Source organism: Sphingomonas sp. AC411 (genome assembly GCF_979253035.1).
In genome coordinates, this window is sequence record NZ_CEEDAQ010000001.1 from 3,344,252 (window position 1) to 3,401,612 (window position 57,361).

Sequence of the window (57,361 nt, forward strand, 5' to 3'; positions counted from 1 at the left end):
ATCCGCGCCGAAATCGATCGGGGCGTTGGAATTGTGCGACTGCTGCGCGACCGCGGTCGTGGAGAGCAGGACGGCGGTTATCCCGATGAGGATCCGACCGGCGAAGATAGGGGAAGCGCGCATGGCGGCTATTTCGGCCCTCTGGGGATGATCCGCAAGCGGGCATTACCGTCAAGCGTAACAGTGCGCTCCTCCAGGTTGGCGCGCAGCTTGTTGGCGCTGAAGGTCCCCTGCTGGACGGTGCCGGTCGCAGCACCACCGCTTTCGAGCGTGCGTGCCTTCATGTCGATCGTCGCGTTGGTGGTCTTCAGGTCGTAGCCGCCCGCCGCGGTGGCGTTGAGCGGACCGAACAGCTGCACCTTCTCGGTGTCCATGTCGTAGCGGCCGGTGTTCGCCTTGATGTTGGCGGGGCCGTCGGTCAGCTGGATCTGTGCCGCGAGCTGGTTGAGCTGGACGATCGGCTCGGCCGAGCTCTTCTGGATCGCGGACTTCGCGTCGAGGGTGAAGGACTGGCCCTTGCTGTCCTCGCCCCGATAACGTGCCGCCTGGATCTTCATGCGTTCCTGCGCGACGTCGACCTTGTTCTTGTCGAGCAGGAACGACACGTCGCCGCCCGCGGTCAGCGGCGCCATCACCAGGAATGCCGCCAGCACGCCGATCGCGGTCGGCAACGCGACGCGGGCGATCGCCACGAAGCGATCGTGACTGCCACCGGGCGCGGCCCAATCCTGCCGTGCGGTGCGCGCACGGCGAGCAGTCGGGGAGGGCGCCGGTATCTGGGTCATGCGTGGGCGAAGATATCGATCTCGGGCCAGCCGGCAAGATCGAGCGCGGCGCGAGTCGGCAGGAAGTCGAAGCACGCCTGCGCGAGTTCCATCCGGCCCTCGCGAATCAGGCGCTTGTCGAGTTCGGAGCGCAAGCGGTGGAGAAAGCGCACGTCGGACGCCGCGTAATCCTTCTGCGCGTCGGACAGCTCGGGGCTGCCCCAGTCGGACGATTGCTGCTGCTTCGAGATATCCTGGCCGAGCAGTTCGCGGACCAGCTCCTTCAGGCCGTGGCGATCGGTGTAGGTCCGCACGAGACGCGACGCGATCTTGGTGCAATAGACCGGCGCCGCGACGACGCCGAGGTAATGCTGGACCGCGGCGATATCGAATCGGCCGAAATGATAGAGTTTCACGCGTGCCGGGTCGGCCAGCAGCGCCTTCAAATTGGGCGCGTCGTAGCCCGCGCCCGCGGCGAAGCGGACGAGATGCTCGTCCGGGCCGCCATCGGACAACTGGACCAGGCACAGTCGGTCGCGCGGGGTGATGAGCCCCATCGTCTCGGTATCGACGGCGATCGCGGCGCCGGCCGCGAACAGATCGGCGGGAATGTCGCCTTCGTGGAGATGAACTGTCATGACGGTGGCCGTAGCGGTCCGCGGCGCAACGCTCAATGGCCCTATATTGGGCTGCGGCGTCGAATCGGGCGATAAGATGGCTTGCGTGGCGCCCTTGCGACGAGTCGTGGCTCGCGAGCGACACTTGCGTCAGTATCGATCCAAATCAGGCGTCTTCGGATCAGAATCTATTCGCGACGGCTTGTATTTTGCGCTAAGGGTCCCCTCAAGGCGCAAAAGGTTTCGCGCTGGAAAACCTGCGTTCGTCGTCCGGCACAAGGGTTTTGAGAAATTTGCGGGCGAACCGGGAAGACGAACAGAGCTTATGGGTTTCGATAAAGGTGGCCGCGGGAACCGTGGCGGGCGTGGCCGCGATAAGCGCGACAGCTTCGGCGGCGGCGACAACGAGTTCGGCGGCGGCAGCAGCTTTGGTGGCGGCGGCGACCGGTTCGGCGGCAGCAGCTACGGCGGCGGCGGTGGCTCGAGCTACGGTGGCGGTGGTGGCAGCAGCTACGGCGGCGGCAGCAGCTTCGGTGGCGGCGGCGGTGGCGGCGGTGGTTACCGCGGCGGCGGCGGTGGCGGCGGCTTCTCGGGCGGTGGCGGCGGCGGCGGCGGTCGCGGCATGCCTCCCCAGGTCGTCGGCGAAGGCACCGGCGTCGTAAAGTTCTTCAACGCACAGAAGGGCTTCGGCTTCGTCGTTCGTGATGACGGCGGCGAGGACGTGTTCGTCCACATCAGCGCAGTCGAGCAGGCCGGCATGGTCGCGCTCGCAGAGGGTCAGCCGCTCGGCTTCACGCTCGTCGACCGCGGTGGCCGTATCTCGGCGACCGACCTCAAGATCGACGGCGAGCCGATGGCCGTCACCGATCGCGGCCCGCCGCGTGACCGTGACGCCGGCCCGGGCGCGCCCCGTGGTGGCGACCGTGACGGTGGTGCAGGTGGCGCACAGCGTCAGCTCACCGGCGAGAAGGCGACCGGTACGGTCAAGTTCTTCAACGCGATGAAGGGCTTCGGCTTCATCCAGCGCGACGACGGACAGCCTGACGCATTCGTCCACATCTCGGCCGTGGAACGCGCCGGCATGGCGACGCTGAACGAGGGCGACAAGCTCGAGTTCGAGCTTGAGGTCGATCGTCGCGGCAAGTACGCAGCGGTGAACCTGAGCGCAGGCGGCTGATCCAGCTGACTGACTCAGACCGCTGATCCGTACCGTGTTCGGTAGGATAATGATTGCGGCCGGTCTTGCCTTGGCGGGACCGGCCGCTCTCGTTTCATCATCGTGGCAATCCGCAGCGCCCGCGCAGACGCCGTCGCCGCCGGAAACGCGAGTCCCGGTGCTGTCGGCGACGATCGTCGCGCGCTATCCGCATGACCGGACGGCCTTCACCGAAGGGCTGCTCTGGCACGACGGTGCGCTGTACGAGAGCACGGGGCAGGAGCGGCAATCCGACGTCCGCCGCGTCTCGCTCAAGGACGGCAAGATCCTCGCGAGGGGCAGAATCGATCCCGCGCAGTTCGGCGAAGGCCTCGCGCTGTGGAAGGACCAGCTCGTCAGCCTCACCTGGCATGACGGTATCGCGCATCGCTGGGATGTCCGCACGCTCAAGCCCAAGGGGCAGAACCGCTACACCGGCGAGGGCTGGGGGCTGACGAGCGACGGCGTTTCGCTGCTTCAGTCCGACGGCAGCGCCGACATCATCGTCCGCGATCCGCTGACCCTGGCCGAGCGCCGCCGCGTGGCGGTGACGATCGACGGTCGGCCGCTGCGCGACATCAACGAGCTCGAATATGTCGACGGGGCGCTGCTGGCGAACGTCTGGCACACCGGATACCTGGTTCGCATCGATCCGAAGACCGGCAAGGTGACCGCGGTGATCGACCTGCGTCCGCTGGTGGCCGAGGTCGCGGCGACGGATCGCGAGGCGGTGCTCAACGGTATCGCCTGGGACGCGAAGGCGGACCGGCTGTTCGTGACGGGCAAATACTGGCCGACGCTATTCGAGATCAAGATCGCCGCCGGCCCGCGGTGAGGGTGTAGAGTGTCTCGACGAGAGGCATTCCCCGGTTTCCTTGTTCTCCAGCGAAGGCGGGTGTCCAGTCTGGGCTCCCGCCTTCGTGGTAGAACAAGGGAGGGCGAGACCGCTGCCCTTCAAACGCTTCCGTCCACCCGTCACCCCAGCGAAAGCTGGGGTATCCGCGTTGGCGGGCGCGTTGGCCCGCACGATGATATCCCAGCTTTCGCTGGGATGACGGGGCGGGGCGGGGGTGGGGGTGGGAGTACAAAACTTGGCAGTGCGGGTCTCCCTGGACGCAACCTACCCAATCTCAAACTGTCCGCCTAAACGCCCCGCCCAGCCTCCGGCGCTGCCGCTCGGATCGCCGTCAGCACATGCGCCAGCAACCCGTCCGCATCGTGGCGGATATTGTGCCCGCCAGGCATCCCGACCTTCCGCACGTTCGTCGCCGATAGCAGCGGGCACAGGCTGTCCGTCTCCTCGACCCCATAGATGCACGTGAGGGGCGCCCAGGTCAGCCGGTTGCCGGTCGTCACCCCCATGCTGTCGGGCGTCCGATGATCGTACAGCAACCCCGACGGATCGGCGCGGTAAAACACGGTATCGCCCGGCAGGATCAACACGATCGCCGCCACCCGAGCGCGCAGCGATGGCGGGAGGTCCGCCAGCCCGGTCTGTACGATGTCCGCGCCGTACGACTGCCCCATCACGACCGCGCGCTTGGCCCCTGTCCGCGCCAGCGCCGTCCGCACCCCGTCGGCGACGATCGAATCCAGTTCGGCCCGGGTCCGGGATCGCGCGAACAGCGCCGGGGTCGTGATCCCGACCACCGGGATCCCGTGCTCCGTCAGCCCCCGCGACGTCGATGCGCCAAGCAGGAAGCGCAGCCCCATGTCGCCCGAGAAATTGACCACCACGACCGGCGGTGCGCCCGAAGTGTGGAGCCCGATGGCAGGATAGACATGCACCGGATCGCGATCGAAATACCCGGCAAGATAAACGAACAGCACTATGATCGCAGAAACGATGCCAGTCACCCACGCGCCGCGCCGCCAACGCCGCGCCGTCGCCGTGCGGGAATGTCTCGAACTTTTCACCCGACCGTCCTTACGCGTACCAAGATCGGATGCGATAGCCCGTCAGGCCGCGCGCTTCGATGACGCGCGGATTACGTGATCATCCGCTTCAGCGTTTCGATCCGGTCCGCCTCCGCCGCTGGCTTGTCTGTCCGTATCCGCGCGATCCGGGGGAAGCGCATCGCGACCCCCGATTTGTGCCGCTTGGAATCGTGGAGCAGAATCGAACGCGATCTCCAGCACCAGCGTCTTTTCCACCTCGCGCACCGGGCCGAACCGGTTCTGCGTGTGATTGCGAACGAAGCTGTCGAGCATCTTCAACTCCTCGTCGGTAATCCCGGAATAGGCTTTCCCGACGGGGAGCAGTTCGCCGTCCTCGGTCCAGCAGCCGAACGTGTAATCCGAATAATAGGATGACCGCCGCCCGGAGCCGCGTTGCGCGTACATCATAACGCAATCGGCGGTCAGCGGATCGCGCTTCCATTTGTACCAGAGGCCGGCTCGGCGCCCGCCGACATAGGGCGAGTCGCGGCGCTTGAGCATGACGCCCTCGATCGCGGCATCGCGCGAGGTGGCGCGGATCGCTTCCAGTGCGGTGAAGTCCTCCGCCTCGATCACCGCGCTCAGATCGAACCGCTCGGGATCGAGTTGCGGCACGAACGCCTCGAGCCGCTTGCGCCGCTCGGTCCAGGGCAGCGTCCGCAGATCTTCCTGACCATCGAGCAGCAGGTCATAGAGCCGGACGAACGCGGGATACTCGGCCCGCATCTTCGCCGACACGGTCTTGCGTCCGAGCCTTTGCTGGAGTGCGTTGAAGCTCGCCGCGCCGCCGCCGTCCTCCAGCGTGCCGCCCTGATGCTCGCCCTTCACCAGCAACTCGCCATCGACCGTGCCAGGCGTCCGGAACGCTGCGGCGATCTCCGGAAAGCTGCCCGTCACGTCGTCGCCGGTGCGGCTGTAGAGCCGGGTTTCGCCCGCGACATGGACGATCTGGACGCGGATGCCGTCCCATTTCCACTCGGCGGCATAGTCGGTGAGATCGACGCGGAGGTCTTCCAGGCCGTGGGCGAGCATGAACGGCCGGAACACGGGGACATCGGCGGGGTCGGCTGCGCGCCCGTGCCCTCCGCCCACGCGAACAGGCTTGGATAGGGCGCGTCGAGCCCGTGCCAGACCTCCTCCACCGCATCGACGTCGAGACCGAACGCGTCCGCCAGTGCGGTCTTCGCCAGCCGCGCCGACACGCCGATCCGCAGCGCGCCCGTCGCCATCTTCAGCAGCGCGAACCGCTCCTCGGCATCGGACCTGTCGAGCATGTCCGCGAGTGCACCGGGGGCATCGGCACGCGACAACGCTGCGAGCCGCTCGACGACGTCGGTTATCGACAGGGGTGGGATCGACCGGAACCGTCGGTTCGGGCCAGAGCAGCGCGACCGTCTCCGCAGTATCGCCGACATAATCGCGGCTCATCCGGAACAGCACCGGATCGACGCGCTCCTCGATCAGCCCACGGATCACGGCCGACTTCACGCCCTTCAGATCGAGATCGCCGGTCAGTGCCGCCATCGCCCAGCCGCGGTCGGGGTCGGGCGTCGCGCGCAGGTAATCCGCGATCAGCTTCAGCTTCGCGTTGCGGGACCGGGTGTAGGTGAGCGAGTCGAGCAGGGCGGCGAAAGCGTGCATCGTCGTTCAACGCACGGGAAGCCGCCGCCGCTCCCCGCACCCCTTCACCGTGCCGATCTTCAACGCGCCCATCTTCACCGGGCCCATCTTCACCGGGCCGATCTTCACCGGGTGCGCGTGTAGCTGAAAAGAACCTCGTGCGGCGCCTTGCCGTCGATCCGTACCCAGACGTCGATGCGGTTGGGCCCGAGTCGGCGCATCGTCAGCCCGTCGAAATGGACCGCATCCTTCTCCATCGCGACGAGCGGGCAGCTCTCCGGTTTACCCGTCTTATCTTCCCAACCGGTCAGGTCGGCGTTGAAATGACGCAGGCGATAGGCCAGCGATTTGCCAACGGGGACGATCTGAATCAGTTCGTAAAAGGCGACCTTGCCCTTCTGCGTCTGCGTGAAATGTCCCGTGATCTGACCGGCTTCGGGCGCTGCATAGACCTCTGTGGCATCGCCGCCGAGACCGGGCCCGTGCCAGCTTCCCTCCAGCCATGCGAGCGATTCGATGCTCGCGGCCGGCGGTGCGACTCCGGGGGCGGCGGACCGCGTCTCGTCGGGAACGGCAGCGAGGGACGAGGCCGGCAAGGCGGCGAGCGCGAGGATCGGGATCCAGAAATGCATATAGCCTCCACCGTTTCCGGCAGAGGCTACATGATTGGAGCCGCTTGGCGAGTCGCTAGCGGTATGTGCGTCAGTCGATCGCGTTCTTTATCCCCTTGCCGGCGAGCAGGCCGAGCACGAGGAAGATCACGAACAGCGCGATCGCGATGAAGAACAGGATCTTGGCGATCCCGATGAACGCGCCGCCGATGCCGCCGAAGCCGAGCAGCGCAAGAACGGCGCCGATGACGAGAAAGGTGATTGCGAGCTTCAGCATGGCGGCCTCCAGTTTTCAGTAAGGTCTCTCAACCGGCCCGGCGACCGGATTGTTCCTCGGCTGTAACGATCAGGCCTTGCGGCTGGCTTCGAACAGGAACCATGCGCGTTCTTCGGCATGGTCGGTCCATTCGTCGACAATGCCGCTGGTGGCGTTGTCCTTGGCGGCGTCGGCGGCATCCTTGACGATGCGGAACTGCTCGACGAGCTTCAGATTGTCCTCACGCAGTTCGGCGAGCATCTCGGTCGGGCCGACGAACGCCATGTCGTTGTCGGCGATCGTCTGGTGCCGCGAGATATCGCCGATCGAGCGCAGCGTCGTGTTACCCGTCTTGCGGACGCGCTCGGCGATCGCGTCGGTCACGCCGATGATCTGCGCGGACTGGTCGTCGAGCAGCAAATGGTAATCGCGGAAATGCGGCCCCGACATGTGCCAGTGGAAGTTCTTGGTCTTGAGATACAGCGCATAGCAATCGGCGAGCGCGGCATTCAGCGCGTCGGCGACCGACTTGGTGCTGTTGCTCGGCAGGTCGGTGGGCGTGTCGAGGGCGGGGTTGATGTCAGCCATGTCTAGCTCCGGTTCTGGAAAGTCGTTGCGTAAACGATCCGAACGCGAAAATGCTCCTCAGGTCAAACGAGCCGTAGCGCGCCGAGGGCCAGGACGATCCCGAAGATCAGGAACACGATGCCGATGGCGATGCGCAGCGGCCTCAACGGGAGTTTCAGCCACGCCGCCTCGCCCATCAGCGCAGCGGGGACGATCACGACCAGCGAGCCAATCGTCGCGCCGATCGCGGCCAGCGCAGGGACGGGGTACGCGCGGCGATCGTCAGGACGATGAACTGCACGCCGTCGCCGAATGCGAGGATGAACAGCCCGAGTGCGGTGGTGGCGAGCGCGCCGATCTTCCAGCCCGTCAGACGCTCGGGCGCCTTAGCCGGAAAGAACGACCCGCCGCCCTGCAGCAGCAGCGCCAGCGCGAGCATGAGTTGTTGTGCGTTAGGCGCGAGCTTCGGCCCGATGACCGCGCCCAGCGTCGCCGCGAGGCCGCTCGCCGCGAGCAAGGCAACCGCGGCCATGAGGATCACCAGTCCCGGCTTGGCGTACCGGTCCGACAGGATCGCGGCGAGCCACGCGGTGCGGTCGCCGACCTGCGCCAGCGCGGCCGCGACGAATGCCGCCATCAAGGCGTCCATGGATTATCCCGCAAGACGCACCGAGCACGCGGCGGCGAAGGCGTGGCATGCCTGGACGTCCTGCCGCTCGCAGCCGACCGCATCGCGTAGGATCGCCAGCCAGCCATGCACCAGCGCGCCATGCTCGCCGCGGGACAGCGCCGAATCGACGAAATGCGCGACGGTGACGGCGGGATTGAGCCCGTTGCTGTGCGCGATCACGCGGATCGCATCGATCTCGGTGGCGATATCGCAAGGGCGGGAATAGGGCGCGCGGACGTCGATCGCGGCGATCTCGCGCGGCGAGATCGGCCTTCACCGCTATCATGGCGTCGATCTCGATCGATCTCGGTGAGTCTCAACGCCTGCCCCATGATCCCCGCTCCTATTGTCTGCGGATATATAGCGCCTGGGGTAGTGAATAGCGGGTTAAATGCGGTATGTTGGCCTCCTCGAAGGGCGTAAAGCTTGACTTCATCGCACGCGTCCGCCATGCGCCGCCCCTGATGGAGCGGCGGCGTCAGTTCGCCGCTTTCGCATTTTCAAGCCATAGGAATTGGGCTCATGGCCAAGCCGACCACCGTAAAGATCAAGCTGCTCAGCACCGCTGACACCGGCTTCTTCTACGTTACCAAGAAGAACCCCGTACGAAGACGGAGAAGCTCTCCTTCTCGAAGTACGATCCCGTCGTGCGCAAGCATGTCGAGTTCAAGGAAGCCAAGATCAAGTAATTGGGTTGGCGGTGCAAGCCGCCGACGGATTGCGACGATCCGAAAAGCCGCGGGTAACTCCGCGGCTTTTGACGTTTGTGTTGGGCGTCCGTCATACCAGCGAAAGCTGGGATCTCCCGCCGCGAGGGCGCGGTCAAAACGGGGAGACCCCAGCTTTCGCTGGGGTGACGGTATCGGGCGCGGTCCCGCTCCCGTTCGTCCTGAGTAGCCGTCGAGTAGTCGCCGTAAGGCGGCGTATCGAGACGGCGTATCGAAGGACAGGTTGGCGGGTGGAACCCATGCTTCGATCCGCGCCCTCGATACGCTCCTTGCGGAGCTACTCGGTCTCTACTCAGCGCGAACGGAAAAGGGCCTGCTCAAATCGTTGGTCAGATCAGCGCCCCCACCGCATCCATGAACCGCGCCAGGCTGATCGGTTTCGACACATACGCATCCGCGCCCGCGGCCCGGATCCGCTCCTCGTCTTCACGCCCGGCATAGGCCGTGACCGCCATCACCGGGATTGCGCGCAGATCCTCGTCGGCCTTTAGCTCGAGGATGATTTCGTAGCCGGTGACGTGCGGCATCTGGATATCCATGATGATCAGGTCGGGCGTGAAATCCCGCGCCCGCGCAACGGCTTCCCGGCCATCGCGCACAGGTTCTACGGCGAACTGGTGCGCGCGCAGCAGATCGCAGAATAGTTTGAGGTTCAGTTCGTTGTCCTCGACAACGAGCACCTTCTTTGTCACCGCCACACCTTATCCGGAAAGAAGGCACGATAGGCAATGCGCGACCGCGATTCAAACGAAGACGCCGAAGCGCTCGCCCTGCGCGCTTTGGTCTGGACCCTGGTCGAGCCGGACCGCGCGATGCGGCTGTTGTCGGTGACCGGTCTGGAGCCGCACGATCTCCGCGCAAGGGCGAGCGACCCGACGGTGCTGTCGGCGGCACTGGGCTTCCTCGAAAACCACGAGCCGGACCTGATCGCCTGCGCCGAATCGCTCGGCGTGAAGCCCGAGGCGTTGGTCCGCGCCCGTATGGAGCTGGAAGCATGAGGCCATTGCTGATCAGCGATTGCGACGAAGTGCTGCTGCACATGGTCAAGCATTTCGGTGTCTGGCTCGACGAGCGCCACGACATCGACTTTGCGATCCAGCACGGCGATTTCTCGACCGCGATGACCCGCCGCGACGGTGGCCCGCCGCCGTCGCGCGAGGACATGTGGGCGATGCTGGGTGAGTTCTTTCCGGGCGAGATGCACCGCCAGACGCTGGTGCCGCATGCGGTCGAGGCGCTCGAGCGGCTGGCGCAGGTGGCGGATATCGTCATCCTCACCAACCTCCAGGACGAATGCCGCCAGCCGCGGATCGAACAACTCGCCAAGTTCGGCATCGCCCACCGGGTCGAGTGCAACCAGGGCGGCAAGGGTACGCCGGTATCGCGGCTGGTCGAGGAATATGGCTCGCCGGTCACGGTGTTCGTCGACGATCTGGCGGTGCATCACGAGTCGGTCGCGAAGCACGCGCCGGGGTGCATCGGTTGCACATGGTGTCGGAGCCGGCGCTGGCGTTGAGCGTGCCTAAGGCTGAGCACGCTCATGTGCGGATCGACGACTGGCGCGAGGCGGCGGATTGGATTTCCGCGCGGTTCGAAGCGGGCGTACCTGCGAACGCTTGAGCCGCTCGCTTCATCACGAACACTCCGGTCCCCCTCCCTGAAGGGGAGGGGTTGGGGGTGGGTAGGCTGGCTTTGGTCGCAGCGGTCCTCGTAATGCGGAAGCCTACCCACCCCGGCCCCTCCCTTCCAGGGAGGGGGAAGTAGCGAGGTTCCCGCCCCCACTTGACCCATCCCCCACCGCTGTGGTGATACCTCTCCCATGACCGATCGTATCGACCGCAAGCTCGAAGAGCTGGGCCTCACCCTTCCGCAGGCTGCCGCGCCCGTCGCCGCCTATGTCCCGACCGTGCTGGCGAACGGCATGCTCCACATCTCGGGTCAGTTGCCGTTCAAGGACGGTCAGCTCGTCAAGGGCCGCGTCGGCGACGACGTCTCGCTCGAGGACGCGCAGGAGGCTGCCAAGCTGTGCGGGCTCATGCTCGTCGCGCAAATGAAGGCGGCGCTCGGCACGCTCGGCCGCGTCGAGCGGATCGTGAAGCTTGGCGTGTTCGTCAACTCGACCGTCGACTTCACCGACCAGGCGAAGGTCGCCAACGGCGCGTCCGAACTGATGGTCGCGCTGTTCGGCGACATCGGCAAGCACGCGCGCTCGGCGGTCGGCGTGGCGGTCCTGCCGCTCGGTGCCGCGGTCGAGATCGACGCGATCGTGCAGGTTTCCGCCTGATCTCCTTGAGGCGCGCTTGCGCGTCTCCACCTATGGCCCTTGGAGGTGCGCCCTCGCGTCTCTACCTAGACGGCAATGAACGCCGTCACCGCCCGCATCGCCCAAGGCGTCACCTCGATCGCGGCCGAGGATTGGGACGCGTGCTCCGGCACCGCCAACCCGTTCGTCGGCCACGCCTTCCTGTCCGCACTCGAAACGTCGCGCAGTGTCGGTGGCCGCTCGGGCTGGCAGGCGCTGCCGGTGGTGGTCGACGGTCCCGACGGCAAGCCAGCCGCGATTGCGCCCGCCTACGCCAAGAGCCACAGCCAGGGCGAATACGTCTTCGATCAGGGCTGGGCCGACGCGTGGGAGCGGGCAGGGGGCCAATATTACCCCAAGCTCCAGATCGCCGCGCCTTTCAGCCCGGTGCCCGGCCCCCGTCTGCTTCTGAAGGACCGCGAGCAGGCCCCGCGCTGATCGGGGCGCTGGAGGCGGTCACCGACCAGAGCGGGCTGTCCTCCGCGCACGCGACCTTCATCGACCCCGACGAGGTGGCGCTGTTCGAGGCGGCTGGCTGGCTGATCCGCCAAGGCACGCAGTTCCACTGGAAGAACGACGGGTACGCCAGCTTCGACGACTTCCTCGCCGTCCTCGCCAGCCGCAAGCGCAAGGCGATCCGCAAGGAGCGTGCCGCCGCGGTCGAAGGGCTGACGATCCGCCACCTCATGGGCGCCGAGATCACCCCCGAGCATTGGGACGCGTTCTGGGTGTTCTACCAGGACACCGGCGCCCGCAAATGGGGCCAGCCGTACCTCACGCGCCCGTTCTTCGACCAGATCGGCAAGACGATGGGCGACCAGATCCTACTGATCCTCGCCGAGCGGGACGGCATTCCCATCGCCGGCGCGCTCAACCTGATCGGCGAGGACACACTCTACGGCCGCTATTGGGGCGCGACCGAGGAGGTGCCGTTCCTCCATTTCGAGCTCTGCTATTACCAGGCGATCGACGCCGCCATCGCGCGGGGTTTGCAGACCGTTGAGGCGGGCGCGCAGGGCGAACACAAGCTGGCACGCGGCTATGCGCCGGTGGCGACCTATTCCGCGCACTACATCCCCGACCCGAACTTCCGCCGCGCGATCGCCGATTACCTCGTCCGCGAACGCGAAGCCGTCGCCGAACAGCAGCAGTATCTCGGCGAGCTTACTCCGTTCCGGCGGGGCGGCTAGCGGGGCGGTTGACCCGGTACAGTAGGCTGGTCCCGTCGCGGCGGATCAGCGTCAGGTCACGCACCAGCGCCGGATCGAATTTCGGCGGATGGATCAGCCAGACATAATCGAACGCATCGCGCGGGAATTTCTCCAGCGCCATCGAGATCGGCCGCCAGAACTGACCGCGGCACTTGATGTCGCTGACGATCTCCGACGGATCATGCGCGAACCCGCGCGCCGCCGCGTAGTTCGTCGTCAGCAGCTGCGCGCCGGCCATCGACCATTGATCGTTGGTAAAGGCGAGGCGCCGCTCGAGCAGCAGCGCCGGCACATGCTCGAGCCGCGAATACGCCCAGTCGTCGCGACACCGCCGCCCGACGAACGACACCACGCGAGACCGCTCGGGCACCGTATCGATCGCCGCGATCGCCTGATCGTAGCTGCGATCGTAGATCAGATAGCTGATCGTCGTCCCCGCCAGCCGCACGCCGAAGAACGCGAACCCCAACACCGCAAGCACGGCAGCACCGCGCAACGACAGCCCATGCCGAGGTCGCAGCGCGATCACCGCGATCGCCAGCACGAACGGCGCGAGCCGCATGTCCGCATAGGCCGATCCGAACACGATTCGCGGCAACAGCACGTACACCAGCGCCAGGAACAGCGCCGACAGCCCCAGGTTGCGCGAATATTCGATCGTCTGGTCGCGCACGCCGCGGAACAGGATCACGAACAGCACCGTCACCGACGCGATGTCGAACGCCATCCACCGATCGCGCAGGACCATGGTGATCCAGTTCATCTTCCAGCGCCAGTTGAACCAGTCCTGCGTCTTGCCGCCGACATGATCGCCCGAGCGCCACACCACCATCATCACCATCGGCAGGGCGAGCGGCAGGCAGTTGAGTCCCGCCTGGATGCACGCCCTGAACCAGCCATGCGCCCAGCTCTTGGGATCGCTGTCGCGGCGGATGTCGTGCTGGCGGATCAGCTCGGCGGAGAAGGCTAGCACGCCCAGCACGCCCCAGCCGAACGTATGGCACAGCCACAACAGACACGAGACGGGTATGAAGATCGCGGTACGCAGCTTGGTCCGCCCGAGCCGCCCCATCCGCAGCCACAGCGCGAACAGGTTGAGCGCGAGCGCCATCGCCAGCGCGAAATTCACGAAACCGAACTGGAACGGATAGCTGTAGGCCAGTGGGAGCGCGAACAACGCGGTCGCCGGGATTCGCCCATGCACCTCGCGCGCGATCCACAACAGCCCGGTCACGGTCAGCGCGGGGATCGCCATAACGATCAACTTCACCGCCAGCTGCAACCCGAAGATCGGCGCGAGTGGTTCGATCAACAGGTCGATGCCGAGGTTGCCGATCATCTGCCAGCGGAAGTTATACCACTGCGAAAGCCAGGGATTGTCGCCGATCGCCAGCTGGACGCGGTAGCGCCCCATGTGCCCTGGCAGGTCGACCAGCGGCGGGATCTCCGGCCACAGTAACGGTATGATCGACGCCAGCGCCACCGCGAAGACGAAGCCGCGCGTCTGCCACCAGTGAAGTTCCGTGTTCTGCCCCCGCGTCATCGTCGACGCCTAGCGCCGCAGGGGCCCTTCGACAAGCACCCTGCATGATCGAATGCGACGGAATAGACCGCGGATCGTCCATCGGACCAGATCGGGACGAGATCGGCCGACTGTGCCCGTCCGACCGGGAAGCCGATCGTCCAAACCCGTTGGAACGTGCAGCGATCGAAGGCGCGTATCGCTTTGTCGAAGTCGATGGTCTGGTCCTCGGTTCCCGGTGGGTGGACGATCTGCGACGGATCGCGATCGAATGGTGCGGCATCGGGATGGCGCGGGTGGATCAGTTGCTGACCCGCGAGCGCCCATTGTTCGTTGTCGAAAGCCTCACGCCGCGCCACCGCCAGACCGGCGATGTGCGTGAGGCGGGGGTTGAACCAGGACGTCATGTTCGGCTCGTTCACCAATACCAGGACGGCAGCGGCGCGCGGGATGGCGTTCAGCGCTTCCAGCGCGCGGGACTGGCCTTGACTGAAAAGGACGAACGCGATCGTCGTCGTAGCAATCCTGACTGCGAAAAACGCGGCGCCGATCGCCGCGGCCCGCCGCGCAGGCGCATCGTGATCCGGCTCGATGCGGATTGCCAGCACGGCAAGCGCCGCCGCGTAAGGCAGCATCCGCATATCGACTCCGGCCCCGCCCTGGAACATCAGCGGTAGCATCACGAAGGTTATCAGACCGAACAGCGCCGGAATGCCAAGCACTCCTATGAACCGCATGCGTGGCGAGCGGACTGCGGTCCACAACGCGCAGACGATCAGTACGACGCCAGCGATGTCGTACACCTTCCAACGCTCGCGCAGCATCGACACGAGCCATTGCGCCTTGGCGCTCCAGCGGAACCATTTGCCGGTATCGCCGGCCAGCCGATCGCTGCCACTGCCGAGCATGATCAGGAGTGGCCATGCCATCGGCAACGCCATCAGGCCGGCGGCGAAGGCTGCCTCGATCCAGGGCTCACCACGTCGCATACGCAGTGACCATTCCGCGCCGATCACGAATAACCCGAGCATCGCCCAGCCGAAGCTGTGGCATAGCCAAGTCAGCCCGGCATACGGCACGAACACTACTATACGCACCCAGATCGGTCGCGTCCGCGCTAGCCGGATCCAGCAGGCGAGACCTGCCAGCGCCATCGCCGCACCAAGGCAGAAATTCACGAACCCAAGTTGAAACGGATAGCTATAGGCGAGTGGCAGCGCGAAGCCCGCCATCGCCGGGATGCGGCCGTGCGCTTCATAGGCGACCCACAGCATCGCCGCGACGGTCATCGCCGGGATCACGCCGATTACCAGCCGAGCCGCGGGCTCGACATCGAGCAGAGGATGCAAGGCCATGACCAGCAGGTCGACGCCGAGGTTGCCGATCAGCGCCCAGCGTACGTCGTAATGCTGCGCCAGCGGACCGGTGCCTGCGTCCGCGAGGATCCGGTAGCGACCGATGTGGCCGGGCACGTCGGTCAGCGGCGGGATCGCCGGCCACAGCATGGGAATCAGCGCGGCGAGCACCGCAAGTACCGCGAACCCGCGCGTCGTCCACCAGCCTTGCCGTGCTGCGCCGGAGAGCGGGGCGGAACGGATGTCGTGCTCCATGTCGGGTCGTGCGATCGTGCCGGTCACGGGACGACCTCGAATATCCTGTTGCCGGTAGGTTCCAGCGGCTTCAGCCATGCTGGAATCCTGCGCGACGCCAGCTCCTGCACCAAGCTGTCAGGGGCGGGCCGGATGCTGTCGAAATCACCGTCGCAATAAACCACGTAACGGACCTTCCATCGATCTGCGATCGCTCGCGCCTGGCCGCTGTGGCCGAGAAAAACCGGTACATTGCGACATTTCCTGCGGTGTTGCGGTGATAGGGACCGGCCACGAAGGCGTGCGGGGTGGCGGCGATACCCCAGGGGCGACGTCGATAGGTGCCATCACCATGCCGGGCGAAAGGTGGTCGAGCGCAGCTATCGCTTGAGGCGAGGTGCAGGTCGACGCGCTTGGAGCGGGCCTTCGCGCCGACGGCACGAATGCCTCGGCCGCGATAGGGTAGAGCATGCCGGTCGAGAGAATCCATGCCGTCACCAGCGTGAGAATACCGCGCCGCCGTGCCGCGCCGATCATGATGGCCAGCGCGGGCGCGCCGAGCATCGCGCCGGTATAGGCACCGCGAAGCTGCACTGCGGCGATCGCGACGGCTGTGCACTGAAGCGCGAGCAGCAGGACCGCGTTGCGACCGGGCCGCCGACGCACCAGCCACGCTGAGGCCGCGACCCCCGCGAGCATGACTCCGAGATACCCGAACGCCACGCCGAATGACGCCGTGACGATCGATTGCGCCTCTCCGACGTGATCGAGCCACAATCGGCGCAACAGTATAGGAACTTGCCCATAGGGCGATCCGCACGCGGGAGACTGCAGCCGGACGACGCCGAGCGCTCCGAGAGACAGGGCGGCGGCAATTGCCAGCCTGACTCGGACCGATATTATATGCCGTCCCAGCACCGCGACTGCCAACGGAACGATTGCCATGATCGCCAGGCCGGTCGCGGCCTGCTGGGTGAATCCGTCGCAGGCAGGATAGCGCCATTGTCGACTGGCGAATCCCGCAATGCCGATACCGAGCCCGGTCAGCGTCCCGACACCCAGACCGAGGATCCGCGCGTCGCCCCCGCGTCCCACACACGCCCAGGCGAGCAGCGCCGCGGCACCGAGCACCGCAAAGAACGGCATCGTCTCCATGCCGATGACGAGGCTGGTCGCGGCAAGTGCCCCGGTGATCGCGCCGTTGCGGAATGTCGGCTTTCCGATCGCGACCAGCGTCGCGCCGAGTAGCAGGACCAGTTGCAGGCCGTGATGGTCGATGCGCCCGGGTACGAAGATCGTTGTCGCCGGATATGCGGTCGCCGCGATGACCATCGCCGTGCGCGCTGCATCGGGGTCGAGGTGGCGGGCGATCCGACCCACCAACAGTAACGCGCCGGCGAACAGCAGGATCGGCCAGACGGTGACGGCGAGCACCTCGGCGCGGTGTGTTCCAAGCAACGGCGTCGCGGCGGTGATCAGCAGGGCAGGGCCCAGATCGGCGACGCGCGACCAGTGCATCGGCACGCCAGTACTTAGTCGGTATTGGGTCAGATCGCTCCACGATTGCCCACCAAGCCAGTCGCGCACCTGCTGGAGGCGCATGATGTCGTCGGTATCGGGCAGCCGTAACGCCGAAAGCGAGGACCAGTCACCGATACTCCACGCCAGCCCCAGAACGAACGCCAACAGGACGGCGATCGCGAAATCGGAAATCAGGTCAAGGCGTTCGCGGTCCACCCATACGGCTGTAGCGCCGCATGGTTAACCGATCGTAGTTACCGGTCGCGCTTCGCGAGCAACCGCAGGCGCAGCGCGTTCAGCTTGATGAAGCCCTCGGCATCGCGCTGATCATAGGCACCCTGGTCATCCTCGAACGTCACGACCTTCTCCGAATACAGCGAGTTCGGCGACTTGCGGCCGACCACGTACACGCCGCCCTTGTAGAGCTTCAATCGGACGGTGCCCGACACCTTCAGCTGGCTGTGGTCGATCGCCGCCTGCAGCATCTCGCGCTCCGGCGAGAACCAGAAGCCGTTGTACAGCAGCTTGGCATAGCGCGGCGCGAGTTCGTCCTTCAGATGCGCGGCGCCGCGGTCGAGCGTCAGCTGCTCGATGCCGCGGTGTGCGAGTTGATAGATCGTGCCGCCCGGCGTCTCGTACATGCCGCGGCTCTTCATGCCCACGAAGCGGTTCTCGACCAGATCGAGACGACCGATCCCGTGACGGCGGCCATAGTCGTTGAGCATCGACAGCAAGGTGGCGGGCGACATGCCCTCGCCATTGATCGCGACACCGTCGCCGCGCTCGAAATCGATCGTGATGTATTCCGGCGCGTCGGGCGCGTCCTCGGGATTCACCGTGCGCGAATAGACGTAGTCGGGGACCTCGTCCCACGGGTTTTCGAGGACCTTACCCTCCGACGAGGTGTGCAGCATGTTCGCGTCGGTCGAGAACGGCGACTCGCCACGCTTGTCCTTGCTGACCGGGATCTGGTGCGCTTCCGCGAACTCGATCAGCTTGGTGCGGCTGGTGAGGTCCCATTCGCGCCACGGGGCGATGACCTTGATGTCGGGCGACAGCGCGTAATAGCCGAGTTCAAAACGGACCTGGTCGTTGCCCTTGCCGGTCGCGCCGTGGCTGACCGCGTCGGCGCCGACCATCTTGGCGATCTCGATCTGGCGTTTGGCGATCAGCGGCCGCGCGATCGACGTGCCGAGCAGGTACAGCCCCTCGTACAGCGCGTTCGATCGCATCATCGGGAACACGTAATCGCGCACGAACTCCTCGCGCAGATCGTCGACGAAGATGTGCTCGGGCTTCACGCCCATCATCTCGGCCTTGGCGCGCGCCGGCTCGAGCTCTTCGCCCTGGCCGAGATCGGCGGTGAAGGTCACGACCTCGCAGTTATACGTCTGCTGCAGCCATTTCAGGATCACGCTCGTGTCCAGGCCACCGGAATAGGCGAGCACGACGCGGTTGATCTGATCGGTCACGGCAGAATCCTTCGGGCAATATCCAATGCCCGCGCCCCTATGCGCTGGGGGACGTCCATGCAACCGGCGCCTGCAACTATGGCGTTCATGGCGCGTACAACCGAACCGGTCTATTCGCGCCGCAAATCCTCTGGAGTTATCCCACCGTGCTACGCCAAAGCCTTACCGTTCTCGCTATTGCCGGTCTTGCGACCCCGGCGCTCGCGCAGGAGACCCGCGCGTCCGCCTCGGCCAAGTTCAAGACCGAATTCGCCGCGTCGGACACCAACAAGGACGGCGTCCTCACGCGCACCGAAGTGCAGGGCCGGATCAGCAACATGAAGGTCGGGCCGGGTCGCCCTGATCCGGTCCATGCCAAGCGCCTCGCGGACCTCTGGTTCACGAGCGCGGATAAGAATAAGGACGGCAAAGTGACGCAGGCCGAGGCGCAGGCGCTACTGGCCGCGACGTTTGCCAAGTATGACGCGAACAAGGACGGCAAGATCGGCGGCGACGAGCGCGCTGCTGCCAAGGCGGAAGTGCAGGGGCCGCGCTGAGCCACACCGGGTTCCCCTCCCTGGAAGGGAGGGGTTAGGGGTGGTCGGCCCGTTTTGCGGCGCGGCTCATGCCAATTAGCCAACCCACCCCAGCCCCTCCCTTCCAGGGAGGGGGTGGGTCAGCCCTCGCGCAACGCCCGCTCGCCCTCGATCATGTAGTCGCGGGTTAGTGGAAGGGTCATCCGGCTCTTCGACAGCTGAATCTGGTAATTGACCATGCCGCCAGTGCGAAACGCCGCGGCGGCCCCCGCCAGATAGAACGTCCACATCCGGTAGAATCGCTCGTCGTACAGCGCGACGATCGCGTCCTTCGCGGCCACGGTCCGATCATACCATTGGTCGATCGTCAGCGCATAATGCACGCGCAACACCTCGATATCGGTCGGGAAGAACTTCAGTCCCTCATACCCCTTCACGATCTCCGACAGCGCCGGATTATACCCGCCCGGGAAGATGTATTTCGTCGTGAAGGTGTCGGTCACGCCCGGCCCGCCCATCCGGCCGATCGTGTGGAGCAGCATCACGCCGTCCTCGGTCAGCAGATCGCGGCATTTGCGGAAGAACGCCTTATAGTGCGCCGGGCCGACATGCTCGAACATGCCGACCGAGACGATCCGGTCGAACGTCCCGGTCAGCGCGCGGTAGTCGATCAGCTCGAACTTCACCTTGTCGGCGACACCGGCCTCCTCGGCACGACGCCGCGCAACCTTCAACTGCTCTTCGGACAGCGTCACGCCCAGAACCTCGGCCCCGGTCTTCGCGTGCAGGTACAGCGCCATCCCGCCCCAGCCGCAGCCGATGTCTAGCACGCGCATGCCCGGCTGGATCGCCAGCTTGGCGGCGATGTGCGCCTTCTTGTCGCTCTGCGCCTGCTCCAGGCTATTGCCCGGATCGGTGAAATACGCGCAGCTATATTGCCGGTCCGCATCGAGGAACAGGTCGTACAGCCGGTCCGACAGATCGTAATGATGCGCCACGTTCTTCTTCGATCGGCGCGCCATGTTTACGCGGTCGACGCGGTGGACGACCTTGTCGAGCAGTTTGATCGGTAGCGACGGATTGAGCCCGCCGCCACGCTCCCACGGGCTGTTGCCCTTGAGCAGATTGACCAGATCGCGGATGTCGCCGCGGTCGATTACCAGGCGCCCGTCCATGAACGCCTCCGCCGCGCCCAATGCCGGATGGCGGACGATCGCGCCGGCGACACCGGGCTGGGTCAGCCGGATCGTGACCGGGTTATAGGCCGGGTCGGGCTTGCCGAAATGCTTGGTCGTGCCGTCCGCATGGATGAGCGTGAGTTCGCCGGTTTTAACCTGCCGGGCCAGGAAACGATCGAAAAGAGCCATGCCGCTTTAGCTAATGACTGGTACGGAATTGCGCTACCCCGCGGCGGCTTAGATTCCCGCGTACCAGTCATAATCCACGTTATCTTCCCAATAGCCGCCCTTACCCTTGCCGATTCCGGCGAGGCTAGCCACCGCATCGATCGCCATGACGTATTTGGCGTGCTTGTAGCCAAGCTGTCGCTCCACCCGCAGTCTGACGGGCGCGCCGTGCGCGACGTCGAGTACGCGGTCGTTGAGCGCCCAGGCCAGAATCGTCTGGGGGTGGAGCGCGTCGATCAGGTCGATGGACTCGTAATAGGGCGTGCCGCGGTACAGGTCCGCGCAGGTGAAGACGATGTAGCGTGCGGTGCTCTGCAACCCGGCGGCGCTGAGCAGTGCGCCAAGCTTCGGCCCATGCCATTTACCGATCGCGCTCCACCCCTCGACGCAATCGTGTCGCGTGATTTGCGTGCGGGACGGCATCTGGCGGAGTTGCGGCAAGGTCACGGACAAAGGCCGGTCGACCAGCCCGCCGACCTTCAGCCGATAGTCCGCGAAGTTGTTCGCGACCATTGCGGTGTATCCGGGCGTACCCGGATCGCGCGTGCCGTTCGATCGGAAGATCGGCGACATTTGCGCAGGGCTGAACTCTGGTGCGAGCGCGTTGCGGTTCGTCAGGGCGCGTTGCAGCCCGCGGTTCATGTCCTCGCCCATGAACAGGATTTTACGCGCCTCGGGGTTCGCGGCGATCTTGTCGCACCCGGTCAGCAACGCACCCGCGCCGACGGTCGCACCGACAACGAGTGACCGGCGGGTAATCAGCGAACTCATGCGACGTCCTCCGGCACTGCCCAGCGTCCGGTAATCATCGAGCGAACCTCGTTCCAGGCACCGGCGAGAATGACCAGCGCGAGATGGGCGATGATGAAAAGGACCAGCCCGGTCGCCGCAATGAAGTGGATCGAGCGCGCCGATTGCCGCCCGCCGAACACCTCCAGCAACCACGGCCACGCCGCATCCATGTTCGGCGACATGGCGAGCCCGGTCAGGATCATCACTGGAATCAGCACGAAGATCGTCGCCACGTACGACAGTTTCTGGAGAATATTGTACGCGCCCGGCCGCTTCGGATCGTGGAAGCGGAAGGCGAGATGTTCCCTCACGTCATGCGCGACTTCCCGTGGCGATAGCTCGGCAGCGCGGACGCGGAGGTCGCGCTGGAAATGGCGGTTGATCAGGCTAACGATCATGAACCCAAGCAGCGCGAAGCTCAGCACCAGCGCGAACAACAGATGCCAGCGTCGCGAGATCGCGAGGTTGTAGCTCGCCGGGATCGTCAGCAGGTTGAGCAACGTCACCACCCAACTCGGCCACTGGTCGAGCGTCGTCCAGGCGGCGTCGAAATTCGCGCCGTATCTGCCCCAATACAGCCGCGGATGCGCCTTCAAGATGCCGATCCCGCTGCCGATCATGATGAACATCGTCACCACCGTCACCCAGTGCCAGATGCGCGTCGCCAGCTTGTGGCGTTTGACGACCACCAAGGAACCAGGGACGGAATCGGAGTAGGCAATGGGATCGTTCATGCGCGGCCTTCGCTATAGCCAGTCGAACCCGATCCTAGCAGGGATAAGCGCATGATCGAATGGCATTCTTACGAACCCGCGAACGGTCACCGCCTGCCGCACGATCCCTCAACGCGATCGTCGCGCCGCGACCGATCGGCTGGGTCAGCACCGTCTCCGCCGAGGGCGTGGCGAACCTCGCACCGTACAGCTTCTTCAACCTGTTCAACTACACCCCGCCGATCATCGGCTTTTCGTCGATGGGCTGGAAGGACAGCGTCGCCAATATCGAGGCGACCGGCGAGTTCGTCTGGAATCTGGTGTCCCGCGACCTGAGCGAGGCGATGAACACGACCGCCGCGAACGTTGCCGCCGATGTCGACGAGTTCGCGCTGGCCGGGCTTGAGATGGCGCAGTCGACCAAGGTGAAGCCGGCGCGCGTCGCCGCCAGCCGCGCGCAGTTCGAATGCAAGCTGACGCAACTGATCCGACTCGAGACGAAGGAAGGCCGCGAACTCGACCAGTGGCTGGTGCTGGGCGAGGCGGTCGCGATCCACATCGATTCGGCGATGCTGGAGGACGGTGTGTACCAGACGGCGCGTGCGCAACCGATCCTGCGCGGCGGCGGCCCCGCGGATTACTTTACGATCACGGAGGATTCCTTGTTCAAGATGCGTCGGCCGGGCTGATAGAGGGTTGATGCTGCGGCGCAGCATTTTGCGCCCTCACCGACTCACGAAAGCGATCCCCCATGAAACCTGTCGATACGCGCATGGCGTTGCTCGCGCTCGCCGTTGGGGGATTTGCGATCGGGACCACCGAGTTCGCCGCGATGAGCCTTTTGCCGCAGTTCGCGCGCGGCCTGGGGATCGACGAGCCGACGGCGGGGCATGTCATCAGCGCCTATGCGCTCGGCGTTGTCGTGGGGGCGCCGACGATCGCGGTGCTGGCGGCCAAGACCGAGCGGCGGGTGTTGCTGATCGGGTTGATGACGTTCCTCGGGATCGCCAACGCGTTGTCCGCGCTCGCCCCGACCTATCACCTGATGCTGCTCGCCCGGTTCCTGAGTGGATTGCCGCACGGCGCGTATTTCGGCGTGGGATCGCTGGTGGCCGCATCGATGGTGCCGCGCGATAAGCGGTCGCGGGCGGTGTCGCGGATGATGCTCGGGCTGACGATCGCGACGATCGCGGGCGTGCCGCTGGCGAATGGCATCGGCCAGTGGTTCGGTTGGCGTTGGGGCTTCGGCATCGTCGCGATCATCGCCGCGGCGACGGTGGCGATGCTGGTCAGATTCGCGCCGGTCCTGCAGCCTGCCAAGGATGCCAGCCCGCTCGGCGAACTGGCGGCGCTGCGTAACGGGCAGGTCTGGCTGACGCTCGCGATCGGGGCGGTCGGGTTCGGCGGCATTTTCTGCGTCTATACCTATCTCGCCTCGACGCTGACCGAGGTGACGGGCGTGTCGTCCGCGTTCACGCCGGTCGCGTTCGCGCTGTTCGGCGTCGGCATGACGATCGGCACATTGGTCTGCGCAAAGGCCGCGGACGTCGCGTTGATGCCTGCGGCGGGAATCACCCTGCTGTTCGGCGCCGGCGCACTAGCCCTGTACGCACCAGCGACGCCGCATCTCTGGGCGATCCTCCCCGTGATCCTGCTGATCGGCTGCGGCGGAGGCCTCTCGACGATCCTTCAGACCCGGCTGATGGACGTCGCGGAGGAGGCGCAGACGCTGGCCGCGGCGCTCAACCACTCCGCGTTCAATACGGCCAACGCGATCGGGCCATGGCTTGGCGGCCTGGCGATCGCGGGAGGCTATGGCCTGCCTTCGACCGGATGGGTCGGCACCGCGTTGGCGCTCGGCGGCTTCGCGATCTGGGCATTGTCCTGGAAACTGGACTCGCGAAAGGCCCCGTCCCTGCGATCGTGAGTATGGGCGGCTAGGGCCGCCGCAGCGTCCAGCGGACCACGCCGCTCCTGTCGCTTGAGGCATTGCCGCAACCCTCAACCACAACAGATTTGGGATATCGTATATTATATTTGACTTAGTTTCGGTGGCGTGATGGATTGCGCGCAACATCGAAACAGGAGCGCGGGCACCCATGACATTTTATGTTGAAAAATTCCGGCTGGAGTCGCGCGTGGGGGCAATGGTCGCGCTACTGCTTTCGTCAGGTGCTTACGCGCAGGTTGCGCCGGAGCCTGTGCCGGGACCGGAGGCTACCGCTGAGTCGAACGCCGACGGCGCGATCGTCGTCACCGGCACGCGCATCCGCCGCCCCGATCTGCAGAGCAACAGCCCGATCACGTCGGTGACGGATCAAGAGATCAAATATCAGGGCGCGGTCAACGTCGAGAGCGTGCTGAACCGCCTGCCGCAGTTCACCGCCGACGCGAACGAGAACGTCTCGAACGGATCGGACGGCACCGCCAACATCAACCTGCGCAACCTCGGCTCCAATCGGACGCTGATCCTGCTCAACGGCCAGCGTCTGCTGCCGCAACAGGCGATCGATCTGAACTTCGTGCCGTCGGCACTGATCGACCGGGTCGACGTGGTGACCGGCGGTGCGTCGGCGGTGTACGGGTCCGACGCGGTGGCGGGTGTCGTCAACTTCGTGCTGAAGGATCATCTCGATGGCCTTCGCATCGACGTCCAATCGAGTCTCGGCGTTCATACCAACGACAATAGCGGGTGCGCGATATCGTCTCGGCGGCAGGGTATGCGAATGCACCGCGCCGCGTAGCCGATGGCGGCAAGCAGGATATCAACGCTGCCTATGGCAAGAACTTCGCCGACGGTCGCGGCAACGTCACCGTCTATGGTGGCTATCGTCACACCGAGCCCGTTCTTCAGGCCAATCGCGACGTGTCCGCGTGCGCGCTGAACCAGGCCGACGACGCCGGGACCGGTCTGGTCTGCGGCGGCTCGAGTAACTCGACCTATGGCACGTTTGCGCCACTGGGTGGGCCCAACGCCGGCAAGACACTGACCAACAACATGAACGGCACGCAGAACTGGGTGCCCTACACGTCGGCCTACGCCTACAACTACTCGCCGACCAACTACCTCCAGCGGTCCGACGATCGCTACATCGGCGGTGCGTTCGCCAAGTTCGAGATCGCGCCGATCGCCGAAGTCTATGGCAGCTTCATGTACATGAAGGACCACACCTTCTCGCAGGTCGCGCCGTCCGCGCTGTTCCTGGGAACGAGCTTCACCGTGCCGTGCGACAACCCGCTGATGAGCGCGGCGCAACAACAGTCCTTGTGTGGTGCGAACGCCGGAACATCGGCGACGCAGGACACGCTGATCGGCTACCGGCTCGGCGACGGGCAGTCGCGACGCGACGACCTCCGCCATCAGGATTACCGCTACTCCGCCGGTGTGCGCGGCGATCTCGGCCACGGTTTCCAGTACGACGTGAACTATCTGCATTCGTTGGTGAAGTTCAACGAGACGTACATGAACAATGTCGACAACGTGAAGGCGCAGCGCGCGCTCGACGTGGTCAACGTGAACGGTGTGGCGACCTGTCGATCGGTGATCGACGGCAGCGATCCCGCCTGCATCCCCGTCAACGTGTTCCAGCCCAATGCCATTACCGACACGCAGGCCGCTTACCTGTTCTCGGAGAGCAACACCGCGTCGCGCAATGCGCTCACGGTGATCTCCGCCAACGTCAACGGCGACCTCGGCACGTTCGGCATCACCAGTCCCTGGGCCAAGCGCGGCGTCAATATCGCGGTCGGCGCCGAACGTCGCCGCGAGACGCTGAACTATACCGCGGACGCGGTCGCCGAACAGGGGGCGCGACCGACTCCGATGGCCGCATCACCGTCAACGAAGCGTATGGCGAGATCGAAATTCCGATCCTGCAGGACCTGCCGTTCGCGCATGCGCTGACCATCAACGGCGGCCTTCGCTATTCGGCGTATCGCAACGACCAGCAATCGACCGGACTGAAGTCGAAATACAACGTCTGGACCTACAAAGGTGAAGCGAGCTGGGCGCCGTCCGAGGATGCGCGTCTTCGCTTCAGCTACAACCGCGCGATCCGTGCGCCCAATATCGGCGAGCTGTTCGGATCGCGATCGATCGGCAACGTCGCCGCGCAAGATCCATGTTCGGGCGCATCGCCGACTGCATCGCTCGACGTGTGCCGGCTGACCGGGGTGACGCAGGCGCAATATGGCAGCATCATCGAATGTCCGTCCGATACGTGTTCGGCACAGTTTGGCGGGAACGTCGCACTGAAGCCCGAAAAGGCGGACACCTATACCGCGGGTATCGTGCTGACCCCGCGGATGCTGCGCAACTTCACGCTGACCGTCGATTATTTCCACGTGAAGGTGAAGGACTATATCAGCTCGGTCGATCCTTCGCTCGCGATCAGCCAGTGCGTGGCCGGCGGCGATCCGTTCTATTGCGGGCTGTTTACGCGCGATCCGCGCTCGGGCGCGATCTTCGGCACCAACGGCTATATCGTCTCGACGACGTACAATACCGGATCGCTGACGACCTCCGGGGTCGACATCACCGCGGATTACACGGTCGGCATCGGCGCGCTCGGCAAGATCAACCTCAACTTGGTCGGCACGCGCCTGATCGAGCAGGCGGCCGAACCCTTGGCGGGGCTGGGCAGCTACGATTGCAGGGGCTGTACGGCTATACCTGCGGCCAGCCCAACCCGACATGGCGGCATGCGATGCGGACGACGTGGCAGATGCCGCAGGGCGCCTCGGTGTCGGTGTCGTGGCGCCATACCGATGCGGTCACGCTGTCGTCGCTGTCCGACAACAGCTTCCTTGCCGGCACGCCGAGCGTCATCAACAAGAAGATCTCGGCCTATAATTACATCGATCTCGCCGGTACCGTCGCGGTCGGGCGGGGGCTCCAGTTGCGCGCCGGCGTCAACAACCTGTTCGACAAGGATCCACCGGCGATTGCCGCGGGCATCCTGTCGTCGTTCGGTAACGGCAATACCTATCCCGGCGTGTACGATACGTTGGGCCGGACGATGTTCGTTGGCGCCACGGTGAATTTCTGACGGTGACCGCTGGGGTAATGGTATGACGAGCTTGGTCCGCCGCGACGTTTTGAAGACGGGCGGCGTGACCGCGCTTGCTGCGATCGTTCCCGCAATGCCGATCGCTGCGGCGGGGACGTCTCCCTCGGTCGGCCCGCGCGAGATCGTCTCGCTCGGGACCGGGTGGCGGTTTCATCTGGGGCACGCGAGCGATCCGGCGAGGGATTTCGGCTTCGGCCGTTCGCACGATACCTATGCCAAGTCGGGCGATGTCGGCACGCCGGTTGCCGAAGCGAAATTCGACGACAGCGCTTGGGAGTCAGTGACGCTGCCGCACGACTGGGCAGTCGACCTGCCGTTCGCGCAGTTCGGACCGGCGGGGAGCGAGGCGGATCGCACGGGTGCGTTTCAGGGGTTCAAGCCGGTCGGGCGGATGTGGCCCGCGACCAGTGTGGGCTGGTATCGGCGCGTGATCCCGTTGGCCAAGGCGGACGCGGGGCGGCGGTTGCTGCTCCAGTTCGACGGGGTGGCGCGCGATTGCGTCGTGATCCTCAACGGCTTCGTCGTGGGATCCAACGAAAGTGGCTATGTGCCATTCGAGATCGACGTCACCGACTTCGCCAAGCCGGGCGAGGACAATGTGCTCGTCATCCGTTGCGACGTGAGTCTGGGCGAGGCGTGGTCGTACGAGGGGCGGGGCTCTACCGCGACGTCCGGCTGGTGAAAACGTCGCCGGTTCACGTTCGGCGTTGGGGTGCGACCGTGCGCTGTTCGGTCGATGCCGGGGGCGCGAGCGTTCGGATTGCGACCGAGATCGCGAATGACGGTGCCGCCTGCGAAGCGCGGGTACGGTCGACGGTCATCGGCCCCGACGGGAAGAGCCTGGTGTTGTTCGCGGACCCGCCCGCGCTGCCGGCTTGGGGCGCGACGACCGCGACGCAGGAGACGCATATTGTCGCGCCTGCGCTCTGGTCGCTCGCAACGCCGCATCTTTACACGCTGGTCAGCGAGATCCTCGTCGACGGTGCGGTGGTCGATCGCGACACGTGCAGCTTCGGGATTCGCACGATCCGCTTCGACCCGGACCGCGGCTTTTCCTCAATGGCAAGCCGGTCAAGATCAAGGGCACCTGCAACCATCAGGATCATGCCGGGGTCGGCTTCGCGGTGCCCGACAGCCTGCACGTCTGGCGACTCGAACGGCTGAAGGCGATGGGCAGCAACGCGTATCGCTCGACGCATCATTCGCCGTCGCCCGCGATCCTCGACGCGTGCGACCGGATGGGTATCCTGATGATCGACGAGACGCGGCAGATGTCGAGCAATGCCGAGGGGCTGGGCCAGCTTGAACGCATGGTGCGGCAGGGGCGCAATCACCCGAGCATCATCCTGTGGAGCATCGGCAACGAGGAAATCCACCGCGGAACCGAGACCGGCGCGCGGATCGCCGAGACGATGAAGCGCAAAGTGTACGAACTCGACGGGACGCGGCCGGTGACGGAGGCTTTCAACGGCAAGTTCGGCGAGGGGGCGTCGCGCGTGCTCGACGTGATGGGGTGCAATTACTACCTCGACGCGATCGATCCGTACCACGCCGCGCATCCCGCCATGCCGATAATCGGCACCGAGACGGGCAGCACGGTGATGACCCGCGGCGAATATGCGCGTGACGACAAGGCCGGCTTCGTGCCCGCGTACGACCGCGAATTTCCCAAATGGGCGACGACCGCGGAAAAATGGTGGAGTTTCTACGACGCGCGGCCGTTCCTGAGCGGGGATTCGTATGGACCGGGTTCGACTATCGCGGCGAGCCTACGCCGTTCGAACGCTGGCCCGAGAATGTCTCGAACTTCGGCCAGATGGACCTGTGCGGGTTCCCGAAGGACAATTATCACTATTATCGCGCGTGGTGGAGCGGGGAGCCGGTGCTGCACCTGTTCCCGCACTGGAATTGGGCGGGGCGCGAGGGCCAGCCGGTCTTGGTGTGGGTGCACAGCAATTGCGAGGCGGTCGAGTTGATCCTGAACGGGCGGAGCCTTGGGCGGCAGTCGGTGGTGAAGAACAAACATCTCGAATGGCAGGTGGCGTATGCGCCTGGGCGGATCGAGGCGCACGGGTATCGCGGCGGCAAACGCGTGATGCACGCAGTGCGCGAGACGACCGGGGGACCGGCACGGATCGGCCTGTCGAGCGACCGGCGGCAGCTGGCGCCGGGCGAGGTCGCGGTCGTGCGCGTGGCGATCCTCGACGCGAAACGGCGCGAAATGCCTACCGCGTCCAATCGCGTGTCGTTCACGCTGACGGGTGATGCGAAACTGCTCGGCGTCGGCAACGGCGATCCGCGGAGTCTGGAGCCCGATCATGCAATGTCGCGCTCCGCGTTCAACGGGCTCTGCATGGCGCTGGTGCAGGCGGGTGCGAAGGACGGGCTGATCCGGCTGGAGGCGCGTGGCGACGGCCTCGCGCCGGCGCTGCTGCCGCTCATCGGTCTGACCAAGGATATCCCATGACTGTACGTCGTTCGTCGCGGGCGCTCGCGCTGATCCTGTTGTGCGCTTCGGCGGCGGCGCAGGCCGCGCCCGACGAAGCCGCGTTCCGGCGATCGATCGGACTGCGCCGGGCTTGGCAGGATCTGACGCGGGAGGTCGCTTGGCCGGCGCACTGGACACCGGACGGGCGGCGCTTCTCGTATCGCAAGACGGTGGCGGGTGGGTTCGCGTTCGAGGCGGTCGACGCGCAGACGCTCGCCAAGTCGCCCGCATTTGATACCGCCAAGCTTGCGGCGGCGCTCGGCGATGCGCGGCACGACGTGGTCGATCCGATGCACCTGCCGTTCGCCGAGTTCGACTATGCGGACGACGGCAAGGCGATTGCGTTCTCGCTGGACGAAACGCGCTGGCAGTGTGGGATCATCGTCTATCGCTGCGAAGCGGTCGTCGATCGGAGCCGACCGCGCGGCTTTGGCGTGGTGCGCGATATGGCGGTGCCGGCGGACAACAGCCCGAAGGCTTCGCCCGATGGGATTTGGAGCGCGTTCGTACAGGGCGACAACCTCGTCGTGCGCAAGGCCGGCGATACGGCTATCGTGCCGCTCAGCGTCGATGGCACAGCGGGAGAGTTCTACGATCCGGGGACACTGCGCTGGTCGCCGGATAGTCGGCACATCATGATCTACCGTGTCCGTCCGGGGTATCAGCGGCGGGTGCTACGCGTGGAGTCGTCGCCGCGCGACCAACTCCAGCCGAAGCTGCAAAGCCAGCTCTATCCGAAGCCTGGCGATGCGATCGATCAGGAACGGCCGGTGCTGTTCAACGTCGCCACCCGGCGGCAGACGGTGATCGACGACGCGCTGTTCCCCATCCCGTATGAACTGTCTGCGCCGCGTTGGCGACAGGACGGACGGAGCGTGGCGTTCGATTATGTCCGCCGCGGTTTCGGCCAGGCGCGGATCGTCGCGGTCGATGCGGAGACGGGCGTTGCGCACGCCGCGGTAACCGAGGATGCGAAGACGTTCGTCTATGCCGATCGTCGCTACGCGCACGAGATCGGCGCGGATGGCCGTGAGATCGTCTGGGCGTCGGAACGCGATGGCTGGAACCATCTGTACCTGATCGACGGCCGCACCGGGGCCGTGAAAAACCGGATCACGACCGGCGACTGGGTGGTGCGCGACGTCATCGCCGTCGACGATGCCAAGCGACAGATCGTGTTTGCCGCGAGTGGCATGAATGCGGGCGAGGACCCGTATTTCCGCCACGTCTACCGGATCGATTTCGACGGTCGGCACCTGACCGCACTGACGCCCGCAAAGGCGGATCACGACACGCGGTTCTCGCCAGACGGGACGCTCTATGTCGATACATATTCGCGCGTCGACCTGCCGACCGTCAGCGAACTGCATCGATCGAGCGACGGCGCGCTGGTTGCTACGGTTACGAAAGGCGACGACAGCGCGTTGCGTGCGGCGGGGTTCCGGCCGCCCGAGGTGTTCGTCGCGAAGGGGCGCGACGGCAGGACCGACATCTGGGGCGTCGTCGTCAGGCCGCGCGACTACGACCCGCGCAAGCGTTATCCGGTGATTGAGAACATCTATGCGGGGCCGCACGACAGTTTCGTGCCCAAGCAATATTGGCCGTTCGGGTTTCATTCCGGCGGCGACAAGGTCATTGGGATGCAGGCGCAGGCCGATCTTGGTTTCATTGTCGTGCAGATCGACGGGATGGGGACCGCCAACCGCTCGAAGGCGTTCCACGACGTCGCATGGAAGAACCTCGCGGACTCGGGCTTTCCAGACCGGATCGCCTGGCACCGCGCGATGGCGGCTAAGGACCCCTCCTACGATATCGACCGGGTCGGCATCTACGGCGCGTCGGCGGGCGGGCAGAGCACGCTGAATGCGCTGCTGTTCCATGGCGATTTCTACAAGGTCGGGGTGGCCTATGCGGGCTGTTACGACAACCGGATGGACAAGATCAGCTGGAACGAACAGTGGCTCGGCTGGCCGGTCGATGCGAGCTATGCCGCGGCCTCGGGCGTCGATCATGCCGCGCAACTGACGGGTAAGCTGCTGATGATCGTCGGCGAGCAGGACAGCAACGTCGACCCCGCCTCGACGATGCAGGTGGCAGACGCGCTGATCCGTGCAGGGAAGGATTTCGAGCTGCTGGTGGTGCCGGGGGCGAGCATAGCGTCGGGCGCTCGAGCGGGCCGATCGATTACGTCGCGCGGCGGCAGTTCGGGTTTTTGTGCGGGAGCTTGGCGGTGAGGCTGTGCCGGATTGGCATGCGGCGTCGCTTAATCCTCCCCGTTGAGGGGGTGGCAGGCCGCTTGGGCTGACGGAGGGGTGGCCCGCTACCGAGAGCGCGATACCCCTCCGTCTGGCAAGCGCCAGCCACCTCCCCGCTGGGGGAGGATCAACTGGGTGACAGGGTGAGTTCGCTCGGAGCCGATCCCAGCGGAACGGGGTAGCCGCCGCGTTCGATGTGCGCTCCCTTTGCGGTGTACGGGCGGCCGGTTTGGTCGTCGTCTCTACGAAGACACGGGCTACCGGATTGATCTTAGTCGCCGCATCGAGTGTCAGCGTGATCGCCCCCGTCGCCGGCACAAACGTCGCGCGCGCGATCTTGCCGGCCTCTAGCGTGATCCATAATCCGGCGGGTGCGATGAACAGGCGGGTGCGGGCGCCGTCCTTCGGGGCGATGCTCACCGCACCCTCCGGTTGGTCGATATTGCCGCCGAACCCGAGCCAGCCGAAGGTCGGATCGTTCACCAGATAACTCGCGGCGGTGATCGCGTGGCCGTAGAAGCCCATGCCGTAGTCGCCGCTATACGGGTCCCACTTCATCATGTCGGGCGCCGAGTGGAACGCGGCGGAGGAGAAGCCGTCGCGGTCGATGTTGGTGATGCCGCCCATCATGCCGCCGTATGCGATGCGCAGCAGCCGCAGGTCGGTTGGGTCTGCGCGGTAGGCGTCGAACAGCGGGACGGCGTTTAGTGTCGAGCCGTAATGGTGAAGCTGGCGCTCGATCCGGGGGCATTTGCCTCCGTACAGGAAGTCCCAATAGCGGCGCGCGTTGCCGTTATAGCCCCAGCTCGGGATCGTCGGATCATAGGCCAAGATGACTTGGCGCGTTATGTCGGCCTGTGGCTGATAGCCGAAATAGCGCATCCACGCGTAGACCTCGGGCTGGCCGGTCGAATCCCACGCCATCTCGCTGCCGAACGGATAGCGCAGTGTCCGCCAGTGATCGGCGCGCTGCTTCATCAGGCGCTCCATCTCGGTCGCTTCGGCGGTCAGCCCTTCGCGCTTCAGATCTCGCAAGATGTCGACGAACACGTCGCCCTCCATCAGCCCGAACTGCGTGTAATAGGGCGCGTCGCGCATCATAGCGGTGGTCGTCTGGTAGGCGTGGTCGAGATACCAGCGCCACGGATGCGCGGTGACGAGACCGGGGTGGTTGCGCGCGACGCGGTACAGCACCCAGTGACCGATCGCGACGTGCGGATAATTGTACGCGCGACCGAGATCGCCGGCGTCCTTCTTCGACCACGAGGTCCAGGTCTTCCAGTCGACGGTCGAGTCGTAATAGCCGGGATGCGCGGCGGGGTCGTAGTAGAACAGGCTTTTCCGCACTGCCCCAGCATGCGGGCCGTCAGGGACTTGCAGGTCGCCCTGGATCGTCTCGTCGACGAGGCGTTGGAGCTTGGCGATCTCGGCGGGGTCGGGGTTGTCGAGCTGTTTCGAAATCGCCGCGACCCAGCTACCCGCGCCGCCCTCGTCGCTCATGCCCGAGATCCAGACGCGCGGGTCCTGCGTGACCACCTTGCCGGCCTCGCGGTCATAGGTGAGGATCGCGGGGTTGCGGCCGAACGGGTCGGCCTTGTCCTCGTACCATTGTTGCGTCGTCGAGAAGCGGCCGAGGTCGGCCATCGCCTGGTCGAGCGGCTTGGTGATGTAATAGCTGACCGCCTGGACGCTGCCGTCGGCATAGGTGATTGCGAGCGTCGCGCGGCCCCAGCCTTTGCTGCGGACGGTGTAGCGGGCCCAGCCTTTCGGGCCAACGATCGGCGTTGCGGTGAGCGCGCCAGCGGGCAGGCTTTCGACCTTGGCGATCGGTTGCGGGGTCTTGATGAACAGCGACGCATCTTGGTCGGTCGGGACGACATAACCGGGGATGCCGACCGCGACCGGGCGGTGGTTGGCAACGAGCGTGTCCTCGATCGCGGCGATCGACGGCGCGGTGACGAAGCGGACGCCGATCGTGCGCGCTGCGCCGGGGGCGAGCGTGAAGCTGGTCGGCGTGTTCCATTGTGCTCCCGCCTTGGCCCATTCCTTCTCGGCAAAGGCTTTGCTGGCGACGGTCCAGTCGTAGAAGCCTTCGGAGGTCTGGCCGCGCTTGCTGCGATCGGTGAAGATGTCGCCCGCCGGTGCCTTGCCCGCTTCGAGGATCGGACGATAGGCTTCGAGCGGCGTGCCCTTTTCGGGGAGGACGAGCAGCGCGGGGCTGGCGCCGTTGAGGCGGGTGACCTGGAGGTAGCCGGCGTCGCGGCCGATATAGGGGTCGACGAAGCTCGCCTGCGCGTGCGCCTGTTCGAGGCTGCGGTCCGTGATGATATTGTCGAACACCATCGGCAGGCCGAGCGCGCCGATCTCGACGGGGGTACTCGTCGTGTTGGTCAGCGTGAAGCGGAGCGCAAGGACGCCTTGGTCGTCGATCCAGCGGCGCTCGACGCGCAACGGGCTGGCGGTGCCGAGCGAGGTGGTGATGTCCGCGGCGGCGAGCGTCGTGCCGGTCGCAGGCAGGCGGCGGATGGCTTTGCGATGCTGCGCGGAGGCGAAGTCGGTCCATGCGCCGCCGGGTGGCCGCACGCGGAGGTGGATGTCGCCGATATGGACATAGCCGTCGCCTGCGCGCTCGGCCTCGCGGGCGCCGGGGACGAAGTCGAAGCCGGGCTCGGCGGCGGGCGAGAGGCGGGCGAGCGTCTGCGTATCGCTACGGAGCGCGAGGCGGAAAGCGGGGGTGCAGAATCACTGTCTGCGCGATCGGGCGGTAACTGGGCTTGGCGGGCTTGGTCTGCGCATCGCCGGGCAGCGTCGTGGTCGTTGCCAGGAGCAGCGTCAGGAGGCGGAAGGCTGTCATGGCGTTGCTCGCTCGGGGTCAAAGGTTAGGATAAAGTGTCACTTGCGCTGCTCTGTCGGACGTATAGTATACGATATCCGAATGGAGATAAAGATGTTCGCAAACCGCCGGGACGTATTGATGGGAACTACGGCGGCGGCGCTGTTGTCAGTGGGCGAACAGGCGTTTGGCAAGGGCGCCGGAACGCTGCCGGCTAGCGCGAAACCGCTGCCGCTGTCGGCGGTGCGGCTGCTCCCGTCCGCCTACGCGACCGCGGTCCAGGTCAATCGCGCGTATCTGCTGCGGCTGAGCGCGGACCGGTTTCTGCACAATTTCATGGCCTATGCCGGGCTGCCCGCGAAGGCGCCAATCTATGGCGGATGGGAAAGCGACACGATCGCCGGCCATACGCTCGGCCATTACCTGACCGCGCTTGTGCTGATGCACGCGCAGACCGGCGATGCGGAGTGCCGTACTCGCGCAGATTATATCGTCGCCGAACTGGCGCGGGCGCAGGCTAAGCGCGGGACGGGCTATGTCGGCGCGCTCGGGCGCAAGCGGAAGGACGGCACAATCGTCGACGGCGAGGAGATCTTCCCCGAGGTGATGCGCGGCGAGATCAAGTCGGGCGGGTTCGATCTGAACGGATCGTGGTCGCCGCTGTATACCGTGCACAAGGTGTTCGCGGGGCTGCTCGACGTGCATGCCGCATGGGGCAACACGCAGGCGCTGACCGTCGCGACGGGGTTGGCGACGTATTTCGCGAAGGTGTTCGCGGCGCTCGACGATGCGCAGATGCAGACGCTGCTCGGGTGCGAATATGGTGGGCTGAACGAGAGCTATGCCGAGCTGTCCGCGCGGACCGGGAACAAGCAATGGCTCGATGTCGCGGAGCGGCTGTACGATCGGAAGATGCTCGATCCGATGGTCGCGGGCGAGGACAAGCTGGCGAACTTCCATGCCAATACGCAGGTGCCGAAGCTGATCGGGCTCGCGCGGATCCATGAACTGAACGGCAAGCCCGCGCCCGCCAACGCCGCGCGGTTCTTCTGGAAGACCGTCACGCAGCATCACAGCTATGTGATCGGCGGCAATGCCGACCGCGAGTATTTCTCCGGGCCCGATACGATCGCGAACCACATCACCGAGCAGACGTGCGAGCATTGCAACAGCTACAACATGCTCAAGCTGACGCAGCATCTGTATGGCTGGCAGCCGGACGGCGTGCTGTTCGATTATTACGAGCGCGCGCATCTGAACCATGTGATGGCGGCGCAGAACCCGAAGACGGCGGGGTTCAGCTATATGACGCCGCTGATGACCGGCTCGGTGCGCGAGTATTCGACGGCGAAGGACGATGCGTTCTGGTGCTGTGTCGGCAGCGGGATGGAGAGCCATGCCAAGCACGGCGAGGCGATCTTCTGGGAGGGCGACGGCACGCTGCTGGTCAATCTCTACATCCCGGCGGAGGCGCGCTGGCGGACCAGGGGCGCGGTGCTGACGCTCGACACGCGCTATCCGTTCGAGCCGGAATCGCGGCTTACGCTGACCAAGCTGGCCAGGCCGGGGCGGTTTCCGATCGCGTTGCGCGTGCCGGGCTGGGCGAACGGGCGCGCGACGGTGACGGTCAATGGCGCGGCGGTCGAGCCGGTGCTGGCTAAGGGCTACGCGATCGTCGAGCGGCGGTGGAAGGTGGGCGATGTCGTCGCGATCACCGTGCCGCTCGACCTGCGGCTGGAGAGTGCGCCGGGCGACGTCGACACGGTCGCCGTGCTGCGCGGGCCGATGGTGATGGCGGCCGATCTCGGCTCGACCGAGGCGAAATGGGAGCAGGCCGATCCGGCGATGGTCGGCGCGGACCTGCTCGCCGCGTTCACGCCGACGGCACCTGATCGCGCGACCTACGCGACCAAGGGGATTATCCGTCCTGCGGACCTGAATTTCGTGCCGTTCTACAGCCAGCATGACCGGCGCAGCGCGGTGTATTTCAAGCGCTTCAGCGAGGCGGCGTGGAAGACCGAGGAGGCGGCGTTCCTGACCGAGCAGGCGCGGCTGAAGGATATCGCGGCACGATCGGTCGACGTGATGCATCTGGGCGAGATGCAGCCCGAGCGTGATCATGCGCTGACGTCGGAAATCTCCTATCCGGTCAGCTATCGCGGGCGGAACGGGCGCGATGCGCGGTCGGGCGGGTATTTCGAGTTCGCGATGAAGACGCGCGCCGGGCCGCTGGTGTTGCAGGCGACCTATTGGGGCGACGAGCGCGCACGCGATTTCGACATACTCGTGGATAACGTGAAGGTGGCGACGCAGCATCTCGAGGCTGACCAGCCTGGCAAGTTCTTCGATGTCGACTATCCGCTGCCGATCGGGCTCACCAAGGGCAAGGCGAGCGTGAAGGTGCGGTTCGTGCCGCATGACCGCTCGTCCGCGGGGCCGGTGTTCGGGGTGCGAATGGTCACCGCCAAGCCGGGTGTGGCAGCGTGAGCGACGACGTGCGGATGACGCTCGACGAGGTACGGGGGCTCGCGCGGGCAGTGCTGCTCGGCGCCGGCCTGTCGCGTTCGCATGCCGAGGCGGTCGCGGAGACGATGGTCGCGGGAGAGCGCGACGGTTGTGCGAGCCACGGCATCTACCGGTTGCTGGTCGCGGCGAACAGTATCGTCAAGGGTGTCGTGGCAGTCGATGCCCAGCCGGTGGTCACCGAACCGTCGCCGGCGCTGGTGCGCGTCGATGGCGGCGGCGGGTTCGCGCAACTCGCGTTCGAACGGGGCCGGCAGCGACTGGCGGTGAAGGCGCGGGGGTATGGGATTGCTGCGCTGGCGCTGAACAATGTCGTACATTTCGCGGCGTTGTGGTCAGAGGTCGAGGCGCTGGCGGAGGAGGGGCTGGTCGCGCTGGCGGTGACGCCCAGCCACGCCTGGGTCGCGCCGGCGGGGGAACGCAGCCGGTGTTCGGGACCAATCCGATCGCGTTCGGCTGGCCGCGGCCTGGTGGGCATCCGTTTGTGTTCGATTTTGCGACGAGTGCGGTTGCGCGTGGGGAAATCGAACTGCATCGGCGCGCGGGGAAGGCTGTGCCCGACGACTGGGGCTATGATGCGGATGGCCAGCCGACGACCGACGCGGCGGCGGTGCTGAACGGCGCGATGCGGACGTTCGGCGGGCATAAGGGCTCGGCGCTGGCAGCGATGGTCGAGTTGCTCGCGGGGCCGCTGATCGGCGACATGACGAGCCGGGAATCGCTGGAGGCCGATGCTGCGCGTGGCGGATCGCCGATCGGGGGTGAACTGATCATCGCGATCGATCCTGCCGGGTTCCTCGGCGATGCGGTTGCCGAGCACCTCGCGCGGGCCGAAGCGATGTTCGCGGCGATCGAGGGGCAGGGCGCTCGCCTGCCGTCGCAGCGACGTTACGCCGCGCGGGCGCGCAGTCTGACCGAGGGTGTGGTGATACCCGCCGCCCTGTACCGCGACATCATGGCGCTGGTTCCAGGAGAATGACGATGAAGGCTTTATCCTGTTGCTCGCGCTGGGTTCGACGGCTGTGGGGGCGGCGCCTTCAAGGACTCCGAAGGCGGCGGCTGCGACGTCCGCGGATGCGCGGTTCAAGGCGCTCTACACGTCGGAATATGCGTGGCGGCAACTCCAGTTCGCGCAGGGCGAGGACAACCCGACCGCCGCACCGCGCCTTCCCGATGTCGGCCCCAAGGCACAGGCCGAGCGGCTCGCGCGCTGGACCGACACGGCGCGGCAACTCGCTGCGATCGCGCCGGCCAGCCTGTCGCCTGCCAATCGCATCAACTACGCGGTCTATGCGCAGCAGATCGACGCGCTGCTCGCTGAGCAGCGCTTCCACGATTACGAGAAGCCGCTGACCGCGGATACGAGCTTCTGGGGCGATGTCGCCGAGAGTGCGCGCGGCAATTTCAAGTCGGTGAAGGACTATCGCGACTATATCGCGGTGATGCGCCAAATCCCGCGCTATTTCGACCAGCAGACCGGCAACATGCGCGCCGGGCTCGCGCGCGGGTTCACGCCGTCGCGCGTGACTTTGACGGGCCGCGACAACGGCGTTGCGCAGGTCGCCGAGGCGAAGACGCCGCAGGACTCGCCTTTCTACGAACCGTTCAAGACCTTCCCGTCGACGATCCCCGCCGCCGATCAGGCTGCGCTCAGGGCGGAGGGGACGGCGGCGATCTCGCAGGCGGTCGTGCCGGCCTATGCGACGCTGCTGAAGTTCCTGCGCGCCGAGTATATCCCGCATGCCCGCGAGGGCTGGCGGCGTACGACCTGCCCGACGGCAAGGCCTATTACCTGTCGAAAATCCGCGAATACACGACGCAGGATATCACGCCCGAACAGATCCACGCGCTCGGCCTCGCCGAGATCGCCAAGATCTCGCGGCCGGATGGACGGCGTGATGCGCAGCGTGAAGTTCCAGGGTGATCTGCAGGCATTCTTCAACCACCTGCGGACCGATCCGCAATTCTATCCGAAGACGCCGAACGAGCTGCTCTACCGCGCGGCGTGGATCGCCAAGACGTTCGACGGCAAGGCGTCGCAGTGGTTCGGGCATCTGCCGCGCAGCCGGTTCGCAATCAAGCCGGTGCCGGCCGACATCGCACCGTTCTATACCGGCGGGCGCGGCGGGCCGGGCATCTATCTGGTCAACACCTACGACCTGCCGTCGCGGCCCTTCTATTCGCAGGTCGCGCTGACGCTGCATGAGAGCGCACCGGGACACGCGTTCCAGATGCCGCTCGCGTCCGAGAACAAGACCCTGCCGGCATTCCGGCGCGACACCTATCTGTCGGTCTATGGCGAAGGCTGGGCGCTGTATTGCGAGACGCTCGGCGAGGACATGGGGATGTACGAGACGCCGTACGATCTGTTCGGGATGCTGAGCTACCAGGCATGGCGCGCGGCGCGGCTGGTGGTCGATACCGGCATCCATGCCAAGGGCTGGAGCCGGAAGCAGGCGCAGGACTATCTGCACGACAATACCGCGCTGTCGAACCACGAGATCGAGACCGAGGTCGATCGCTACATCGCGTGGCCGGGGCAGGCGCTGTCCTATTACATGGGCCAGATCGCGTTCCAGACTGCGCGGAACCAGGCGCAGGACAAGCTGGGGCGAAGTTCAACATCCGCGCGTTCCACGACGCGATGCTGGAGATGGGATCGGTGCCGGTGCCGGTGATCGAGGCGCGGACGGATGAGTTGATCGCGGCGGGCGGCAAGGGGCCGTATCCCGACGAGGAGTGAGGGCGGGCGAACCTCAAGTCCTCCCCGCCAGGGAGGTGGCGCCGTAGGCGTCGGAGGGGAGGGCACGGAACGACGGTTGCTCTTACCTCCCCTCCGTCTGGCAAGCGCCAGCCACCTCCCTGGCGGGGAGGATCGTGTATTCGTTTAGCCGAACGGGCGGTCGATCGAGGGTTGAGGTTCGGTGAACCAAGCGGCGCCTGTTTCGGTGACGTGGAAGTGATCTTCCAGCCGGATACCGAAGCGGTCGGGGACGACGATCATCGGTTCGTTCGAGAAGCACATGCCGGGCGCCAGTGGCGTGCGGTCGCCGCGGACCAGATAGGCGGGTTCGTGGATCGACAGGCCGATACCGTGGCCGGTGCGGTGCGGCAGGCCGGGGAGGCGGTAGTCGGGGCCGAGACCGGCTTTCTCCAGTACGACGCGGGCGGCGGTGTCGATCGCTTCACAGGGTACGCCGGGCTTCACCGCGGCGAACGCGGCGGCTTGCGCTTCGTGCTCGATGTCCCAGATCGCGCGGGCCTCGTCGCCGACCTGGCCGAACGCGTAGGTCCGCGTGATGTCGGAATGATAGCCTTCGACCTGGCAGCCGGTGTCGATCAGCACGAGTTGGTTCTCCTCGAGCAGCTGGTCGCCGGGGATGCCGTGCGGGAAGGCAGTCGCGCGGCCGAACTGCACCGCGCAGAAATACGAGCCGGAGGAGCCGATCGCGCGGTGCGCCTCGTCGATAAAGCGGATCACGGCGCTGGCCGCGATGCCGGGCTGGAGGATGCGCGCGGCGCGGCGCTGGACTTCGAGTGTCATCGCCTTGGCTTGGCGGAGAAGCGCGATCTCTGCCGGGCTCTTTATCATCCGGCAAGCGTCGATCACCGAAGCGCCATCGCCAAGTTCGAGACCCGTGGCGGCAAGCCCGGTCGCCATGCCGTACGGAAGCTGCGGATCGAGTAGCAGCTTGCCGCTGACGGCATCGGCGACCAGCGCGTACGGGCTCTCGTCCTCTTCCCAGAGGCGGAGGTCGGCGTCGATCTCTACCGCTGCCTCAAGCGAGCCCTGTTCGAAGTGCGGGCAGATCAGGATCGGCTGGCCCTTTACCGGAAGCAACAGCGCGACGAGCCGCTCGGTCGCGCCCCACGGGATGCCCGTGAAATAGCGCAAGCTCGCCCCGGCGCCGATCAGCAGGGCGTCGGCACCCGCCGCCTCGGTGAGCGCGCGCGCCTTGTCCAGCCGCGTGGTGCGCTCGGTCGACGTGATGCGCGGCGCGGGGTCCGCCCAGGGGACGATGGTCGCGAGTTCGTCGGCTATGGAAGATCCGCCGATGGTCATGCGTGAGGTCCTTTTTGCCGAAACGGTCGAGGTCGAACGGCGTGAGCGCCACCGCCGGAGTTTCTCCTGCCAACATCGCCGCGACGAGCGTCGCGGTCACCGGTGCCAGCGTGAGCCCGAGATGTTGATGGCCGAACGCATAAGCGAGATTTGCGTGATGCGTCGAGCGGCCGATCGCGGGGAGATAGTCGGGCAGGGTAGGGCGCGATCCCATCCAGCGCGTGAACGGCCCCTCGATCGGCAGGCCGAGCGTGCGGACATGATGTTCCAGCCGCTCCCATTTGCGCGGATCGGGCGGGCCGTCGGGATCGCCGAGTTCGACGAAACTCGCCGCCTGGACGCAAGCGGCATAGCGTGTGACGATCATCGAACAGTCCTCGAACACGATCGGGGGCAGGTCGGCGGGCCAGCCATCGGCGCGGGCGCGGATGTGATAACCGCGCTCGGCGATCATCGGCACGCGGTAGCCGAGCGGTTCGAGCAGATCGCGGGACCGGACCCCGGCGGTCACCAGCACCTGATCGACATCGTGCCCGGCTACGACGATCCGCCCGCCGTCGTCGATCAGGTGCACGCCTCCGCGGGCGATTCGACCGCCGCGCGCCTCGACCGCGGCTTCGAGTGTCGTCGCGAGCCGGCGAAGATCGGCGATCTGGCCGCTGCCGGTAAAGCGGATCGCACCGCCGACCGGATCGGCGAGGAAGCCTAGCCGGCGCAGCAGTTCGGGCTCGGCATCGACGATCCGCGCCGTTCCGATCGCGGTTCGCGACCAGCGCTGCCGGCCTGTCCGTGCGCTCGCGGCCGAATCCCAGACCAGGATATGCCCATTCTCGCGCAACAGATCCGGTGCGCAGATCGCCGCGACCAGATCGCGCCACGCCGGCATCGCGCCAGCCAGCAACGGCGTCAGCGCAGCCGTTCCCGCCGCGAACTTCGCCGGTGTCGACGCCGCGACCAGCCGCGCGGCAAACGGCAGCCAGCGTCGCGCCATCGACGGTGGCAGCCCGAGCGCCCCACCCGCGCTGAACAGGCGACCCGGTACGGATTTAAGCGCGCTTGGCGACGCAAGCGGCTCGACCTGTTCGACCGCGATGTGCCCGGCATTGCCCCAGGATGCGGCGTTGTAATCGGCGTCGCGTTCGAACACACTCGCGCCATATCCGCGATCGAGCAGAGCGACGGCGCAGCACAGGCCGACCACGCCGCCGCCGACTATCCCGATCGTGGGCTTGACCGTTTCCAACCCATTTCTCCTGTTGCACCGCATCAATCACTTTCGTATACGGTATATATATTGAAACGCAGGAAGGTCGATACCGAATGTCTGTCGAGTGGAAGGGTGTATTTCCGGCCGTAACGACTCAGATCCGTGAGGATATGACGGTCGATCTCGCCGATACGCAACGGGTCGTCGACGACCTGATCCGCGACGGCGTGACCGGAGTGATCGCGCTCGGCACGGTCGGCGAGAACAACTCGTTCGAGTATGAGGAAAAGGTCGAGGTACTGACCGCGATCGTCGAGGCGGTCGACGGCCGCGTGCCGGTCATCACCGGTGTATCGGAATATGATACGCGGCGCGCGGTGCGCTATGCACAGGCCGCCGAAAAGGCCGGTGCGGATGGCCTGATGCTGTTGCCGCCGATGGTCTATGTGCCCAAGCCGCATGAACTCGTCGCGCATTTCAAGGGCGTGGCGGAGCAGGTCGGCCTGCCGATCATGCTCTATAACAACCCGCCAGCGTATCGCACGCTGATCGACAACGACGTGCTCGCCGCGCTGGTCGATGTCGCGAACATCGTCGCGGTCAAGGAATCGGCCCTGGACACGCGGCGCTTCACCGACGTGAAGACCGCGTTCGGCGATCGCTACGTGCTGTTCGCGGGGCTCGACGACGTTGCGCTGGAGGGGCTGTATCTGGGCGCGCAGGGCTGGGTCTCCGGGCTCACCAATGCGTTTCCGCGGAATCGGTCGAGCTGGTCAACGCGTTCGCGCGCGGCGATCATGCCAAGGCGATGGAGATCTATCGCTGGTTCATGCCGTTGCTCCACCTCGATGCCGAGCATGACCTGGTGCAGTCGATCAAGCTCGCCGAGCAGGTCATGGGCCGTGGTTCGGAACGCGTTCTGCCGCCACGCTATCCGCTGATCGGCGAACGGCGCGCCGAGGTGATCGCGATGGTCGAGAAGGCTGCGGCGACGCGCCCAACTCTCTCGAACTGATGCGGCACACCTTCTTCTGCATCGACGGCCACACCGCCGGCAATCCGGTCCGCCTCGTCGCGGGCGGGGCGCCGTTGCTGAAGGGCGCGTCGATGTCGGAGCGGCGGCAGGACTTCATGACGCGGTTCGACTGGATCCGCACCGGGCTCTGTTTCGAACCGCGTGGGCACGACATGATGTCGGGCGGGTTCCTCTACCCGCCGACGCGCGACGATACCGATATCGGCATCCTGTTCATCGAGACGAGCGGGTGCCTGCCGATGTGCGGGCACGGCACGATCGGGATGGTGACGTTCGGGCTCGAACACGGGCTGATCCAGCCGGCCGTGCCGGGCCGGTTGCGGATCGAGGTGCCCGCGGGCGTGATCGACGTTGCCTATGAGGCCGAGGGCGCGAAAGTGACGTCGGTGCGGATCACCAACGTGCCGGCGTATGTCGCGGCGCGCGGGATCGAGGTCGACATCGAGGGGATCGGTGCGCTCAGCATCGACGTCGCATACGGCGGCAATTACTACGCGATCGTCGAGCCGCAGGGGCGCTATGCCGGGCTCGACGACCTCGGCGCGGCGGAGATCATCGCGCTCAGCGGACGCGTTCGCGAGGCAGTGCGCGCACAGTTCGAGCCGGTCCATCCGCTCGACCCGACGATCCGTGGTGTCAGTCATGTGCTGTGGGCGGACGTGCCACGCGGAGACGGCGCCGACGGTCGCAATGCGGTATTCTACGGCGACAAGGCGATCGATCGCAGCCCGTGCGGTACGGGGACCTCGGCACGGCTGGCGCATCTTGCGGATAAGGGCCGCTTGTCGGTCGGCGACAGGTTCGTCCACGAGAGTTATATCGGCAGCCGCTTCATCGGCCGCGTCGAGGCGGAAACGTCGCTCGGTGACACCCCCGCGATCATCCCGTCGATCGAGGGATCGGCGATAGCGACCGGGTTCAACACGATCTGGATCGATCGCGACGATCGTTTCTGGAACGGTTTCCAAGTTTCATGAGCCATTTCTCATGAAGTGTAGGCTATGCCGGTGCAGCAATTCTGCCCCCGGAGCCAACCGTCTATGAGTATCGTCGTCCGCACCCTGTCCGAGCAGGTGTTCGAGATCGTCCGCGAACAGATCGTCACGGGCAAGCTCGCCGGGCATAGCGCGATCCGGCAGGATGCGCTCGCGACCGAACTCGGGGTCAGCAAGATCCCCTTGCGCGAGGCACTGGCGCGGCTGGAGCAGGAGGGACTGCTGACCAGCCACGCCAACCGCGGCTATTCGGTCCAACCGATGTCGGCGGACGAAGCGGACGACATCTTCGCGCTCCGCCTGAGCATCGAGCCGCAGGCCGCGGCCTATGCCTCGACCGTCGCCAACGACGCGGATAGGGCGACCGCGATCCTCGCCTTCGAGGAACTCGACAGTGCGGCGAGCGAGCGGCTGGCCGAAGTCGCGATCCGCAACCGCGTGTTCCACACCGCTTTGGTCCGGCCGGGCCGTCGCCTGCTGACCACGCAGATGGTCGAGCGGCTGGCGATCCTCGCCGAGCGCTACGTCGTCGCGCATCTGCGGCCGGCGGGGCGCGAGGACCGCGCGCATCTGGAACATCGCCAGCTGCTCGATGCATGGCTCGCGCGCGACGACGATCGCATGCTGACGCTGCTGACCAGCCATATTCAATCGACGCTGACCGATCTGCGCTTCCAGTTCGCATCAGCGCGCGAATAACGATCACAACCGGGGATGGGCATGTTTGGACCGCGTAAATCGTTCGAATCGTCTGCCCATGGCCAGGAACACAGCCTCGCCAAGACGCTGAGCTGGCCGCATCTGATCGCGCTCGGTGTCGGCGCGATCGTCGGCACCGGGATCTACACGCTGGTCGGCGTCGGGGCCGAGCGCGCGGGGCCGGGCGTTATCCTGGCCTTCGTGATCTGCGGCGTGATCTGCGCGTGCGCGGCACTCGCCTATACCGAACTCGCGACGCTGATCCCGGCGGCGGGCAGCGCCTATACCTTCAGCTATACGGCGCTCGGCGAGGGTATCGCCTGGGTGGTCGGCTGGAGCCTGATCCTCGAATATTCGCTGGCCTGCTCGACCGTCGCGGTCGGCTGGTCGGGCTATCTGGTCGGCTGGATCGAGGCGGCGGGGGTTCACCTGCCGCACGCGCTGCTGGTCGGGCCGCATGGCGGTGGCCTCGTCAACATGCCCGCGGTGCTGGTGTCATTGGCGGTGATGGGGATGCTGATCCTCGGCACGCGGCAGAGCGCGACGCTCAACATCGTGCTGGTGCTGATCAAGCTGGTCGCGCTGACCGTCTTCGTCATCTACGCGGCGCCTGCGTTCAAGGCCGATAACCTGCACCCGTTCATGCCCTACGGTTTCGGCTCGACCGAACTCGATGGGCACAAGCGCGGCGTGATGGCGGCGGCGGCGATCGTGTTCTTCGCGTTCTACGGCTTCGACGCGGTCGCGACCTCGGCGGAAGAAACCAAGAACCCCAAGCGCGACCTGACGATCGGCATCGTCGGCTCGATGCTGGTCTGCACGGTGATCTACATGGCCGTCGCGGTCAGCGCGATCGGCGCGCTGCCGTTCACGCAGCTCGCCAATTCGCCCGAACCGCTCGCCTTGGTGCTGCGCCAGTTGAGCCAGCCGTTCGCGGCGCAGGTGATCGCGCTGGCGGCGGTGATCGCGTTGCCGTCGGTGATCCTGGTGATGATGTACGGACAGAGCCGGATCTTCTTCGTGATGGCGCGCGACGGCCTGTTGCCGCGACGCCTCGCCAAGGTCAGCAAGCGGACCGGATCGCCGACGCTGATCACGCTGCTGACCGGGCTTTCGATCGCGGCGGTTGCGGGGTTCTTCCGGCTCGACGAGATCGCCGAGCTCGCCAATGCGGGCACGCTGATCGCGTTCATCTCGGTCGGCGTGTGCCTGATGGTCCTGCGCCGGATCGCGCCGCAACTGCCCCGCCTGTTCCGCTGCCCGGCGGCGTACGTGGTCGGTACGGTGACGGTGCTCGGCTGCCTGTATCTGCTCGCGAGCCTGCCGACGTCGACGCTCGTGCGCTTCGTGATCTGGAATGCCGCCGGCCTGGCGCTCTATTTCGTTTACGGTCGGCGGAAGAGTGCCGTGGGGCTTGCCGAGGCGTAAGGATACTCAGGTCTGGGACGCGGGCGTTTCACCCCCGGCGTGGCGTGCGCGGAAGAGTTTACCGCCTTCGACTGCGTACACGACCGCCAGGACGCCCAGGCCGATCGCCAGATAGCCGATCGCCAGGGGATAGGTGGTGCCGTTGTAGGATTGCCCGATCAGCGATCCGACGATCACCGCGCCGACGCTGGTGATGAAACCCTGGATCGACGAGGCGGTCCCGGCAATGTGGCCTACCGGCTCCATCGCCATGGCGCCGAAATTGGAACCGCACAGGCCGATGCACGTCATGCTCAGCGCCTGGAACAGCATGTAGGTCCAGAGCGATTCCAGCCCCGTCGCGATCACGCCGATATGCAGCACCGACAGGCCGATCAGCGCGAGTACCGCGGCTTGCGAGATCAGTCGCGTCCCCAGGCGCTCGACCAGCCGGCTGTTGGCGAACGATGCGCACCCCATCGAAAAGGCGCAGACCGCGAACAGGATGGTGAAGCGCTCGCCGGCGTGAAACTGGTCGACGAAGATCTGCTGGGCCGACGATACGAAGGCGATGATACCGCCGAAGGTCATCGAGGCGGCGACCGCGTAGCCCGCCGAGAACCTGTTCGTCAGCGTCAGCGTATAGGCATGGCGAAGCGCACCGAGCGACAAGGGCGTCCGGCGATCGACCGGCAGCGTTTCGCCGAGCCGGCTCGCGGACCAGGCGAGCACCAGCGCCGCAAATCCGGCCAGGGCATAGAAGATGAAGCGCCACGGACCGATCGCCAGCAAGACCTGCCCGAGGCTGGGGGCCATGATCGGCACGAGGAAGAAGATCATCTGTGCGACCGACAGCGTGCGGGCCATCTGGCGCCTCGAATAGCGGTCGCGAACGATCGCGACCGCGAGCACGCGCGTGGAGGCTGACATCAGCCCCTGGAGAACCCGCGCGCCGAGCAATGCGGCGAAGGTCTGCGATCCGGCGGCGAAGATGCTGGCTGCGACGAACCCGGCGAGCGTGAGCAGCAGGATCGGCTTGCGCCCATAGCGATCCGCCAACGGACCGTAGACGAGCTGGCCGGCGCCGAACCCGAGCATGTAAGCGGTGATGATCCATTGCCGGTGGTTGGCGGTGGCGATGCCGAGCTGATGGCCGATATCCGCGAGCGCCGGCAGCATCAGGTCGACGCCGAGCGCGTTGACCGCCATCAACGCCGCGACGAAGGCGACGAATTCGCCGGGTTTCATCAAGGGGCGGCAGTTTTTTCGGTCATCGGGTTGGCCTAGGTCGCAAATGTCGGGAAGGCCATGTGAATGACGCATCGCGAGCATAGGTTCCGGGTGGGGGTTCCGGCTGGCGGGTCCGGTGCGCGGGTCGATCGCCACCGAAGCCCACCGCGCGACCTTTACCGAGGCAGCGCGCGCCTACCGAAGCGGGAGGGTCATGCCCAGTAACTGCCGAGTCGCCCTGAGTGCGGTCTCGAATGGTGCCTGTGTGCGGACGATCTTGACCATCACGCTGGCGCCGAGCCACAGGTGATAGAGCGAGGCGGCGAGTTCGGCCGGGGGCTCGGTAACGCAGAGCGAGCGGTCCGCCACGCCGGCCTCGATTGCCCCGGCCATGCGCGCGACGATGCCGGTCGTCCCGGCCTTCAGGGCTAGGCGCATCGGCTCGGACAGATCGGCGACTTCGGCACCGAGCTTCACGGCCAGGCAGCGGCCTTGGCAGTCGAACGCTCCCTGGGTCTCTCGCCACGCCGCGAAATACAGCATCAGCCGCTCCGCCGCGGTCAGGCCGGGCTTGGCGAACAGCACGTCCATGTCGCCATGATAGTCCTCGAAATAGGCCGAGAGCATGGCCTCGCCGAACGCGTCCTTCGAGGCGAAATAATGGTAGAAGGACCCCTTCGGGACGCCCGCGTCCTTCAGGATCTCGGTGAGGCCGACGGCGGAAAAGCCCTTGCGGCTCATGATCCGCTGGCCCGTCGCCAGGATCGTCGACCGAGAATCGGGTTCGGGTGCTGCTGGCGGCATGACCTTTCCTTATAGATGCGTAGACCGATCGTCTAGTGATGTTAGGCATGTAGGTAGCGGCTTTCGGTGATGGCGCCCCGATATCGTAAATCTCAAAACCATGGCGCCCAATATTTTTACTAGACGACCGGTCTAGTGATGTCTAAGTGTCACCCATCGGCGTTACTCGGCGAGGCGAAGCTGTTCCCATCGATGCAACGTTGGGAGCCATTCGCGACCGTTTCCTGGTTTGCCCGGTTCTTGGCCGCTCCAAGATATGGAAGGACATCGCATGAAGATCCTGATGATACTCACGTCGCACGACACACTCGGCGACACCGGCCGCAAGACGGGCTTCTGGCTCGAGGAGCTCGCGGCGCCCTATTACATCTTCAAGGACGCCGGCGCCGAGATCACGCTGGCGTCGCCCAAGGGCGGGCAGCCGCCGCTCGATCCCAAGAGCAACGAGCCCGACAGCCAGACCGACGACACGCGCCGTTTCGAAGCGGATGACGAGGCCAAGGCGGCGTTGGCCAGCACCGTGAAACTCGCGGACGTCTCGGCGACCGACTTCGACACCGTGTTCTATCCCGGTGGGCACGGTCCGCTCTGGGACCTGGCCGAGGACGCCATTTCGATCGACCTCATCGAAACCACGCTGGCGGCCGGCAAGCCGGTAGCGCTCGTCTGCCACGCGCCGGGCGTCCTGCGTCACGTGAAGACCGCCGACGGACGGCCGCTGGTCGAGGGCAAGAAAGTGACGGGGTTCGCCAATTCGGAAGAAGACGCGGTCGGCTTGACCGACGTGGTGCCGTTCCTCGTCGAGGACGAACTGACGGCCAAAGGTGGCGTCTATTCGCGGGGCCCCGATTGGGGATCGTACGTGGTGCAGGACGGGCTGCTCATCACCGGGCAGAATCCCGGCTCGTCCGCCGCGGCCGCGCGGGCGCTGCTGGACGCACTCGCCGCCTGAGCGCCGGGCGGTAGATTCTGTCGGCATCCCGCGGATCGGGGATGCCGACAGAGTGTGCGGTCAGACCGCGATGATCGCCGCGTCGGCGTCCCCGGCCAGCAGCAGGTGGAGCAGGCCTGGCGCCGGGCGGGCGATCGCGTGGATGCCCAGTGCTTCCAGCGCGGGTGTCGAGGCGCGGTCGACATCCTTCAGGCGAATCCGAAGCCGGGTGCCGTGCTGGCTTGCCGCCTCCAGATTGTCCGCGCCGCCGAGTGCGGCGACGGTGGCGGGGGTGAGCCGGATGTCGTTGGTTGCGACCGGTGCCAGCTCTGCGGGAGGGGGCGCGGTTGTCGCCCCGCTCGGCGCTGCGATCGCGTCGCGAATCTCGACCGCGACCGAGTCGGCGATCGGACCGAGGACGATCTGGAGCGCGTTGGCGGACGGGCGGATCAGGCCGCGTGCGCCGAGCGCCTTGAGTCGGGCCTCGTCGACGTGTTTCTGGTTCACGACGATCAGCCGGAGCCGGGTCGTGCATGCGCCAACGCTGGTGAGGCTGGCGGCGCCGCCCAGCGCTTCGGCAAACGCTGCACCGCGTTCGCTCTTGGCGACCGTTGCCGCTGCCACGGGAGCGTCGCGCTCGCGGCCCGGCGTCGGGAGGTCGAGGCGTTTGATGACGGTGCGGAACAGGACGTAGTAGATCGCGGCGTAGGCGAGGCCGATCGGGAACAGCAGCAGCGGCTTGGTCGCCTTGCCGTAGTTCAGCACGTAATCGAACAGCCCGGCGGAGAAGCCGAAGCCGAGCTTCACGCCGAGCGCATCCATCAACGCCATCGACACGCCGGTCAGGACCGCGTGGATCGCGTAGAGCACCGGCGCGAGGAACATGAAGCTGAACTCGATCGGCTCGGTCACGCCGGTCAGCATCGAGGTGAGTGCGAGGCTGAGCAGCATGCCGCCGACCGCTTTCCGGCGTTCGGGCAGCGCGGCGTGGTACATCGCCAGACACGCGGCGGGCAGGCCGAACATCATCACCGGGAAGAACCCGGCCATGAACGCGCCCGCGGTCGGATCGCCTGCGAAGAAGCGCCGCAGGTCGCCTGTGGTACCCTGGTAATCGCCGGCGACGAACCAGACGATGTTGTTGAGCAGATGGTGTAGCCCGGTGACGAGCAGCAGGCGGTTGAGCAGGCCGAACATAAACAGGCCGAACCCGCCCGCGCCGCTGATCCCGTAGCTGAGGCCGTCGATGCCGGTGCTGAGCGCGCCGAAGCCGAGGCCGACGACGATGCCGAGCACGAGGCCCGCGACGCCGCTGACGATCGGGACGAACCGGCGTCCACCGAAGAAGGCGAGATATTCGGGGAGCGCGATCGCCGAGAAGCGGTTGTAGAAACTGCCGCCGATCAGCCCGGAGAGGATGCCGATCGGTACGTCGAGGCGGGCGATCGCCTTGGCTTTCCAAGCCGCGGTGGCGAGCGCGATCGTGTCGCCGGTCAGCCCTTTCAGCGCGTCGGCGGGGACGGTCATCAGGGCTTGCGCGCCTTGGGTGGTGACGAGGTAGCAGACCACGCCTGCGAGACAGGCGGCGCCGTTGCCGTCACGGGCGAAACCGGTGGCGACGCCGATCGCGAAGAGCAAGCCGAGGTGCGAGAAGATCGCGTCGCCGGCGGCGCTGAGCACCGCGATGTCGAGCAGGTCGGGCTGGCCCAGGCGCAGCAGCAGGCCGGCGACGGGGAGCACCGCGATCGGCAGCATGAGCGCGCGGCCGAGTGGCTGGAGGGCTTCGAGCAGCGACTTCATGGGCGGAACTCCCGAGCGAGCGTTCGCACGTCCGCGGCTGAGATGCAGTTCATCGCCGCGGCGGCATGCGCGCGGCAGGCGTCGATCGTGAGGGTCGCGACCAGCGCCTTGATCTCGGGGACGAGTGCGGGCGCGGACGACAATTCGGTGACGCCGAGGCCGATCAGGATCGGTACGGCGAGCGGATCGGAGGCGAGATCTGCCGCACACGCCGGTCCATTTGCCGTGGACCGCACCGCCTTCGCAGGTCCGCGCGATCAGGCGGAGGACAGCGGGGTGGAGACCGTCGAGATCGCTCGCGACCGCCGGATTGCCGCGGTCCATCGCGAGCGCGTATTGCGTGAGGTCGTTGGTGCCGATCGAGAGGAAGTCGGCTTCGCTCGCCAGCAGGTCGGCTGTGATCGCGGCGGCGGGCGTCTCGATCATGATGCCGAGCGCGACGTGCTCCGTATGCCCGATCGCGGCGGCTGCGGCGTCGAGTGCTTTGCGAACTGCGCGGAGTTCGGCGAGGCTTGCGATCATCGGGACCATGATGCGGCACTGGCCGGCGGGGCGGACCGCGAGGATCGCGCGCAGCTGTGCGTCGAGCATCTCGGGGTGGGCTAGGCCGACCCGGATGCCGCGCAGGCCGAGCGCCGGGTTCTCTTCCGCTGCGATCGGGAGGTAGGGGCGGGCTTGTCGCCGCCGATGTCGAGCAGGCGGACGATCAGCGGGCGACCGTCGAGCGTGTCGGCGATGCGCTGGTAGTCGGCGGTCTGTTCCTCGACGCTGGGCGCGCTGTCGCGTTCGAGGAACAGGAATTCGGTGCGGAGCAGGCCGCAGCCTTCGGCGCCGTTACGGACCGCGGCCTCGGCATCGTCGGCCGAGCCGAGATTGGCGAACGCTTCGATCCGCACGCCGTCCTGTGTGCGGCATTCGCGCGCGGCGTTGGCGAGCGCGGCGCGGCGGCGTTCGGTCTGGACGTCGTATGCGGTTTGCGCGGTCGCCAGCGTCTCGGCATCGGGGGCGACGTGAAGCAGGCCTGCGCCGGCGTCGAGGATCAGCGGCGTGCCGGCGGCGATCTCGGCAAGCGCCGGGCCGATTGCGACGAGGGCTGGCAACCCCATCGTCGCGGCGAGGATCGCCACGTGCGAGGTCGGCCCGCCGCGCTCGACGCAGAAGCCGACGATCGACGCGGTGTCGAGGCCGAGCAGGTGCGAGGGTAGCAGGTCGTCCGCTAGCAGGATCGTGCCGGGCGGGAAGCTCAGCCGCTCGTCGAGGTCTTCGCCGGCGAGCGCGCGGAGCACCTGGCGTTCGAGATCGAGCATGTCGTCGGCGCGTTCGGCGAGGCGGGCGTCGCCGGTTGCGTGGAGCGCGTCGGCTTGGGCGCGGATCGCGGTGCGCCAGGCGTAGGCGGCGCTGTCGCCTTGCGCGATCGCGGCATATGCGGCGGCGGTCAGGGTCGGGTCATCGAGCAGGGAAGTATGCGCGGTGAGGATCGCGCGCTCGGCGCCGGTCGCGGTCGCCGATTTGGTGGCGAGGCGCGTGGTGACGGTGGCGAGCGCCGCATCGAGTGCGGCGCGTTCGGTGGTCGCGTCCGCTCCTTCGCGCGTCACGGCGATCTCGGCGAGGCGGAAGAGCCCGGCCTGGCCGATCGCGATTCCGGGAGATGCGGTGACGCCGGGGAGGCGGCCGTCGGCGGGTAGAGTCAAAACCTTCGCGCCCGCAACTCCTGTTCGCCCGCGAAAGCGGGGGCCCAGGAGCAAGCAGCGCTGTCATTCGTGGCTCCTGGGCCCCCGCTTTCGCGGGGAACACGGGAGTGGAGGCGGATGCGGCGGATACGTTTCCGCCCGCTTCCGCTTTCTCGCCCATGCCGCCGAGGATCAGGTCGCCGATCGCCGCGAGCGCGTCCGCCGCGTCTGGGCCAGTGGCCGCGATCGTGATCTCGTCGCCGAGCTTAACGCCCAGCGCCATCAGCGCGACGGGACTGCGGACATTGCCGTCGCGCTCATCCTTGTGGATCGCCACGTCGGAGACGAACTTCCGCGCTGTCTCGCCGATACGAGCGGCGGGGCGGGCGTGGATGCCGTGGACCAGCGGCACGACGATCGTACGACGGACGGTGTCGCCCTCGACCACGGCCACATCGGCTGAATCGCGCGGCTCCAGCGTCATCATCGCCTCGCCGACGCCGACCAGTCGGTCGGTCTCGCGGCGGACGATCGTGAAGCGCTCGGGGTTGGTGACGATCACCGGCGTAATCACCGCCCGCGCCTCGCAGACCAGCAGGTCGAGATCGAAGCGGATCAACGGATCGAGCCGTTGCACCGTCGCGCCCTCGACCACGCACGGGGTGAACCCGCGCCCGCCGAGCGCCACCGTGTCGAGGCCGATATGCATCAGGATCTCGGCGCCCTCAGGGGTACGCAGCGTGATCGCATGGCCGCTTGCGTGGACGCTCAGCACGACCGCATCGCACGGCGCGTGCAGGCAGTCGCCGGTCGGATCGACGGCGATCCCGTCGCCCATCATCCGTTCGGCGAAGACCGGGTCGGGGACCGCCTCGAGAGGCGATGCCCAGCCCTGGAGGGGCGACGTCAGGATGATAGGCTTCATGGCTTTACGTCCTGCCTGCGACCAGTTGGCCGCCGATCCAAGTGCCCGCGGGCATCAGGTCGGCGGTGAGGGCGACCCAGTCGGCGCGCAAGCCGGGGCGAGCGCACCGCGCTCATGGCCGAGGCCGAGGAAGGCAGCGGGGTTGGTCGCCGCCATCGCCACCGCGGTTGCGACATCGGTATGAGTCCGCACGACGAAATTGCGGACCGCGCCGGCCATGTCGAGATCGGAGCCGGCCAGCGTCCCATCCTCGCCGAAGCATTTGCCGTCCTCGACATGGATCAGGCGCCCTTGCAGGCGGAAATCCTTGTCGACCGCGCCGACCGACGGCATCGCGTCGCTGACCAGCATCAGCCGGTCATTTGGTCGTGCGTTGAGCGCGAGACGCAGCGCGGCGTCGTGGACGTGCAATCCATCGGCGATCAGTCCGCAATAGACTTGGCGATCGTCGAGCGCGGCGCCGACTACGCCCGGCGCGCGGTGGAGCAGCGGCGACATCGCGTTGAACAGATGCGTGATCCCGCTGAGGCCCGCGCCGACCGCGTCGACGATCGTCTCGTAGTCGGCGTCGGTATGGCCCGCGCTGACGATCACGCCGCCTGCGACCAGCCGCGCGATCGACGCCGCGTCGGTCAGCTCGGGGGCCAGCGTCACCATCACGCGACCCTTGCGCGGACGGATCAGCAGTTCGATCATCGCATCGTCGAGCAGCCGGAACTTGGCCGGATCGTGGATCCCTTTGCGCGACGGATTGATCCACGGGCCCTCGATATGCGCGCCGACCACACCGGGAACACCGGCGAGGATCGCCGCGTCCATCGCGTCGAGCGTCGCCTCGATCACCTCGGGCGTGTCGCTGATCAGCGTCGGCATGAACGCGGTCGTGCCATAGGGGACATGCGCGGCGCCGATCGCGGCGATGCCCTCGACGGTCGGCTGGTCGTTCAGCAGCACGCCGCCGCCGCCGTTGACCTGCGTGTCGATGAACCCGGGGACGAGCCAGCCGCCGCCAAGGTCGATCGCCTCGGACGCGATCCGCTCGAGCGGGGTGATCAACGCGATCCGGTCACCGACGACGCGGATCGTCGCACCGTTCAGCAGGCCGTCGCGCGTGACGACGGTGCCGTTGACGACATGAAACTGGGTCTCGCTCATACCGTCTTCGTCACCTTGCTGAGATGCAGCGGCGCGTCGGGGTTGAGCCCGCGACGCAGCGAGAGGGCATTGGCCATGCGGTAGAAGCTCTGGATCATGAGGATCGGCTCGATCGCCGGATGCGCGGTGTAGGCGGCGGGGGCGGTTTCGCCATTCGCCTTCGCATCGGCGAGGCAGACGCGGGCGCCACGTGCGGCAAACTCGGCTGCGGCTTCGCGCACGCCATCGCCGGCGGTGTCGGAGGTGGCGAACGCGATCACCGGGAAGCCGTCGTTGACGATCGCCATAGGCCCGTGGCGGACTTCGGCGGCGCTGAACGCCTCGGCATGAAGCGCGCAGGTCTCCTTGAGCTTCAACGCCGCTTCCTGCGCGATGCCGTAGCCATAGCCGCGACCGATCACGAACAGGTTGTTGGCGTCCGCCAGCGCATCGACCACCGACGTCCAGTTCGCGCCGAACGCGAGCGCCAGCATGTCGGGCAACGTGTCGATCGCCTTGGTCAGCGCGTCGTTCTGCGACCAGGCCGCGGTCAGCGCCGCGAACGCCGCGAGCGCGCAGATATAGGACTTGGTCGCCGCGACAGATTTCTCCGGCCCCGCCTTCAGCGCGATCATCGTGTCGGCCATCTCGGCGAGCGGCGACGTCTCGTCGTTGACGAACGCGACGACATGCGCACCGGCTGCCTGATAGGCGGACACGGTGGCGAGCAGATCGGGGCTGCGACCGCTCTGCGACACCGCGATCACCAGTGCGGTGCCGGGCGCCATCGGTGCGGCATAGACCGACGACACCGACGGGGCGGCCGACGCGACCGGCACGCCGAGCAGCGTCTCGATCAGGTATTTTCCATAGGTTGCTGCATGATCCGACGACCCGCGCGCGCACGTCACGACCACGGCTGGCGGCGCGGCGCGGAGGCGTTCGCCAAGTGCCGTCAGCGCCTCGCGGTTGGCGGCGAGCAACCGCGCAACGGCGTCGGCAGCTTCGGCGGCTTCGCTGAACATCAGCGTCGGCGTCGACGCAGTAGTAATCTCGGTCACGGTATGCCTCCGGCCGGCGCCCGTGCGCCGGCGTCAGATGTCGTTGAGTTCGGCGACGAGGTCGTAGGCGTCGCCACGGTAATAGGATTGGGTGAATTCGGCGGCCCGGCCATCGCGCAGGAAGCCGCGGCGTTCGATGAACAGGCCGGCATGGCCTGCATCGACGCCGAGCATCTTGGCATGCTCCGGGCTGAAATGGACTGCGCGCAGGCGTTGCAGCGCGCGGACCGGACGGTTGCCCGCCGCTTCGAGCGCTTCGTACAACGAGTCCTGGACGGCATCGATCGTCGGCAGGCAATAGCCGGCGATCGTCGAATATTCGAGCGCCATCGGCGTGTCGTCGGCGTAGCGGATGCGCTGGAACCGGTACACCGCAGAGCCCGGCGACAGCCCGAGCGACAGCGACTCCTCAGGCGTAACCATGCCAATAGTGCGGCTGACCCACGCGCTGCTCGGCGTCCGGCCGCGCGACTGCATGTCTTCCGAGAAGGACGACAGCTTCGAGAAGCTCTTTTCGACGCGGGTGGCGACGAACGTGCCGGCGCCGCGGCGGCGGGTGAGCAGGCCTTCCTCGACCAGCCCGCCGATCGCTTTGCGGACGGTGATGCGCGACACGTCGTATTCTATCGCAAGATCGCGTTCGGCCGGGAGCGCGTCGTCCTTGGCCAGCACGTTGCGGTTGATCGCATCGCGGATCAACTGCTGAAGCTGGACGTACAACGGCGCGGGATTGCCATCCCGGAACCTGCCAATGCTCGTTGAAAAGGACATGAAGGCGACTTTCGATGATGCCGGAGCGGGCCTCGAAACGAGAATGACCCGGCAACCGATCTTGGATACGTTATGTATTGGTATTGTTCAAGCGACTTGACCGACTGTGTTGCAAAGTACGGACTTGAGATTTCGTACGCGCGTCATATCGGTATGGCGGCGCGCGGCCGGAGCAAAGCCGAATTGGCGCTCCCGCGCAGCCGTCGCCGACGTGCCGTCCTCGTCGCTGGACACGACGAGACTGCCGCAGGACGCGTGCACTTCGCCGATGCCCGTCGCGAGGATTTCGGAGACGTTGTCGGCATCGACGCCGCTGCCGGCGAGAATGACGATGCGGCCCGCGGCGCGACGATGCAACGTGGCCAGCATGGCAAGCCCGTCGATCGCCTTGGGTTGGCCACCCGACGTCAGGATGCGATCGAACCCGAGCGCGATCGCGGCGTCGAGGGCG

Annotated in this window: 45 protein-coding genes and 13 pseudogenes (2 of these 58 cut by a window edge); 26 read left to right on the forward strand and 32 right to left on the reverse strand. The window is 66.2% G+C overall.

The annotated features are described in order from the left end of the window. The 3 genes in view from AC0IX7_RS17165 to AC0IX7_RS17175 are tightly spaced (at most 5 nt apart) and all read right to left on the reverse strand, a layout consistent with a single transcriptional unit that may run on beyond the window. Positions 1-123: the beginning of an LptA/OstA family protein gene (locus tag AC0IX7_RS17165; protein ID WP_187502234.1), read on the reverse strand. Its footprint begins 441 nt before the window's first position; 123 of the gene's 564 nt are visible here — the first part of the coding sequence; it begins with the start codon at positions 121-123; the stop codon falls past the left edge of the window. Positions 124-128: 5 nt separating this feature from the next. Next, positions 129-785 (reverse strand): LPS export ABC transporter periplasmic protein LptC, encoded by a 657-nt coding sequence (lptC, locus tag AC0IX7_RS17170; RefSeq protein WP_248524591.1) that lies wholly within the window; start codon positions 783-785, stop codon positions 129-131. Further along, positions 782-1,402: a ribonuclease D gene (locus tag AC0IX7_RS17175; protein ID WP_471813039.1), complete on the reverse strand. Its 621-nt coding sequence runs from the start codon at positions 1,400-1,402 to the stop codon at positions 782-784. Before AC0IX7_RS17175 ends, lptC begins: the two co-directional genes overlap by 4 nt. A gap of 304 nt (positions 1,403-1,706) precedes the next feature. On the opposite strand from AC0IX7_RS17175, the gene AC0IX7_RS17180 reads away from it, so the two are divergent. Then, on the forward strand, positions 1,707-2,558 hold the full coding sequence (locus AC0IX7_RS17180) for a cold-shock protein (RefSeq protein WP_471813040.1): 852 nt from the start codon (positions 1,707-1,709) through the stop codon (positions 2,556-2,558). Between the two features lie 49 nt (positions 2,559-2,607). Beyond that, positions 2,608-3,411: a glutaminyl-peptide cyclotransferase gene (locus AC0IX7_RS17185; RefSeq protein ID WP_471813042.1), complete on the forward strand. Its 804-nt coding sequence runs from the start codon at positions 2,608-2,610 to the stop codon at positions 3,409-3,411. A 308-nt stretch (positions 3,412-3,719) separates the two neighbouring features. Here the strand turns inward: AC0IX7_RS17185 and AC0IX7_RS17190 are convergent, their stop codons facing one another. The 8 genes and pseudogenes from AC0IX7_RS17190 to AC0IX7_RS17225 all read right to left on the reverse strand — a co-directional run bounded on the left by AC0IX7_RS17190 (position 3,720) and on the right by AC0IX7_RS17225 (position 8,418). Next, complete coding sequence (locus tag AC0IX7_RS17190) at positions 3,720-4,406, reverse strand: AcvB/VirJ family lysyl-phosphatidylglycerol hydrolase (protein WP_471813044.1); 687 nt, start codon at positions 4,404-4,406, stop codon at positions 3,720-3,722. Between the two features lie 158 nt (positions 4,407-4,564). Further along, positions 4,565-6,155: pseudogene (locus AC0IX7_RS17195) on the reverse strand (cisplatin damage response ATP-dependent DNA ligase). Positions 6,156-6,259: 104 nt separating this feature from the next. After that, positions 6,260-6,766: a DUF6265 family protein gene (locus AC0IX7_RS17200; RefSeq protein ID WP_471813046.1), complete on the reverse strand. Its 507-nt coding sequence runs from the start codon at positions 6,764-6,766 to the stop codon at positions 6,260-6,262. A gap of 70 nt (positions 6,767-6,836) precedes the next feature. Beyond that, the gene (locus tag AC0IX7_RS17205; protein ID WP_055881870.1) at positions 6,837-7,022 is read right to left on the reverse strand and encodes a DUF1328 family protein; all 186 of its coding nucleotides are present in this window, start codon (positions 7,020-7,022) and stop codon (positions 6,837-6,839) included. Between the two features lie 69 nt (positions 7,023-7,091). Then, the gene (locus AC0IX7_RS17210) at positions 7,092-7,589 is read right to left on the reverse strand and encodes a Dps family protein (RefSeq protein ID WP_093398573.1); all 498 of its coding nucleotides are present in this window, start codon (positions 7,587-7,589) and stop codon (positions 7,092-7,094) included. A 62-nt stretch (positions 7,590-7,651) separates the two neighbouring features. Then, the gene (locus tag AC0IX7_RS17215; protein WP_471813048.1) at positions 7,652-7,786 is read right to left on the reverse strand and encodes a hypothetical protein; all 135 of its coding nucleotides are present in this window, start codon (positions 7,784-7,786) and stop codon (positions 7,652-7,654) included. Continuing rightward, a complete protein-coding gene (locus tag AC0IX7_RS17220; protein WP_471813049.1) occupies positions 7,783-8,205 on the reverse strand; it encodes a TMEM165/GDT1 family protein in 423 nt (140 codons plus the stop codon). The genes AC0IX7_RS17215 and AC0IX7_RS17220 overlap by 4 nt, the downstream gene beginning before the upstream one ends. 15 nt (positions 8,206-8,220) lie before the next feature. Continuing rightward, positions 8,221-8,418: a hypothetical protein gene (locus AC0IX7_RS17225; RefSeq protein ID WP_334000218.1), complete on the reverse strand. Its 198-nt coding sequence runs from the start codon at positions 8,416-8,418 to the stop codon at positions 8,221-8,223. A gap of 342 nt (positions 8,419-8,760) precedes the next feature. Here AC0IX7_RS17225 and rpmG point away from each other — a divergent pair. Further along, positions 8,761-8,927: pseudogene (gene rpmG / locus AC0IX7_RS17230) on the forward strand (50S ribosomal protein L33). A 368-nt stretch (positions 8,928-9,295) separates the two neighbouring features. On the opposite strand, the gene AC0IX7_RS17235 reads toward rpmG, so the two are convergent. Then, the gene (locus AC0IX7_RS17235; RefSeq protein WP_471813051.1) at positions 9,296-9,658 is read right to left on the reverse strand and encodes a response regulator; all 363 of its coding nucleotides are present in this window, start codon (positions 9,656-9,658) and stop codon (positions 9,296-9,298) included. 36 nt (positions 9,659-9,694) lie between these two features. Here AC0IX7_RS17235 and AC0IX7_RS17240 point away from each other — a divergent pair, with 36 nt between their 5' ends. The 4 genes and pseudogenes from AC0IX7_RS17240 (at position 9,695) to AC0IX7_RS17255 (ending at position 12,458) form a co-directional block, all read left to right on the forward strand. Continuing rightward, positions 9,695-9,964, forward strand: a complete 270-nt coding sequence (locus AC0IX7_RS17240) for a DUF3572 domain-containing protein (protein WP_056490061.1) — start codon at positions 9,695-9,697, stop codon at positions 9,962-9,964. Beyond that, positions 9,961-10,586: pseudogene (locus tag AC0IX7_RS17245) on the forward strand (HAD family hydrolase). Before AC0IX7_RS17240 ends, AC0IX7_RS17245 begins: the two are co-directional and overlap by 4 nt. 199 nt (positions 10,587-10,785) lie before the next feature. Next, positions 10,786-11,250 (forward strand): RidA family protein, encoded by a 465-nt coding sequence (locus AC0IX7_RS17250; protein WP_471813053.1) that lies wholly within the window; start codon positions 10,786-10,788, stop codon positions 11,248-11,250. A gap of 75 nt (positions 11,251-11,325) precedes the next feature. Then, positions 11,326-12,458: pseudogene (locus tag AC0IX7_RS17255) on the forward strand (GNAT family N-acetyltransferase). Here AC0IX7_RS17255 and AC0IX7_RS17260 read toward each other — a convergent pair. The 4 genes from AC0IX7_RS17260 to AC0IX7_RS17275 all read right to left on the reverse strand — a co-directional run bounded on the left by AC0IX7_RS17260 (position 12,433) and on the right by AC0IX7_RS17275 (position 18,583). After that, positions 12,433-14,022, reverse strand: coding sequence for a hypothetical protein (locus AC0IX7_RS17260; RefSeq protein WP_471813055.1), 1,590 nt, complete (start codon positions 14,020-14,022; stop codon positions 12,433-12,435). The pseudogene AC0IX7_RS17255 and the gene AC0IX7_RS17260 overlap by 26 nt on opposite strands. Continuing rightward, the gene (locus AC0IX7_RS17265; protein ID WP_471813057.1) at positions 14,019-15,689 is read right to left on the reverse strand and encodes a hypothetical protein; all 1,671 of its coding nucleotides are present in this window, start codon (positions 15,687-15,689) and stop codon (positions 14,019-14,021) included. The genes AC0IX7_RS17260 and AC0IX7_RS17265 overlap by 4 nt, the downstream gene beginning before the upstream one ends. A 66-nt stretch (positions 15,690-15,755) precedes the next feature. Next, positions 15,756-17,327 (reverse strand): hypothetical protein, encoded by a 1,572-nt coding sequence (locus tag AC0IX7_RS17270; RefSeq protein ID WP_471813059.1) that lies wholly within the window; start codon positions 17,325-17,327, stop codon positions 15,756-15,758. 38 nt (positions 17,328-17,365) lie between these two features. Then, positions 17,366-18,583, reverse strand: coding sequence for an argininosuccinate synthase (locus AC0IX7_RS17275; protein WP_471813060.1), 1,218 nt, complete (start codon positions 18,581-18,583; stop codon positions 17,366-17,368). A gap of 146 nt (positions 18,584-18,729) precedes the next feature. On the opposite strand from AC0IX7_RS17275, the gene AC0IX7_RS17280 reads away from it, so the two are divergent. After that, positions 18,730-19,119 (forward strand): EF-hand domain-containing protein, encoded by a 390-nt coding sequence (locus AC0IX7_RS17280; protein ID WP_471813062.1) that lies wholly within the window; start codon positions 18,730-18,732, stop codon positions 19,117-19,119. 119 nt (positions 19,120-19,238) lie between these two features. Here AC0IX7_RS17280 and AC0IX7_RS17285 read toward each other — a convergent pair whose 3' ends face one another. Genes AC0IX7_RS17285 through AC0IX7_RS17295 form a run of 3 tightly spaced genes read right to left on the reverse strand, consistent with a single transcriptional unit; the run spans position 19,239 to position 22,030 of the window. Next, positions 19,239-20,465 (reverse strand): class I SAM-dependent methyltransferase, encoded by a 1,227-nt coding sequence (locus tag AC0IX7_RS17285; RefSeq protein ID WP_471813063.1) that lies wholly within the window; start codon positions 20,463-20,465, stop codon positions 19,239-19,241. 48 nt (positions 20,466-20,513) lie between these two features. Then, a complete protein-coding gene (locus AC0IX7_RS17290) occupies positions 20,514-21,275 on the reverse strand; it encodes a molybdopterin-dependent oxidoreductase (RefSeq protein ID WP_471813065.1) in 762 nt (253 codons plus the stop codon). Beyond that, on the reverse strand, positions 21,272-22,030 hold the full coding sequence (locus tag AC0IX7_RS17295) for a cytochrome b/b6 domain-containing protein (protein ID WP_471813066.1): 759 nt from the start codon (positions 22,028-22,030) through the stop codon (positions 21,272-21,274). The genes AC0IX7_RS17290 and AC0IX7_RS17295 overlap by 4 nt, the downstream gene beginning before the upstream one ends. Positions 22,031-22,081: 51 nt before the next feature. On the opposite strand from AC0IX7_RS17295, the pseudogene AC0IX7_RS17300 reads away from it, so the two are divergent. The 10 genes and pseudogenes from AC0IX7_RS17300 to AC0IX7_RS17345 all read left to right on the forward strand — a co-directional run bounded on the left by AC0IX7_RS17300 (position 22,082) and on the right by AC0IX7_RS17345 (position 31,800). Next, a pseudogene (locus AC0IX7_RS17300) lies at positions 22,082-22,698 on the forward strand (flavin reductase family protein). A gap of 62 nt (positions 22,699-22,760) precedes the next feature. Beyond that, positions 22,761-23,936 (forward strand): MFS transporter, encoded by a 1,176-nt coding sequence (locus AC0IX7_RS17305; protein ID WP_471813067.1) that lies wholly within the window; start codon positions 22,761-22,763, stop codon positions 23,934-23,936. A gap of 172 nt (positions 23,937-24,108) precedes the next feature. After that, complete coding sequence (locus AC0IX7_RS17310; protein WP_471813068.1) at positions 24,109-24,753, forward strand: TonB-dependent receptor plug domain-containing protein; 645 nt, start codon at positions 24,109-24,111, stop codon at positions 24,751-24,753. 523 nt (positions 24,754-25,276) lie between these two features. Beyond that, a pseudogene (locus tag AC0IX7_RS17315) lies at positions 25,277-26,518 on the forward strand (TonB-dependent receptor domain-containing protein); the annotation flags it as partial. A 140-nt stretch (positions 26,519-26,658) separates the two neighbouring features. After that, the gene (locus AC0IX7_RS17320) at positions 26,659-27,057 is read left to right on the forward strand and encodes a hypothetical protein (protein WP_471813069.1); all 399 of its coding nucleotides are present in this window, start codon (positions 26,659-26,661) and stop codon (positions 27,055-27,057) included. A gap of 22 nt (positions 27,058-27,079) precedes the next feature. Continuing rightward, positions 27,080-27,760, forward strand: a complete 681-nt coding sequence (locus AC0IX7_RS17325; protein ID WP_471813071.1) for a sugar-binding domain-containing protein — start codon at positions 27,080-27,082, stop codon at positions 27,758-27,760. Next, positions 27,757-28,242: a hypothetical protein gene (locus tag AC0IX7_RS17330; protein WP_471813072.1), complete on the forward strand. Its 486-nt coding sequence runs from the start codon at positions 27,757-27,759 to the stop codon at positions 28,240-28,242. Before AC0IX7_RS17325 ends, AC0IX7_RS17330 begins: the two co-directional genes overlap by 4 nt. Further along, on the forward strand, positions 28,155-29,054 hold the full coding sequence (locus AC0IX7_RS17335; RefSeq protein ID WP_471813929.1) for a glycoside hydrolase family 2 TIM barrel-domain containing protein: 900 nt from the start codon (positions 28,155-28,157) through the stop codon (positions 29,052-29,054). The genes AC0IX7_RS17330 and AC0IX7_RS17335 overlap by 88 nt, the downstream gene beginning before the upstream one ends. Next, entirely contained in the window at positions 29,024-29,545 is a 522-nt protein-coding gene (locus AC0IX7_RS17340) for a DUF4982 domain-containing protein (protein WP_471813074.1), read from the forward strand. The genes AC0IX7_RS17335 and AC0IX7_RS17340 overlap by 31 nt, the downstream gene beginning before the upstream one ends. A gap of 467 nt (positions 29,546-30,012) precedes the next feature. Next, positions 30,013-31,800: a DPP IV N-terminal domain-containing protein gene (locus AC0IX7_RS17345; RefSeq protein ID WP_471813931.1), complete on the forward strand. Its 1,788-nt coding sequence runs from the start codon at positions 30,013-30,015 to the stop codon at positions 31,798-31,800. A gap of 282 nt (positions 31,801-32,082) precedes the next feature. Here the strand turns inward: AC0IX7_RS17345 and AC0IX7_RS17350 are convergent. Next, positions 32,083-34,476: pseudogene (locus AC0IX7_RS17350) on the reverse strand (DUF5695 domain-containing protein); the annotation flags it as partial. A gap of 52 nt (positions 34,477-34,528) precedes the next feature. After that, a complete protein-coding gene (locus tag AC0IX7_RS17355; protein ID WP_471813999.1) occupies positions 34,529-34,675 on the reverse strand; it encodes a hypothetical protein in 147 nt (48 codons plus the stop codon). 93 nt (positions 34,676-34,768) lie between these two features. Here AC0IX7_RS17355 and AC0IX7_RS17360 point away from each other — a divergent pair, with 93 nt between their 5' ends. From AC0IX7_RS17360 to AC0IX7_RS17370, 3 genes and pseudogenes are all read left to right on the forward strand, one after another. Next, the gene (locus tag AC0IX7_RS17360) at positions 34,769-37,141 is read left to right on the forward strand and encodes a beta-L-arabinofuranosidase domain-containing protein (RefSeq protein WP_471813076.1); all 2,373 of its coding nucleotides are present in this window, start codon (positions 34,769-34,771) and stop codon (positions 37,139-37,141) included. Between the two features lie 14 nt (positions 37,142-37,155). Continuing rightward, positions 37,156-38,156: pseudogene (locus AC0IX7_RS17365) on the forward strand (Ldh family oxidoreductase). A 19-nt stretch (positions 38,157-38,175) separates the two neighbouring features. Further along, a complete protein-coding gene (locus AC0IX7_RS17370; protein WP_471813077.1) occupies positions 38,176-39,855 on the forward strand; it encodes a DUF885 domain-containing protein in 1,680 nt (559 codons plus the stop codon). 209 nt (positions 39,856-40,064) lie between these two features. On the opposite strand, the gene AC0IX7_RS17375 is transcribed toward AC0IX7_RS17370, so the two are convergent. Together AC0IX7_RS17375 and AC0IX7_RS17380 are read right to left on the reverse strand one after the other, a co-directional pair. After that, complete coding sequence (locus tag AC0IX7_RS17375; protein WP_471813078.1) at positions 40,065-41,240, reverse strand: M24 family metallopeptidase; 1,176 nt, start codon at positions 41,238-41,240, stop codon at positions 40,065-40,067. 85 nt (positions 41,241-41,325) lie between these two features. Next, a pseudogene (locus AC0IX7_RS17380) lies at positions 41,326-42,507 on the reverse strand (NAD(P)/FAD-dependent oxidoreductase); the annotation flags it as partial. A 53-nt stretch (positions 42,508-42,560) separates the two neighbouring features. On the opposite strand from AC0IX7_RS17380, the pseudogene AC0IX7_RS17385 reads away from it, so the two are divergent. The 4 genes and pseudogenes from AC0IX7_RS17385 to AC0IX7_RS17400 all read left to right on the forward strand — a co-directional run bounded on the left by AC0IX7_RS17385 (position 42,561) and on the right by AC0IX7_RS17400 (position 46,605). Further along, positions 42,561-43,462 (forward strand): annotated as a pseudogene (locus AC0IX7_RS17385) (dihydrodipicolinate synthase family protein). After that, positions 43,462-44,460 (forward strand): 4-hydroxyproline epimerase, encoded by a 999-nt coding sequence (locus AC0IX7_RS17390; protein ID WP_471813080.1) that lies wholly within the window; start codon positions 43,462-43,464, stop codon positions 44,458-44,460. The pseudogene AC0IX7_RS17385 and the gene AC0IX7_RS17390 overlap by 1 nt, the downstream one beginning before the upstream one ends. A 63-nt stretch (positions 44,461-44,523) precedes the next feature. Continuing rightward, the gene (locus AC0IX7_RS17395; protein WP_471813082.1) at positions 44,524-45,177 is read left to right on the forward strand and encodes a GntR family transcriptional regulator; all 654 of its coding nucleotides are present in this window, start codon (positions 44,524-44,526) and stop codon (positions 45,175-45,177) included. Positions 45,178-45,192: 15 nt separating this feature from the next. Beyond that, on the forward strand, positions 45,193-46,605 hold the full coding sequence (locus AC0IX7_RS17400) for an amino acid permease (protein WP_471813083.1): 1,413 nt from the start codon (positions 45,193-45,195) through the stop codon (positions 46,603-46,605). A gap of 6 nt (positions 46,606-46,611) precedes the next feature. On the opposite strand, the gene AC0IX7_RS17405 is transcribed toward AC0IX7_RS17400, so the two are convergent. Both AC0IX7_RS17405 and AC0IX7_RS17410 read right to left on the reverse strand, forming a co-directional pair. Beyond that, entirely contained in the window at positions 46,612-47,832 is a 1,221-nt protein-coding gene (locus AC0IX7_RS17405) for a multidrug effflux MFS transporter (protein ID WP_471813084.1), read from the reverse strand. A 177-nt stretch (positions 47,833-48,009) separates the two neighbouring features. Beyond that, complete coding sequence (locus AC0IX7_RS17410) at positions 48,010-48,618, reverse strand: TetR/AcrR family transcriptional regulator (protein WP_471813086.1); 609 nt, start codon at positions 48,616-48,618, stop codon at positions 48,010-48,012. A gap of 271 nt (positions 48,619-48,889) precedes the next feature. Between AC0IX7_RS17410 and AC0IX7_RS17415 the strand changes: the two genes are divergently transcribed. Then, a complete protein-coding gene (locus tag AC0IX7_RS17415; RefSeq protein ID WP_471813087.1) occupies positions 48,890-49,570 on the forward strand; it encodes a type 1 glutamine amidotransferase domain-containing protein in 681 nt (226 codons plus the stop codon). A 60-nt stretch (positions 49,571-49,630) separates the two neighbouring features. Here AC0IX7_RS17415 and nagE read toward each other — a convergent pair whose 3' ends face one another. The 7 genes and pseudogenes from nagE to AC0IX7_RS17450 form a co-directional block, all read right to left on the reverse strand. Beyond that, positions 49,631-51,349, reverse strand: a complete 1,719-nt coding sequence (nagE, locus tag AC0IX7_RS17420) for an N-acetylglucosamine-specific PTS transporter subunit IIBC (protein WP_471813933.1) — start codon at positions 51,347-51,349, stop codon at positions 49,631-49,633. A 258-nt stretch (positions 51,350-51,607) separates the two neighbouring features. After that, a pseudogene (gene ptsP, locus AC0IX7_RS17425) lies at positions 51,608-53,094 on the reverse strand (phosphoenolpyruvate--protein phosphotransferase); the annotation flags it as partial. A gap of 175 nt (positions 53,095-53,269) precedes the next feature. Beyond that, positions 53,270-53,944: pseudogene (locus tag AC0IX7_RS17430) on the reverse strand (glucose PTS transporter subunit IIA); the annotation flags it as partial. Positions 53,945-53,948: 4 nt separating this feature from the next. Next, positions 53,949-55,099, reverse strand: a pseudogene (gene nagA / locus AC0IX7_RS17435) (N-acetylglucosamine-6-phosphate deacetylase). Next, entirely contained in the window at positions 55,096-56,103 is a 1,008-nt protein-coding gene (locus AC0IX7_RS17440; RefSeq protein WP_471813935.1) for an SIS domain-containing protein, read from the reverse strand. The pseudogene nagA and the gene AC0IX7_RS17440 overlap by 4 nt, the downstream one beginning before the upstream one ends. Before the next feature lie 69 nt (positions 56,104-56,172). After that, a complete protein-coding gene (locus tag AC0IX7_RS17445) occupies positions 56,173-56,910 on the reverse strand; it encodes a GntR family transcriptional regulator (RefSeq protein WP_128455172.1) in 738 nt (245 codons plus the stop codon). A gap of 87 nt (positions 56,911-56,997) precedes the next feature. Beyond that, on the reverse strand, positions 56,998-57,361 hold the 3' portion of the coding sequence (locus AC0IX7_RS17450) for a copper homeostasis protein CutC (RefSeq protein WP_471813089.1). 413 nt of this gene lie beyond the right edge of the window; only the last 364 of its 777 coding nucleotides appear in the window; the start codon falls outside the window, past its right edge — the gene reads right to left on this strand; the stop codon is at positions 56,998-57,000.

Excerpts from the sequence above, each read along its gene's own strand:
- AC0IX7_RS17360 (WP_471813076.1), top strand. The coding sequence starts at position 34,769 with ATGTTCGCAAACCGCCGGGACGTATTGATGGGAACTACGGCGGCGGCG.
- AC0IX7_RS17265 (WP_471813057.1), bottom strand. The coding sequence starts at position 15,689 with ATGGCTGAAGCCGCTGGAACCTACCGGCAACAGGATATTCGAGGTCGT.
- AC0IX7_RS17355 (WP_471813999.1), bottom strand. The coding sequence starts at position 34,675 with ATGACAGCCTTCCGCCTCCTGACGCTGCTCCTGGCAACGACCACGACG.
- AC0IX7_RS17175 (WP_471813039.1), bottom strand. The coding sequence starts at position 1,402 with ATGACAGTTCATCTCCACGAAGGCGACATTCCCGCCGATCTGTTCGCG.
- AC0IX7_RS17375 (WP_471813078.1), bottom strand. The coding sequence starts at position 41,240 with ATGACCATCGGCGGATCTTCCATAGCCGACGAACTCGCGACCATCGTC.
- AC0IX7_RS17395 (WP_471813082.1), top strand. The coding sequence starts at position 44,524 with ATGAGTATCGTCGTCCGCACCCTGTCCGAGCAGGTGTTCGAGATCGTC.
- AC0IX7_RS17440 (WP_471813935.1), bottom strand. The coding sequence starts at position 56,103 with ATGTTCAGCGAAGCCGCCGAAGCTGCCGACGCCGTTGCGCGGTTGCTC.
- AC0IX7_RS17415 (WP_471813087.1), top strand. The coding sequence starts at position 48,890 with ATGAAGATCCTGATGATACTCACGTCGCACGACACACTCGGCGACACC.
- AC0IX7_RS17295 (WP_471813066.1), bottom strand. The coding sequence starts at position 22,030 with ATGAACGATCCCATTGCCTACTCCGATTCCGTCCCTGGTTCCTTGGTG.
- AC0IX7_RS17260 (WP_471813055.1), bottom strand. The coding sequence starts at position 14,022 with ATGACGCGGGGGCAGAACACGGAACTTCACTGGTGGCAGACGCGCGGC.
- AC0IX7_RS17305 (WP_471813067.1), top strand. The coding sequence starts at position 22,761 with ATGAAACCTGTCGATACGCGCATGGCGTTGCTCGCGCTCGCCGTTGGG.
- AC0IX7_RS17250 (WP_471813053.1), top strand. The coding sequence starts at position 10,786 with ATGACCGATCGTATCGACCGCAAGCTCGAAGAGCTGGGCCTCACCCTT.
- AC0IX7_RS17325 (WP_471813071.1), top strand. The coding sequence starts at position 27,080 with ATGACGAGCTTGGTCCGCCGCGACGTTTTGAAGACGGGCGGCGTGACC.
- AC0IX7_RS17445 (WP_128455172.1), bottom strand. The coding sequence starts at position 56,910 with ATGTCCTTTTCAACGAGCATTGGCAGGTTCCGGGATGGCAATCCCGCG.
- AC0IX7_RS17210 (WP_093398573.1), bottom strand. The coding sequence starts at position 7,589 with ATGGCTGACATCAACCCCGCCCTCGACACGCCCACCGACCTGCCGAGC.
- AC0IX7_RS17180 (WP_471813040.1), top strand. The coding sequence starts at position 1,707 with ATGGGTTTCGATAAAGGTGGCCGCGGGAACCGTGGCGGGCGTGGCCGC.
- AC0IX7_RS17240 (WP_056490061.1), top strand. The coding sequence starts at position 9,695 with ATGCGCGACCGCGATTCAAACGAAGACGCCGAAGCGCTCGCCCTGCGC.
- AC0IX7_RS17185 (WP_471813042.1), top strand. The coding sequence starts at position 2,608 with ATGATTGCGGCCGGTCTTGCCTTGGCGGGACCGGCCGCTCTCGTTTCA.
- AC0IX7_RS17200 (WP_471813046.1), bottom strand. The coding sequence starts at position 6,766 with ATGCATTTCTGGATCCCGATCCTCGCGCTCGCCGCCTTGCCGGCCTCG.
- AC0IX7_RS17400 (WP_471813083.1), top strand. The coding sequence starts at position 45,193 with ATGGGCATGTTTGGACCGCGTAAATCGTTCGAATCGTCTGCCCATGGC.
- AC0IX7_RS17310 (WP_471813068.1), top strand. The coding sequence starts at position 24,109 with ATGACATTTTATGTTGAAAAATTCCGGCTGGAGTCGCGCGTGGGGGCA.
- lptC (WP_248524591.1), bottom strand. The coding sequence starts at position 785 with ATGACCCAGATACCGGCGCCCTCCCCGACTGCTCGCCGTGCGCGCACC.
- AC0IX7_RS17205 (WP_055881870.1), bottom strand. The coding sequence starts at position 7,022 with ATGCTGAAGCTCGCAATCACCTTTCTCGTCATCGGCGCCGTTCTTGCG.
- nagE (WP_471813933.1), bottom strand. The coding sequence starts at position 51,349 with ATGAAGTCGCTGCTCGAAGCCCTCCAGCCACTCGGCCGCGCGCTCATG.
- AC0IX7_RS17405 (WP_471813084.1), bottom strand. The coding sequence starts at position 47,832 with ATGAAACCCGGCGAATTCGTCGCCTTCGTCGCGGCGTTGATGGCGGTC.
- AC0IX7_RS17220 (WP_471813049.1), bottom strand. The coding sequence starts at position 8,205 with ATGGCGGCATTCGTCGCGGCCGCGCTGGCGCAGGTCGGCGACCGCACC.
- AC0IX7_RS17390 (WP_471813080.1), top strand. The coding sequence starts at position 43,462 with ATGCGGCACACCTTCTTCTGCATCGACGGCCACACCGCCGGCAATCCG.
- AC0IX7_RS17285 (WP_471813063.1), bottom strand. The coding sequence starts at position 20,465 with ATGGCTCTTTTCGATCGTTTCCTGGCCCGGCAGGTTAAAACCGGCGAA.
- AC0IX7_RS17290 (WP_471813065.1), bottom strand. The coding sequence starts at position 21,275 with ATGAGTTCGCTGATTACCCGCCGGTCACTCGTTGTCGGTGCGACCGTC.
- AC0IX7_RS17345 (WP_471813931.1), top strand. The coding sequence starts at position 30,013 with ATGGCGGTGCCGGCGGACAACAGCCCGAAGGCTTCGCCCGATGGGATT.
- AC0IX7_RS17410 (WP_471813086.1), bottom strand. The coding sequence starts at position 48,618 with ATGCCGCCAGCAGCACCCGAACCCGATTCTCGGTCGACGATCCTGGCG.